This window comes from Paraburkholderia sp. SUR17 (genome assembly GCF_029536165.1).
GTDB classification, from domain to species: domain Bacteria; phylum Pseudomonadota; class Gammaproteobacteria; order Burkholderiales; family Burkholderiaceae; genus Paraburkholderia; species Paraburkholderia kururiensis.
This window is the reverse complement of record NZ_CP120508.1, coordinates 3656211-3712465: the sequence shown is the minus strand read 5'-3', so window position 1 is coordinate 3712465 and position 56255 is coordinate 3656211. Positions and strand designations below refer to the sequence as shown.

Sequence of the window (56255 nt, the reverse complement as noted above, 5' to 3'; positions counted from 1 at the left end):
TCGCGGCCATCACGTCAGGCAGCTGACGCGGCGGCCTGCATTCGTGCAGGGCAAGCAGGAAAGCAGGAAGCCAGACCACGGCACAGGCAGCAGGCTGCGCCGGTCAGGCAAGAGACAAATCGCTACGGGAAAGCAGGCGGGCCGTGCGCAGGAGGCACCGGAAGCGCGAAAGCGCAAAGGTGACAGGCGCGGCCCGCCACAACCGCCGGCCAACGCAGGCCGGCAACGAGAGGTGAGATTCGCCATGCCATCGCTGATGAACATCTTTAGCGTCGCCGGCTCTGCGCTGTCCGCGCAGTCGGAGCGGCTCAACGTGACCGCGTCGAACCTCGCGAACGCGGACAGCACGACGGGACCGGACGGCAAGCCGTACAAGGCCAAGCAGGTCGTCTTCGCGGTGCAGCCGCTGGGCGGCGCGCGCACGCAGAGCGGCCAGCAGGTGGGCGGCGTGCAGGTGACGGGCGTGGTCGACGACCCGACGCCCATGAAGACTTCCTACGACCCCGGCAACCCGGCGGCGGACGCGAACGGCTACGTGACCTTGCCGAACGTGGATCCGGTGCAGGAAATGGTGAACATGATTTCGGCGTCGCGCTCGTACCAGGCGAACGTGGAAACCCTGAACACCGCCAAGACGCTGATGCTCAAGACGCTCACTATCGGCACCTGAACCGGCACCTGAATCGGCACCTGAAGAACAGACGGAGAACCGCCTTGACCACCCAGACCACGATCGGCAGCAACGGCACGACCATTTCGCAGACGCTGCTCGACACCATGAACGGCACTTCGAGCGCAAGCAGCTCGTCGTCGAGTTCGTCCAGCACGTCGAGCACGTCGCCCACGGCGCTGCAGAACACGTTCCTGCAACTGCTCATCGCGCAGATGAAGAACCAGGACCCGACCAACCCGATGGACAGCTCGCAGATGACCTCGCAGCTCGCCCAGATCAACACGGTGACGGGCATCAGTCAGCTCAACACGTCGCTCAGCTCGCTTGCTACGCAACTGAATGCGAGCCAGCAGGGCCAGGCGGCGCTCCTGATCGGCTCCACGGTGCTTGCGCCGGGATCGACCTCGACGGTGGCAAGCGGCAAGGCATCGGCCATCGGCTTGCAGGTGGCCACCGCGGCGAGCAACGTGCAGGTCACCATCAAGAACTCGTCGGGCCAGGTGGTCAACACGATCAACGTGGGCAGCGTGCCGGCAGGCGTCACGCCCATTTCGTGGACGCCCACCGACGCGCAGGGCAACACGCTCGCCGACGGCACGTACACCATCAGCGCGACCGGCACGATTGCCGGCAAGTCGGGCTCGCCCACCACGCTGTCGGCCGCCACGGTGCAAAGCGTCGTGCAGCAGACGGACGGCACGCCGGGCCTCGTGCTCTCGAACGGCAACACGATCGGCATGACGGGCGTGGCCGCGATCCTGTAAGGCGCGCGCCACAGGGCTCTCGGAGCTCTCAGGCAGATTCACAGCACAGTATTCATCGATATATCCCGATACGGAGATCGTCATGGGTTATCAACAAGGTTTGAGCGGTTTGTCGAGCGCGTCCAACGACCTCGACGTGATCGGCAACAACATCGCGAACGCGAACACGATCGGCTTCAAGCAGGGCGCGGCGGTTTTCGCGGATGTCTACGCGAACTCGGTGGCCACGGCGGTCAATAACCAGATCGGCCTCGGCTCGCGCCTTGCGGCCGTGCAGCAGCAGTACAGCCAGGGCACGATCACCACGACCAACCAGGCGCTGGACGTGGCGATCAACGGCAACGGCTTCTTCCAGATGTCGAACAACGGCACGCTCACGTACTCGCGTAACGGCGTGTTCCAGCTGGACAACCAGGGCTATATCACCGACACCAGCGGCCTCAAGCTGATGGGCTACGCCGCGAGCAACGGCGGCGTCATCAACACGGCCAGCACGGTGCCGCTGCAGGTGCCCACCACCAACATCGCGCCCACGGCCACCAGCGTGATTACCGGCCAGTTCAACCTGAACGCGCAGGATTCGCTCATGCTGGGCGCGCCCACCGTGGCCGTGACGACCACGGGTTCGCTCGCCACCAGCGGCTCCACCATCACGAACGGCGCCACGGGCACGAACCTGGACCACTACACGATCAACTTCACGTCGCCCACCACCTACACGGTGACGGACACGACCACGGGCGTGACCGGCTCGGCGCAGACCTACAGCACGGGCGCGGCGATTTCGCTCGGCACGGGCCAGACCGTCACGCTGACGGGCACCCCGGTTGCGGGCGACAGCGTGGCCATTACGCCGAACCCCACCGCGTTCAACGCCAACAGCGCGAGCACGTACAACTACCCGACCTCGATTCAGGCGTACGACTCGCTGGGCGGCACGCAGACGGTGGACCTGTACTTCGCGAAGACGGGCGTGGGCGCATGGACCGTGTACGGCGGCGTGGCCGGCGGCACGATCTCGAAGATCGGCACGGCCACGTTCAATTCGTCCGGCACGCTGGTGAGCACGACGGACGCCTCGGGCGCCGCGACCACCACGCCGCTCGCGTTCAACTTCACGATTCCGACCAGCGACGGTTCGTCCACGCCGCAGTCGCTCACGTTCAACATCGCGGGCACGACGCAGTTCGGCGGCAAGGACGGCACCAACAACCTGACGCAAGACGGCTTTGCGGCAGGCCAGCTGACCAACTTCACGGTGGGCACGGACGGCACGCTCACGGGCAACTACTCGAACGGCAAGACCCAGGCGCTCGGCCAGGTGGTGCTTGCCAACTTCAACAACCCGAACGGCCTCGTGGACCTGGGCAACAACCAGTACGAAGCCACCTCGGCCTCGGGCGTGGCGCAGATCTCCGCGCCGGGCAGCACGAACCACGGCACGCTGCAAGGCGGCGCGGTGGAAAACTCGAACGTCGATCTCACGAGCGAGCTGGTGAACCTGATCACGGCGCAGCGCAACTACCAGGCGAACGCGCAGACGATCAAGACCCAGCAGACCGTCGACCAGACGCTCATCAACCTGTAATACCTGGCGGCCTCATCATGGACCGGCTGATCTATACCGCGATGACGGGCGCCACCCAGGCGCTCGAGCAGCAGGCTGTCGTCGCGAACAATCTGGCGAACGTCTCCACGACGGGCTTTCGCGCGCAGCTTGCCGCGTTTCGCGCCGTGCCGATGTCGTTCGGCGACGGCAACACGGTGAACACGGACACCACGCGCACCTTCGTGCTGGCGTCCACGCCCGGCGCGGACTACACGCCGGGCCCGATCCAGCAGACCGGCAATCCGCTCGACGTCGCGGTGCAGGGCCCGGGCTGGCTCACGGTGCTCGACAACAACGGCAACGAGGCCTACACGCGCGCGGGCAACCTGCACGTGGACACCAACGGCCAGATCGTCAACGCGATGAACCAGCCGGTGGTGGGCGGCGGTGGCCCGATTTCGGTGCCGCCGGGCTCGGAAGTCACCATCGGCAAGGACGGCACGGTGTCCGCGCTGATTCCGGGCGACCCGCCCACGACCATCGTCAACGTGGATCAGCTGAAGCTCGTGAACCCGGACCCGGCCTCGCTCAAGCACGGCGACGACGGCCTCTACCGCACGGCGGACGGCAACCCCGCCGACGCGGACCAGAACGTCGTGCTCGCGCCGCAGTCGCTGGAAGGCAGCAACGTGAACCCGGTCTCCGCCATGGTGGCGATGATCACGAACGCGCGGCAGTTCCAGATGCAGACCAAGCTGCTCGAATCGGCCAGCCAGAACGAACAGTCCGCCAACCAGTTGCTCAACTTCAGCTGACGGGCTCGCCCGCAAGCCAGCCCACAGGAGAAGATTCAAAGTGAACCGCTCACTCTATATCGCCGCTACCGGCATGAATGCGCAGCAGGCGCAGATGGATGTCATCTCGAACAACCTCGCGAACGTCAGCACCAATGGCTTCAAGGGCTCGCGCGCAGTGTTCGAAGACCTGCTTTACCAGACCATCCGCCAGCCGGGTGCGAACTCCACGCAGCAGACCGAACTGCCCTCGGGCATTCAGCTCGGCACCGGCGTGCAGCAGGTCGCCACGGAACGCCTCTACACGCAGGGCAACCTGCAGCAGACCGGCAACTCGAAGGACGTCGCCATCAACGGCGCGGGCTTCTTCCAGGTGCAGATGCCCGACGGCACGAACGCCTACACGCGCGACGGCTCGTTCCAGACCAACGCGCAGGGCCAGCTCGTGACCTCGAGCGGCTACCAGATCATTCCGGCCATCACGATTCCGCAGAACGCCACGTCGATGACTATCGGCAGCGACGGTGTGGTGTCGGTCACGACGGCGGGCTCGAACAATACGCAGCAGATCGGCTCCATCCAGCTCGCCACGTTCATCAACCCGACGGGCCTCGAAGCCAAGGGCGAAAACCTGTTCGCCGAAACGGCGTCGTCGGGCGCGCCCAACGTGACCACGCCGGGCCTGAACGGCGCGGGCTCGCTCAACCAGGGCTACGTGGAAGCGTCGAACGTGAACGTGGTGCAGGAACTGGTCAACATGATCCAGACCCAGCGCGCGTACGAGATCAACAGCAAGGCCGTGACCACGTCCGACCAGATGCTGCAGACGCTCTCGCAGATGCCGGTGTAATGGTCTGATTCGGGCCTGATCGTGGCCCGGGTCCGGCTGAAAGTGCAGGAAGGACGAAGGATGTCGCAATTCATTGAAACTACGCGGGTGAAGGCTCTCTCGGGCGCGGTGCTGCTGGCCGCGCTCGCGGGCTGTGCGCTCGTGCCGAGGCAGCCCATCGTGCAGCAGCCCATGACGGCTGTGCCGCCGATGCCGCCGCAGTCGCAGAGCCCGGGCTCGATCTACAACCCGGGCTACGCGGGCCGGCCGCTCTTCGAAGACCAGCGTCCGCGCAATATCGGCGACATCCTCACCATCGTCATTTCGGAAAACATCAACGCCACGAAGTCTTCCGGCACGGGCACTGGCCGCAACAGCGCGACCGACTTCAACGTGCCCACGGTCGGCTTCATGGGCGGCATCTTCGGCAAGGCCAAGCTTTCGGCCACGGGCGACAACACGTTCAAGGCAACGGGCGGCGCGAACGCGTCGAACACGTTCAACGGCACGATCACCGTGACCGTCACGAACGTGTTGCCGAACGGCAACCTGGTAGTGAGCGGCGAGAAGCAGATGCTCATCAACCAGGGCAACGAATTCGTGCGTTTTTCCGGCGTCGTGAATCCGAACACGATTTCGGGCCTCAACTCCGTGTATTCCACCCAGGTGGCGGACGCGAAGATCGAATACTCCGCCAAGGGCTACATCAACGAGGCGGAAAACATGGGCTGGCTGCAGCGTTTCTTCCTGAACGTGGCGCCGTGGTGATCATGAGCTTCACTCTCTTTTCCGCCTGCCGCCGTCTGGGTGCCGCCGCTTTTGCGGGCGCGGCGCTCCTGCTCGCGCTCGGGCTTGGCCTGGGCGCCACTGCGCCGGCAGCACACGCCGAGCGCCTCAAGGATCTCGTGCAGATCCAGGGCGTACGCGACAACCCGCTGATCGGCTACGGCCTCGTGGTGGGTCTCGACGGCACGGGCGACCAGACTTCGCAGACGCCGTTCACGACGCAGACGCTCGCGAACATGCTCGCGAACCTGGGCATCTCGATCAACAACCAGTCGGCGGGCTCGGGCAGTTCCGGTTCGTCGTCGCTGTCGAACATGCAGCTGAAGAACGTCGCCGCCGTGATGGTGACGGCGACGCTGCCGCCGTTCGCCCGGCCGGGCGAGGCCATCGACGTCACCGTGTCGTCGCTCGGCAATGCCAAGAGCCTGCGCGGCGGCACGCTGCTGCTCACGCCGCTCAAGGGCGCGGACGGCCAGGTCTATGCGCTCTCGCAAGGCAACGTGGCCGTGGGCGGCGCCGGCGCGAGCGCCAACGGCAGCCGCGTGCAGGTGAACCAGCTGGCCGCGGGCCGCATTGCGGCAGGCGCCATCGTGGAGCGTTCGGTGCCCACGTCCGTTTCGCAGGCGGGCACCATGCAGCTCGAACTCAACGACATGGACTACGACACCACGCAGCGCATCGTGGCCGCCGTCAACAACGCGTTCGGCGGCGACACCGCCGTGGCGCTGGACGGCCGCACGATCCAGCTGCGCGCGCCGACGGACAGTGCGCAGCAGGTCGCCTTCATGGCCCAGTTGCAGAACCTCGACGTGACGCCGGCCAAGGCTGCGGCGAAGGTGATTCTCAACGCGCGCACGGGCTCCATCGTGATGAACCAGATGGTCACGCTGCAAAGCTGCGCGGTGGCGCACGGCAACCTTTCGGTGGTCGTGAACACGCAGCCGGTGGTAAGCCAGCCGGGGCCGTTCTCGAACGGTCAGACCGTGGTGGCGCAGCAGTCGCAGATCCAGCTCAAGCAGGACAACGGGTCGTTGCGGCTCGTGACTGCGGGCGCGAACCTGGCCGACGTGGTGAAGGCGCTCAACGCGCTGGGCGCGACGCCGGCCGACCTGATGTCGATCTTGCAGGCCATGAAGGCTGCGGGCGCGCTGCGCGCCGACCTCGAGATCATTTGACGGGAGCATGAGTTGAATTCCGATCCGTCTCTGAAGGCCAACGACCTTAGCCAGCGCTTCGCGCTCGACGTGCAGGGCTTCGACGCCCTGCGTGCCCAGGCGAAGAACTCGCCGCAGGCCAGCCTCAAAATGGCCGCGCAGCAGTTCGACGCCGTCTTCACGCAGATGATGCTGAAGAGCATGCGCGATGCGACGCCCTCCGACGGCCCGCTCGATTCGCACGACGGCGCCACGTTCACGTCGATGCTCGACCAGCAGCTTTCGCAGCAGATGTCGTCGAAGGGCATTGGCGTGGCGGACGCGCTTTTCAAGCAGCTTTCGCGCAACGCCGGCTTGCAGGGCGGCGACGCCAACGCGGGCAACACCGCGGCGCTTTCCGCGCTTTCGAAGGCGTTCGCCAATCCGTCCTCCAACGGCGCGCTTGCCACGGGCAAGGGCTATACGGGCAACAGCGCGCTCACGCCGCCGGTGCGCGGCGACGGCTCGTCGCCGAAGATCGACGCCTTCGTCGACAAGCTGGCCGCGCCGGCTCAGGCCGCGAGCGCGGCGACCGGTATTCCGGCGCGTTTCATCATCGGCCAGGCGGCGCTCGAATCGGGCTGGGGCAAGCGCGAGATCATGAACCGCGACGGCACCTCGAGCCACAACGTGTTCGGCATCAAGGCCACCAAGGACTGGACGGGCAAAACCGTCTCCACGGTCACCACCGAATATGTGAACGGCCGCCCGCAGCGCGTGGTGGAGAAGTTCCGCGCCTACGACTCCTACGAGCAGGCGATGACCGACTACGCGAGTCTCCTGAAGGACAACCCGCGCTACGCGCAGGTGCTGAACTCGGCGCACGACGTGAACGGCTTTGCGCAAGGCATGCAGCGCGCGGGCTACGCAACGGACCCGCACTACGCGAAAAAGCTCATCTCGATCATGCAGAAGATGACTGCCTGAGCGAGCGCAGGAACGACCGGAAAGAAACGGCCAGCAGCGCAAGGCCGCAGTCAGGCCACACGAAAACACGCGACGGGGCCATGTCGTGAGAAGAAGACGGTGCAGGCCCGTCGTTGCTCGATGCCGAAAGGCGGCGGGCGACGGCGGGCCGAGCCGCATCCGCAAGGCATAGGTTTCAGGGCATAAGGGACTGTTCTCCGCGCGCCGCCGGACGCTTTAACGTTTGCGCCAAATATTTGCCACACAGGCCCTAAACTTTGGCCTTATCCTGCCGCTAATCAGACAAACCAGCGACCGCGCGGAGTGTCTGCGTATGGTCGGACGCGTGCCGAAAGACCGCGGAGACCGGCGCCGAGGGGGCACGGCTCCCGGGGCAGGCGCCCGGCTCAGACCTCCCGCGTCGCACGAACATGCACATCGGCAAGGCCATGGATACCACCCAGTCAAATGGAGAAAACGCCGAAGCGAACGGCGCTTTGGAGGCAGACGACGCTCACGACTTCGGGCGGCGCAACCCGCTGGAAATCGGCGTGCAGTTGCGCAACCTCGTGAACCGCGGCGACTTTCTCACCGTGCAGTACAAGGGCGGCCAGCTCGTCACGCGGTTGCTCGACGTGGACGTGCGCGGCCGCGTCTTCACCTTCGACTGGGGCGCCGTGGAGGCGCACAACAACGGTCTGCTCGCGGCGCCGCGCTCCCAGTTCCACGCTTCGCCCGACGGCGTGCGCATGGAGTTTTCCACGCCCACGCCGCGCCAGACGCGTTTCGAAGGCCTGCCTGCCTTCGAAGCCGACTTTCCCGAAGTGCTCTATTACGTGCAGCGGCGCGAGTATTTCCGCGTGGAGACGCCGTTGCTGGAACCGTACCTGTGCCACGGCCGGTTCCCCGAAGGCGAGCCGTTCCGCTTCGAGGTGCACGACATCTCGCTGGGCGGCGTGGGCATGCGCACCACGGACGAACGCGTCGTGGGCCTGCCCATGGGCGTGACCCTGATGGACTGCGAACTCGCGCTCGGTCCGCAGGGCACGCTCTCGCTCGACTTGCAGCTTGTTTCGCACCGCATGTTCGACCTGCCCAACGGCTCGCAGCGCTATCAGCTCGGTTTCCGTTTCGTGACGCTGCCCGGCAGCGCCGAGAACACGCTGCAGCGGCTCATTACGCAGCTGGAAATGAAACGCCGTTCGCTCGTGCGGGCCTGAAACCCCGCCCGAACGCGCAGATAGCCGTACCCGGCAGTACCGGTTTCAACCTTATCGTCTTTCCCGCGCGGTCATGCCCGCCGCATGACCGCCGCGCGTGTCGCCATTCCTTTCCGAAAATTCTGCCGGCGCCCTAAAACTTTCCGCGCCAAGGCCGATAAACACGCTGTTATCGCCATAACAGGACGAGTACGCGCGAAAGCGCCGAGGGACCACGGAACAATGTCCAGCAACCTCTTCAATATCGGCTTGAGCGGTCTGAATGCCGCTCAATGGGGCCTCACCACCACGGGCCAGAACATCAGCAACGCGTCCACGCCGGGCTATTCGGTGGAGCGGCCCGTCTACGAGGAAACCGCGGGGCAGTACACGTCGTCGGGATTCCTGCCGCAGGGCGTCTCCACGGTCACGGTGCAGCGCCAGTACAGCCAGTACCTGAGCACGGAGCTCAACAGCGCGCAGTCGCAAAGCGGTTCGCTCACGGCTTACTACAACATGATCGCGCAGCTCAACAACCTGGTCGGCAGCCCGACCGCGGGTATTTCGAGCGCGATCACGTCGTATTTCACGGGCCTGCAAGGCGTGGCCAACAGCGCGTCGTCGCTGTCGGCGCGGCAGACCGCGATGAGTTCGGCGCAGTCGCTTGCCGCGCAGATCAACGCGGCGGGCGCCCAGTACGACCAGATGCGCCAGAGCGTGAACACGCAGTTGACCGACGTCGTCTCGCAGATCAACACGTACACGAAGCAGATCGCCGACCTCAACCAGCAGATCCAGGCCGCCAACGGCTCGGGCCAGCCGCCCAACCAGCTGCTCGACCAGCGCGACCAGGCGGTGTCGAGCCTCTCGCAACTGGTCGGCGTTCAGGTGGTGCAGAACTCGAGCGGCTACAGCGTCTTCATGGCGAGCGGCCAGCCGCTCGTCGTCGGCACGGGTACGTACAACCTCTCCGCGGTCACGTCGCCGTCGGACCCGAGCGAGCTTTCCATCTCCATTCAGGCCGCTTCCAGCTCGGGCGCGTCCAACCCCGCCACCTTGCTGCCCGATAACCTCGTGAGCGGCGGCACGCTGGGTGGCCTGCTTGCGTTCCGCAGCCAGACGCTGGACCCGGCCGAAGCGCAACTGGGCGCCATTGCGACCAGCTTCTCGGCGCAGGTGAACGCGCAAAACGCGCTCGGCCTCGACATGAACGGCAACCCGGGCACGGCGCTCTTCACGGTGGGCAGCCCGACGATCTACGCGAACCAGAACAACACCGGCAGCGCCACGCTGGGCGTGACGCTCGCCAACGCTTCGCAGCCCACGACGGGCGACTACACGCTCTCGTACGACGGCAGCGCCTACAAGCTCACGGACAACGCCACGGGCGCCATGATCGGCTCGGCCACGAGTCTTGCGAGCCCCATCGGCGGCTTGCAGTTCTCGCTCACGGGCACCATGAACGCCGGCGATTCGTTCGACGTGCAGCCCACGCGCGGCGCGCTCAACGGCTTCGCGCTCGCCACCACGAACTCGACCGCGATTGCAGCGGCTTCGCCCGTGCTGGCCTCCGCGCCCACCACCAACACGGGCACGGGGACGATCACGCAAGGCGCGGTCAGCGCGGGCTACGTGCTGCCGTCCACGTCGACCACGCTCACCTACAGCTCGGCCTCGGGCGGCATCTCGGGCTTCCCGGCGGGCTCCACGGTGAACGTGAACGGCACCAACTACACGATTGCCAGCGCCGCCACCGTGGTGCCGTATTCGTCGTCCACGGGCGCTTCGATCTCCGTGAGCGGCAGCACCATGAACGCGGTGAGCTTCTCGATTTCCGGCACGCCCGCCAACGGCGACACGTTCACCATCGCGAAGAACACGGGCGGCGGCAACGACGGACGCAACGCCCTGCTGCTGTCGAATCTCGTGTCGGCCAAGCAGCTGAACGGCGGCACCTCGACGCTCACGGACGCCTATTCGGGCTACGTGAACACGATCGGCAACCAGACGAACCAGGTGCAGGCGGCGAACACGGCGCAGACCACGCTCGTCACGCAGATCAGCTCGGCGCAGCAGTCGGTCTCGGGCGTGAACATCAACGAAGAAGCAGCCAACCTGTTGCAGTACCAGCAGCTCTACCAGGCGAACAGCAAGGTGATCCAGACGGCTTCCACGCTGTTCCAGACGCTGCTCGGCATTTTCCAGTGAGGCAATAGGCCATGCGCATCTCGACGACCCAGCTTTTCGGCCTGAACGTTCAGCAGATGAACGATCAGCAAAGCGAACTCGCGCAGCTGTACCAGCAGATCGCGAGCGGCCAGGCGATCACCACGCCGTCGGACAACCCGCTTGGCGCGTCCCAGGCCGTGCAGCTCTCCATGCAGGCTTCGGAGCTCTCGCAGTACACGAGCAACCAGAGCACCGCGCTCACCTCGCTGCATGCGGAAGATTCCACGCTCTCCAGCGTGAGCACCGTCTTGCAGAGCGTCAACACGCAGCTCGTGCACGCGGGCGACGCCTCGCTCAGCGACTCGAACCGCGGCGCCATTGCGCAGGACCTGATCGGCCTGAAGAACCAGCTGCTCGGTCTCGCGAACGCCAACGACGGGCAGGGCAACTACCTGTTCGCGGGCTTCCAGACCACGTCGCAGCCGTTCAGCACCAACGCGGCGGGCACGGTGAGCTACAACGGCGACACCGGCGTGCGCTCCATCCAGGTGACGAGCAGCCACCAGGTCGCCGTGAGCGACAACGGCGCCTCCGTGTTCCTTTCCGTCGCGGCGGTGGGCACGACGTCCATCTCGGCGGGCTCGGCCAGCAACACGGGCACGGGTGTGGTCGGCACGGTGAGCACGCTCAACGCCTCGAATCCGGCGAACCAGGACAAGTACACGATCACGTTCGCGGGCTCCGGCGCTTCGAGCACCTACACGATCACGGACAACACCACCGGCACGACGGGTGCGGCGCAACCGTACTCGGCGGGCTCGGCGATCACGCTGGGCGGCCAGAGCGTCTCGATCACGGGCGCGCCCGCTGCGGGCGACACGTTCACCGTGACGCCGGCCACCCAGGCGGGCACGGACATCTTCTCGTCCATCGACGCCGCCATCGCCGCGTTGCAGACGCCGGTGGTGGGCACGGCCGGCTCGGCGAACCTCAGCAACTCGCTTTCCACCGCGATGCAGAAGGTGCAGAACGCCATGAACAACGTGGTGACCGTGCAGGCGTCCGTGGGCGGGCGCGAGCAGGAGCTGCAGGCACTGCAGACCGTGACGCAGAACAGTTCGCTGCAGACGCAGAGCAACCTGTCCGACCTCACGCAGATCAACCTCACGAGCACCATCAGCAAGTACACGATGACCCAGTACGCGCTGCAGGCGGCCCAGCAGGGCTTCGTGAAGATTCAGGGTATGTCGCTCTTCAACTACATCAACTGAGGCCGCGGGCGCGGGGCTGGGTGAGCCGAAGCCGGCCGCCCGGCGCACCGCGCAGCCCGCCCAGCGCACCGTGCGGCCCTTATCGGATCTTTGGCTGGTTCGTCTCTGCCGGCCGCCACCTGTCGTATTCCACCGCCGCTTCGGGGGCTTTTCGACCTGCTTTCCGGTCCGACCCCGGCCGGCTCCCGCTACCCGCGGGAACCGGCCAACCGCGCGGCGCCCCGCCTGGCACTGTTCTCGACAAAACCACGAGCTAACCGCAAATCCCCCTTCTTTTCCCCTCATCGCGGAAGGCTAAAAGCCAGAACAATGCAAGGTACCAGCACTAATGCAACACCTTGAGCGAAATGGCCACCACACCCGCATCCCAGGCAGCAGCAGTCCCGTCGGCGAAATCCGGCAAGATGAAGCGCATTCTCGTGATCGCCGTGATCGCGATACTGGCCGCCGGTGTGGCGGGCGGCGCGACCTGGTTCTTCATGTCGCGGCATCCGGCTGCGCCCGCTGCGGCTACGCCCGTGCCGCCGCCCGCGCCCGTGTTCTTCCCGCTCGAGCCGATGACGGTGAACCTGCAGTCCGACGACGGCGAAACGCATTACCTGCGCATCGGCCTCACGCTGAAGCTCGCGGACCAGAAGACCCAGGACAAGCTCACCGAGCACATGCCCGAGATTCGCAGCCGTGTGCTGCTCGCGCTGTCGAACAAACATCCGCAGGATCTCGCGCCGCTCGAAGGCAAGCGCGCGCTTGCCGAGGAACTCAAGACGCTGATCGCACAGCCCACCGAGGCCGGCAGTGCACCCGTGCACGTGCAGGACGTGCTGTTCACCGAATTCGTCGTGCAATAAAGACGGGCGAATCATGACGTTCTGCGCAGATCCAGCCGGTTCACGCCTCTATCGCGAGGAGTCGCACGCATCATGACTATGGGCCACGACGAATTCATGTCGCAGGAGGAGGTGGATGCCCTCCTCAAAGGCGTCACAGGCGAGACCGACCAGGATGCTAGCCAGGCCGAGAACAAGGGCGTTCGCCCTTACAACATCGCGACGCAGGAACGCATCGTTCGCGGCCGGATGCCTGGCCTCGAAATCATCAACGACCGTTTCGCGCGGCTGTTGCGCGTCGGCATTTTCAACTTCATGCGACGCAGCGCCGAGATTTCGGTGGGCCCGGTGAAGGTGCAGAAGTACAGCGAGTTCACCCGCAACCTGCCCATTCCGACCAACCTGAACCTCGTGCACGTGAAGCCGCTGCGCGGCACGTCGCTGTTCGTGTTCGACCCGAACCTCGTGTTCTTCGTGGTGGACAACCTGTTCGGCGGCGACGGGCGCTTTCACACGCGCGTGGAAGGCCGCGACTTCACGCAGACCGAACAGCGCATCATCAGCAAGCTGCTGCATCTCGTGTTCGAGCACTACACGACTGCGTGGAAGAGCGTGCGGCCGCTGCAGTTCGAATTCGTGCGCGCGGAAATGCACACGCAGTTCGCCAACGTCGCCACGCCCAACGAAATCGTGATCGTCACGCAGTTTTCGATCGAGTTCGGCCCGACGGGCGGCACGCTGCACATCTGCATGCCGTATTCGATGATCGAGCCGATTCGCGACGTGCTCTCTTCGCCCATCCAGGGTGAGGCGCTCGAAGTGGACCGCCGCTGGGTGCGCGTGCTCTCGCAGCAGGTGCAGTCGGCGGAAGTGGAGCTCACGGCGGACCTCGCGCAGATTCCCGTGACGTTCGAGCAGATTCTCAACATGCGCGCGGGCGACGTGCTGCCCATCAACATTCCCGAGCACATCGTCGCGAAGGTGGACGGCGTGCCGGTGATGGAATGCGGTTACGGAATTTTCAATGGTCAATATTCGCTGCGCGTCCAGAAGATGATCAGCGCGGCGGATACGATGAAGGAAGGTGGATATGAGTGACCTCAACGCAACGCCGGCTCCCGTCGAGCCGCCGCTTACGACGCCGGGCGTGGAAGCCGAAGAGGCCTCGCTCGACGATTGGGCGAGCGCGCTGGCCGAACAGAACGGCAACGAAGTGAACGCGGCCGCAGCGGGCGTGTTCCAGCCGCTTTCGAAGGTGGAGCCCAGCACCACGCGCAACGACATCGACATGATTCTGGACATTCCCGTCCAGATGACCGTCGAGCTGGGCCGCACGAAGATTGCCATTCGCAACCTGCTGCAACTCGCGCAGGGGTCGGTGGTGGAGCTGGACGGCCTCGCCGGCGAACCGATGGACGTGCTCGTGAACGGCTGCCTGATCGCCCAGGGCGAAGTGGTGGTGGTGAACGACAAGTTCGGCATTCGCCTGACCGACATCATCACGCCGTCCGAGCGCATCCGGAAGCTGAACCGATGAAGTACGCAGCAGTCCGCCGCGCGTTGGGCGCGGCGGTGGTTCTCGCGGCCGCCATGCCGCAGGCGCTTCTCGCCGCGGACATGAACGCGGTGAACAACGCCGCGAAGATTGCTTCCAGCGTGGGTGCGGGCAGTGCGGTGCCGTCGCTTGGCGTGGGCGCCGTGTTGCAGACCATCGTGGGTCTCGTGGTGGTGGTGGCGCTGGTGTTCGGCTGCGCGTGGCTCGCGCGACGCTTCGGCCTTCAGCCCTCGCAGCGCGGCGGGCTCGTGAAGACGATTGGCGGCGCGTCGCTGGGCGGCAAGGAACGTGTGGCTGTGGTGGAAGTGGGCGACACGTGGCTCGTACTGGGCGCCGCGCCCGGCAACGTGCGGCTGCTTCACGCGATGCCTGCGGGCAGTGCGGGTGTGGCGGGCTCCGTTGCCGCAGGCAGTGCTCAATCAGGTATGCAACCCGGCGCGGCCGGCGAACTTCCCGGCACCTTCGGACAGCGCTTTCGCGATGCCTTGAAAGGCGAAGTGGGCAAACGTTTCAGCCGGCGCGACGGCGGAGAGCAGTAAATGCAGTTCAACCGATTTCCCCTGCGCGGCGCAGTCACGCTGATCCGCCGCGCCGCGCCTGCGCTTGTGCCTGGCCTTCTGCCGGCGCTGCTGCTGGCCGTCATGCTGGCGCTTCCCTCGCGTTCCTTCGCGCAGGCCACGGGTTTGCCGGCCTTCACCACGAGCCCGGGGCCGAACGGCGGCACCACGTATTCGCTGAGCGTGCAGACCATGCTGCTGCTCACGATGCTGTCGTTCCTGCCGGCGATGGTGCTAATGATGACGAGCTTCACGCGCATCATCATCGTGCTTTCGCTGCTGCGCCAGGCGCTGGGCACGGCGACCACGCCGCCCAACCAGGTGTTGGTGGGTCTCGCGCTCTTCCTCACGATGTTCGTGATGTCGCCGGTACTCGACAAGGCTTATACCGACGGCTACAAGCCGTTCTCCGACGGCACGCTGCCCATGGAGCAGGCCGTGTCGCGCGGCGTGGCGCCGTTCAAGACCTTCATGCTGCGCCAGACCCGCGAAACCGACCTCGCGCTCTTCGCGAAGATCTCGCACGCCGCGCCCATGCAAGGCCCCGAGGACGTGCCGCTGTCGCTCCTCGTCCCCGCCTTCGTGACGAGCGAGTTGAAGACGGGCTTCCAGATCGGCTTCACGATCTTCATTCCGTTTCTCATCATCGACATCGTGGTGGCGAGCGTGCTGATGTCCATGGGCATGATGATGGTGTCGCCTTCCACGATCTCGCTGCCGTTCAAGCTCATGCTGTTCGTGCTGGTGGACGGGTGGCAACTGCTCATCGGGTCGCTCGCGCAGAGCTTCACCTGAACACCGGCATTTCAAGGAACACGACGATGACACCCGAATCCGTCATGACACTCGCGCACGAGGCGATGTATGTCGCGCTGCTGCTCGCGTCGCCGCTCTTGCTCGTGTCGCTCGTGGTGGGCCTCGTGGTGAGCCTTTTCCAGGCTGCCACGCAGATCAACGAAACCACGCTCTCGTTCATTCCGAAGCTGATCGCCATTGTGATTACGCTCGTGATCGCCGGGCCGTGGATGCTCTCCACCATGCTCGACTACATGCGCCACATGTTCACGAGCGTGCCGGCCATTGCCGGCTGAGTCGCGCGGCGCTTGTTGCCTCCTTTCGCCGGTCCTTTTCCGGACCTTTTCTTTTGCCGCCCATTCTGTCGCCGCGTGCGTAACCGATGTTTTCCGTCACCTATGCCCAGCTGAACACGTGGCTCACCGCGTTCCTGTGGCCGTTCGTGCGCATTCTCGCGTTCGTGGCCACGGCGCCGGTGGTGGGCAACGCGGCGGTGCCGGTGCGGGTGAAGGTGGGGCTCGGGGCGTTCATCACGCTGATCGTGGCGCCCGCGCTCGGTGCCATGCCGCAGGACACAGTGTTCTCCGCCGCAGGCATCTGGATTCTGGTGAACCAGTTTCTGATCGGCATTTCGCTCGGCTTTGCGATGCAGCTCATCTTTTCGACCATCGAAATGGCGGGCGGCATCATGGGGCTCAGCATGGGCCTCGGCTTTGCGACGTTCTTCGATCCGCACTCGAGCGGCGCGTCCGAAGTGCTTTCGCGCTACCTCAACGCCATCGCGTTGCTCGCTTTCCTCGCCTTCGACGGGCACCTCCAGGTGGTCAATGCGCTCATCGCGACGTTCCAGTCCATGCCGGTATCGGCGAACGTGCTCGGGGCGCCGGGCTGGCGCGCGTTGGCCGGATGGGGCTCGATGGTGTTCTCGGCAGGGCTGCTGCTGGCCTTGCCCGTGGTGGCGGCGCTGCTCATTGCGAACCTTTCGCTTGGCATCCTGAACCGCGCTGCACCGCAAATCGGTATTTTCCAGATCGGGTTCGCGGTGACCTTGCTGGTGGGCCTGCTGCTCGTGCAATTGATGCTGCCGAACATGATCCCGTTCTTCGGGCGCCTGTTCGATAGCGGGGTCGAGCAGATGGGGAGGGTGGCGGTGGGGTTTAGGTAGGGGGGCTTGCATCTTTTCAACGATGCCGTGAGATCGCTGGTAACTCCAAAAACGATACTGTAGCGTCACCGCGTCAATCATCGGTTTACGGGGTCGTGGTTGAGCTTTCGAAACTAAATGATAAAAACAAGCTTCTATACAATGCAGCCTTATCATTTTTAGTCATCCTCGCTCCTGTATATTGAATGTAAGATACTGAGCGGGAATCATTTCCGGCCGCAAAAATTGTCTCTTCGGTCTCATTTAGTCGAAGCATATTTTTCGTCGGCTTTAATGCCGAATAACGCAACACATACACCTCGCCCCCTGGAATTTGAAAATGCTCATTTGATACCAAATTAAACATCCCCGGTCGCTCTAGCCCCTCGCTTGTCTTAATTTGAGCAAGACTATCTCCCAAAGACTTGCCTTTAACTGCAAGCACGAAATCCGTCAGCCAACGCCAATCGTCCGCCGTGGAAGGAGGATTGGGTCTACGTTTTATTTTTAAATCTCCGGTATAACGAAACGCGATATAGCACTCGTTGTTGCCAGAAATTTTTGCGCCATTTATCTCGACATATTCCAAGCCATTCGGCACCAGGAAAGTTGCATGGCAGTCATCCCGCGAGATACGCTCAGGCTCCTTGCCATTCGCAACAGTGATTGCAACTGCAAGTGCAGAAATGCCAAGGGCGGTAAAAATCGTTATTTTCATATGATGCCATCAAATTGTCGGTTTGTAGTCAGAATTCTGAGCGACTTCATCATTCAGTTCGTAAAAAGCATTTCTAAATCCCTGGCTTCGCCATTCCAAGGAAAGCCCCGCCGGGTTAACACATTTCGTCACCTGAAGTATTGCCTTGTTGTCCGCCCCTTGATCTGACCAGTAATTAATACTCAGTTTACCCAATGGCATAAACTTCTTTCTATGGGTCTCCGGATCTTTAACTAGCTGGAGCCTTTGTTTCTGCACCCAGTACCAACCTGACGCATCACATGTGCAGTATGGATCCGTTGAGATTAGAGAGCTAGTTTCATCATTGTTAAATGTCATGCGGCGATACGAGCCATAGCTCTCGTAATTTGATCTCCCGGTAATCTGAATAATGCCGCGCCCCTTGAATCGAATGCCGTCGCCTCTTACGGTATTGCCGACCGCATCTCCCTCCGGATGACCGGGCTCATATTTATCAAAATATTCCGGCCTGCCCCCTTCGACCATAAATTCCAGGCGGCCTGTTTCCGCTGTCAGCTGACCGAAAAGATGAGCAAGACGCAGGCTGCTGGACGATATTCCGTATTTCCGCGCAACGATCTGAAAATTAGGATGTAGATTTGCCGGGCGCCGTTCTGCTGTCTCGGTAAGTCGCTTGATCACCTCAGACTTCGAAAGAGGGACGACCTCACGGTTGTGGTCTCTAATCGTCTTACGGATACAGCGAACCGTCTCCCCCTTACTCAACCACCCACACTTCCTGAAATGCCGGATAAACGCGAGCGGATGAAAGAACCAGAGCTTCTGCCCCGCAGGCAATCCCGTCACGTCCCAGAACTGGAGTTCCTTGAGGTACTTCAGAAAATCCTCGTAGCCCTTCTGGTTGCCGTGATAGAACCCGCCTTCGTCGAGCAGCCTCGCGAAGCGCGTCTCGTTGTGCGTGCTATCCCATTCGCTTGGCGCGTTGCAGATGAATCCGCGCAGGGCCCGACGTACCTCCTCATGGCCCTTCACATAGTACGAAAGCGCGTCTGCCTTCTGGACTTCAGTGGCTTCCTTCACGACTGTGGGCTGCTCGCTGGCCGCAGCGTCCCTGACGAGCTTCTTCAACAGGTCGACATCGCACAGGCCGTCACTGCCAAAAGGTGTATTGCCGTCGCTGATCTTCTGCCAGCCCATGAAGGACGGGAAATCCGCGTCAGAAAGTTTCCTGACCTCTTCCTTGCTGATATCGATGTAACCCTGCTTCCCCGTGTCGCAGGGTATCTGCACCCACGTCGCACGGACTGCCTCCGGGAGGGTCGCAGGCGTGGACAGAATGCGCCCGAAGCGCAGCATCTCGTATCCGTCGCTCGGGCAGGCTTCGTAGAGCGCCGTTGCACGATGGTACAGATCGTATTCGTAGTCCTTTTCCTCGACCGGCTCTGGCGTCAGAAGTGTGCGCGAGCCGTCCGCAGCAACGCTCCAGACGTTGGTGTACTTCGCCCCCTTGCTGAAGTACATCTCGACGACAAGGGGCAGGGCGTTCGTGCCTGCGAGGCCGGCCTTGAAAGCGATGCCGTGGAGTTTGCCGTGCGCGTCCGCATCCCGGCGGCAATGCGTAAAACTGCTGCCCTGCTGGAATGGTGAGACAGGTATGCCCCCAGCAGTCCGACGTTGTCGCCGTTCCCGGCGAGGCCACCCCGAGTTGCGTGTGCCCGAAATACGCATCGAAATCGCCCGGCGTCATGAATATCTCGAAATGCATGTAGGTGACGCCCTGATAGCGGCCGAGAAAACCCAGCACATCCTTGCGCCGCACCTTCTCGCCATTCCCCTTCGCCGCAGGCGTGACCTTCCCGCGGGTATCCGGGCCGGACGGCTTGTGCAGGAACGCCGGTAGCTGGGTCCCGTCGTGTCCGAACGTGTGGTATTCCGCAAGCGGCAGCAGGTGCATGTAGAGCGAATAGAACGTCAGCGTGCGTCCGTCGCCGGTTTCGGTCGAGTGCCTGAGCAGCACGAAACCCGCATTGCCGTTGCCGTCATCCATCGCATGCTGGCAGACGCGGTACGCCACCACCTCGCCGTCGGCGATGGCATGGACCGGACCGTGCATGTCCGGCGCAAGATGGGCGCCGCAATGCCAGCTCCGGTCGGCTGCGACCGGATAGATGCCGTGCGCCAGTTCGAATTTGTCGACGGCATCCATCAAGGGGTCGGGCTTCGATGCGCCGGTGGACGTGAGTCCCGATGCGGGCAGAAAGGGCGGGCTGATGATCATGACGTGTCAGTTCGTATGGGGAGGACGGTCGTTGAGCTGGAGATCGCTTTTCGGCAGGACGGGCAACGGGCCGGATTAAGCCGGCTAACCGTAGCAGCGGCGGGGCGCGGATATTGTCACTAATGGTCAAAACCCAGCCAGCCTTTACCTCGCGCGGTCATTGCTGGCGAATGTCATGCTCGATGCATGCTATTAAGCGGGACGCTTAATCGAACAAATGTGAACCGGATGCTTGAGAGACGAGAGGCAGCTCGCGCGCATTGCGCGGCGCCATTGGAGGATGAAACGGGAGACGTGGCAGCGATAACGACGACGCTGCGAAGAAGAGAAAGATCCGGTGATCCCGAACCGAAGCGGCCCAGGATCACGGCACTGCTTTATTTACCGCTCAAACAAACGTATCGACCATCCCCACCGTCCGCCTGACCGTTGCCGTTGCGGCTCCGCTCACCGAACCGTCGTCGATTCCCGCTGTGGCCGTCACGCCGCCGTTGCCGCGGCTGCTGCCCGACGAGCCTTGTCCGTTCTGCTGCGCCTGCTGGCCGCTCTGGCGCGCAAAGCCGTCGCTCACGCTGGCGCTGCCCAAACCGATGCCGCCAGCTTCCATCGCTTCGCGCAGCTTCGGCAGCGCGGCTTCCACGGCCTCGCGCACCTGCTGGTGCTGTGAGACGAAGAGCGCGTGCGCGTGGTTGTCGGCCACCTGGAGCACGACCTGCAACGGGCCCAGGTCCTTCGGATTGAGCGTGAGTTCCGCGGTCTGTTGGTGCGCGTTGGTGAGGAACACCACCTTCTGGCTAAGTGCGTCTTCCCAGTCGGGCGTGCCCACCTGCGGGGCGAGCGCGGCGGCGTTGGCTGCCGCAGCCATGCCCGGCTGCTGCACCACCTGGGCCGGCGCCGTGGCGGCGGCCTGGGCTGCTGCCAGCGCCTGGGCCGCATGCGCGGCGTCGGTGCCGCTCGCGGCCTGGGTGGCGTTGGTTTGCGCCGCGCTCGAATTCGAGGCCAGCGCGTCGGCCATGGTCTTCGCGGTGGCGTCGGCTGTGACTGCCGTCGTTGCGGCGCTCGTGCCGCCGGCATTCGTCTGCGCGTCCTTGGCTGCGTTGTGCGCGTCGGTGAAAGCGTTGGTCCACGCAGCGCCCTTGGCGTTGCCGTGGCCGCTCGCGAGTCCGAAGCCGTTGGCTGCGGACCCGTTGCCGCTGTCGGCCGTGCCGCCGCCCGCGGTGCCCGCGCCCGACGCCTGGAGCGCTGCGCCCTGGCCGTTGGTGAGCGAGGCAAGGGCGGCTTGCAGGGCATCGCGCACCGACTTCGGATCGCTTGCCGTTGCCGTGGTTTTGCCTGCGCTCGCGGTGCCCGCTGCGCCTGCGCTCGCGTTGCCTGCATTGCCCGCCGCGCCGGCCGCGGCTGTCGCAGCGATGCCTGCGAGCGTCGCCGCGGGGCTGTTCGTGTCGCTGCTCGACGCGGTGTCGTTGCCCGCGTTCGCTTGAGCTTGAGCCTGCGCCTGGGCGGCCTGGGCCTGCGCCTGAAGCTGTGCCGCGACCGCTGCGGCGGCTTGCGTGGCTGCGTCGGTTGCGCTTCGCGTGCCGTCGCCTTGCGTGTGCGAATTGCCGTCGCTCGCGCTCTTCGTGCCGCTCGACGACTTGCCGGTGCCGGCCGTCGTGGTGTCCGTGGCGGCGCCCGTTTGCGCATCCGTGGTCGACTGGCTGCTGTCCGACGAAGACGACTGCGCCGCGTTCGATGCATTCGACGCCGCCTGCGCGGACGAAGAACCCGACGAAGAAGCGGTCGAAGACGACGACGCCGAAGCAGCGCTGCTCGACGCGTTGCCCGCGTTCTGTTGCGTTCTGCTGGGCGCGCTGGGCGTGCTCGAGTCCGACGACTGCGCGCCGATGCTTTGCTGCAGCGTCTGCGCGAACGACTGCGCGCTGTTCGCGGCGGCGTTGGCGGCCTGGCGGCTGGTGTTGTCACTGCTCGACCCGCCGAGCAGGGAGCTGATCAATGAAAGTGGCGACATGCTGGATTCCGTGAGTGCGTGTATCCGGTCGTGGTTACTGGTGGTTGGGCGTGGCGAATGGCATCGAGGGCGACGTCCGGTTCACAGGCCTTGCGTGCGCATGCGCAGGGCGCGTGCGGCGTGCTCGTCGGAATCGCGCTGTTCGCGCCGCGCCGTGCGTTTCGCTTCGGTCGCGTCGCTGCGCGCCTGCAGCACTTCATACGAGCCCAGCTTCTGCTTCGAGCGCTGCCATTCGGGCTTCGCGGCTTCCACGCGCGCCGTGGCGGCCGCGAGCAGGCGCCGCTGCTGGTCGATGGCGGTGTCGAGCGTATCGATGAACGCCTGGAAGTTGCGCATGTTGCCCGCAGGCATGCCGTTCTGCGCGGAGTTCGTGAAGCGCGCGTGGTACTCGTCGCGGTACTGGAGCAGCGACTGCAACTGCGCCTCGATCTCGCCGCGTTCGCGCTGCACGCGTCCGAGCCGTTGGGCGGCTGCATCCACGTCGTCCTGCGCGAGGCCGATCAGCGTTTGCAGCGGAGTTTGCGGGGTCATGGTCATGCTCCTTCACCGAAGAGGGCGCCGAGCATCGCAACGCTCGACTCGAAGCTCGCGCTCTCGCGAAAGCCTTGCTGCAGGAATGCCTCGATGCGCGGGTACAGCGAGATGGCGCGGTCGAGTACCGGGTCGCGCCCACTCGAATAGGCGCCCACGTTGATGAGGTCGCGGTTGCGTTGATAGCGCGACAGCATCTGTTTGAACATGCGCGTCTTGTCGAGATGCGCGTCGTCGATCAGCGCCGTCATCGCGCGGCTGATCGAGGCTTCGATATCGATGGCGGGATAGTGGCCCGCCTCGGCCAGCGCGCGGGAAAGCACGATGTGGCCGTCCAGAATGGCGCGCGCCGAGTCGGCAATCGGGTCTTGCTGGTCGTCGCCTTCGGTGAGCACGGTGTAGAACGCCGTGATCGATCCGCCGCCCGCAGGGCCATTGCCGGTGCGCTCCACGAGCGCCGGCAGCTTCGCGAACACCGAAGGCGGATAGCCCTTCGTGGCAGGCGGCTCGCCGATGGCGAGCGCGATTTCGCGCTGGGCCATGGCGTAGCGCGTGAGCGAATCCATGAGCAGCAGCACGTGCTTGCCCTGGTCGCGGAAATATTCGGCGAGCGAGGTCGCGTACGCCGCGCCCTGCATGCGCAGCAGCGGCGACACGTCCGCGGGCGCGGCCACCACGACGGATCGCGCGAGGCCGTCTTCGCCCAGGATCTGCTCGATGAATTCCTTCACTTCGCGGCCCCGTTCACCGATCAGACCGATCACGATCACCTCGGCGCTCGTATAGCGCGCCATCGTGCCGAGCAGCACCGATTTACCGACGCCCGAGCCCGCGAACAAACCCATGCGCTGGCCGCGGCCCACGGTGAGGAGGGCGTTGATGGCGCGCACGCCCACGTCGAGCACCTTGTGGATGGGCTCGCGGTTCAGCGGATTGATGGAGGGCGCGGTGAGCGGCGCGTCGTTCTTCGAACCGAGCGGACCGAAGCCGTCGAGCGGGCGGCCCGAGGCGTCCACCACGCGACCCAGCAGTTCCCAGCCCACGGGCAGGCGCTTGGCACCCGCCATCGGGTCGGCGATCGGCACCGTTTCCAGCGGATAGACGCGCGCGCCGGGCAGCAGGCCCGCCACTTCGGTGGTGGGCATGAGGAACAGCTTGTCGCCCGAGAAGCCCACCACTTCGGCTTCGGCCATCGGCAACGAACTGCCAGCGGGCAGCTCGATCATTACTTCGGCGCCTACCGAGAGGCGCAGGCCCACCGCTTCGAGCACGAGGCCCGCGGCGCGCGTGAGGCGCCCGCAGGCGCGCAGCGGCAACGCGCGCGCATTGCGCTCGCGCAGGCCGTCGAGCCGGCCGCGCCACGCCTCGAGATACGGATTGGCCGCGAGCGCGGCGTCGTGCACGGGCGCCTGCGGACCGAACGACGCCAGCGCCAGCTCCTGTTCGAGCGGCGTGAGGTCGCTTGCGCGAATGGCGTCGATGGTCGGCTGCTTCACCACGTGCTCACTTTTCCAAGGGCGGCCGCCACGCGCTCCCAGCGCGTGCTGATCGCCGCGTCCACTTCACCGGTCGCCGCCTGGGCGCGGCAGCCGCCGCGTTCCATGGCCGGGTCGGTGCGCACGGTCCAGCCGCGCGTTTGCAGTTCTTCCAGCAGATACGCTTCCACGACGGGCAGGTCGGCAGGACTCACTACGAGTTGCGGGGCGCCCGCGAGCGCCGGCTCGGTCGCGAGCACTTCGCGCGCCGCCGCGATGAGCGCGGTGGGGTCGTGCTGCACGTGCTGGCGCACCACTTGCTGCGCGATGTCGAGCGCGAGCGTGACGAGCGCTTCGGCCACGTCGGCCTGCGCGCCTTCCAACGCCTGACGGAACGTCTCCGCGAGCGCGCCGATCTGCGCGGCCTGGGCGCGCGCTTCAGTCAAGCCCTGCTCGAAGCCTTGCGCATGGCCCTGCTCGTAGCCGGCCTGGTAACCCAGCGCCTGGCCCGCGACGTGGCCCGAGGCCACGCCTTCGGCATGCGCGGCGTCGCGCAGCCGTTGGAGTTCGGCTTCGAATGCGCCGTCGTCGATGGGCTCTTCGGGAGGCGGCGGGTCGAACGACGCCATCTCCCAGCGCTGGTAGGCCGTGGCATCGCGGCGGCGGGCCGCCTCGTGCCGGGTGTCGTGCTCAGACATATGCGTCTTCTGCCTTGCCGCCAATCACGATCTGCCCGCTCTCGGCGAGATTGCGGACGACCTGCAGGATGCGGCGTTGCTGCGTTTCCACTTCGGACACGCGCACCGGGCCGCGCGCATCCAGATCTTCGGCGAGCAGCTCGGCTGCACGCTGCGACATGTTCGAGAGGAACTTCTGGCGCAGCGCGGGCGGCGCGCCCTTGAGCGCGATGATGAGCGCCTCGGACTCCACTTCCTTCAACAGCAGCTGGATCGCGCGGTCTTCCAGGTCGAGCAGGTTCTCGAACACGAACATCTGATCGACGATCTTCTGCGCGAGTTCCGCGTCGTACTGGCGCACGTTTTCGAGAATCGATTCCTCGAACTGGCTCGGCATGAAGTTGAGAATTTCCGCCGCGGTGCGGATGCCGCCCATCGGGCTGCGCTTCAGGTTGTCGCTGCCCGAGAGCAGCGTGGTCAGCACGTCGTCCAGTTCGCGCAGCGCGGCCGGCTGAATGCCGTCGAGCGTCGCGATGCGCAGCAGCACGTCGTTGCGCAGGCGGTCGCTGAAGCAGGCGGCGATCTCCGAGGCCTGGTCGCGGTCGAGGTGCACGAGAATCGTCGCGATGATCTGCGGGTGCTCGTTCTTGATGAGTTCGGCCACGGCGGCCGAGTCCATCCACTTGAGCCCTTCGATGCCGCTCGTGTCGCTGCCCTGCAGGATGCGGTCGATGATCACGCCCGCCTTGTCTTCGCCCAGCGCCTTGGTGAGCACGCTGCGAATGTATTCGCTCGAATCGAGCGAAAGCGCCGTGTGCTGTTCCGCTTCGCGCACGAATTCCTGGAGCACGTCGTCCACCTGCTCGCGCGTCACGTTCTTGAGCGACGCCATGGCGAGGCCGATCTTCTGCACCTCGCGCGGGCCGAGGAACTTGAACACCTGCGCGGCTTCTTCCTCGCCGATGGACATCAGCAGCAGTGCGCTGCGCATCACGCCTTCGTTGTTCATGGCCATTGCCTGTCAGTGTTCGTCGCCGGGTTATTCATCGCTGGGTCATTCGTCACTGACCCAGCTCTTGACCACGGTGGCCACGATCTTCGGATCCTGGCGCGCGATCGTGCGGGCGTACTCGAGATTGCGTTCGAACTTGTGCTTCTGGTTTTCGAAGGCCAGCTGCGCGAGTTCCGATTCGTCTTCGCCCAGCTTCTCGACCGGCGTCACGCCATCGAGCAGCAGCGGCTCGTCGGGGCCGGCCAGCGCGGCGGCCGCGGGCGCCTCCGGCGGCGGGAACGCGCGCCGCATGGCGGGCTTCACCATTGCGAAGTACAGGAACAGCGCCACCGCCGCGATGCCCACCCACGTGCCGATCTGCTTGGCGAGCGCGATCATGTCGGGCTGGCGCCACCACGGCAGGTTGGCGTTCGGGTCCACGTCCGTGGTGAACGCGGCGTTCACCACGTTCACGGAGTCGCCGCGCTTGGCGTCGTAGCCCATGGCGTCCTTCACGAGCTGCTCGACCTGGGCGAGCTTTTCGGCGGAGAGCGGCTGCATCGTGGCGTGGCCCTTGGCGTCCACGAGCGGCTGGTAGTTCACCACCACCGCCACGGAAAGCCGCTTGATGTCGCCCATGGCGCCCTGCACGTGGCGCACGGTGCGGTCCAGTTCGTAGTTCGTTGTCTGGTCCTTGCGGTCGCTCACCGGCGTGGCGGGGGCCGCGCCGCTCGCACCGTTCGGCGCGACGACGGGCGCCGAAGCCGGTTGCGGCGGCTGGTTCGAGAGCGCGCCGGGCACGCCGGAGGCGCCGCCCTGCGACATCTCGGTCGCCGTGCTGGTCTGCTGGCTGCGAATGGCGGCCTGCTGCGGCGTGCCGTTCGGCCCGTACGTTTCGGCCGTCTGCTCCATCTTCGAGAAATTCAGGTCGGCGCTCACCTGCGAGCGCGCGTTGCCGGCGCCGAAGAGCGGGGCGAGGATCGCGTCGATGCGCTGCTGCGTGGTGCGCTCCACCTGCTGCACGTACTTGAGCTGCGAGGCGTCGAGCCCGGCGCCCGAAGACGACTGGGTGAGCAGGTTGCCGTCCTGGTCCACGATCGTGACGTTGCGCACGGGCAGGTCCGGCACCGCGGACGACACCATGTGCGTGACCGCCGACACCTGGCCTTCGTCGAGCACGCGGCCCGGGTACAGGTTCACGAGCACGGAGGCCGACGGCGCTTCCTTGTCGCGCACGAACACCGAGGGCTTCGGAATGGCCAGATGCACGCGCGCCGAGTGCACGCTGGAAATGGATTCGATGGTCTGCTGGAGCTCGCCTTCCAGCGCGCGCTGGTAGTTCACCTGCTCGGCAAACTGGCTGATGCCGAATTTCTGGTTGTCCATCAGCTCGAAGCCCACCGCGCCGCCCTTGGGCAGCCCCTGGGAGGCAAGCCGCAGGCGCAGTTCGTGGACCTGGTCGGCCGGCACGAGAATGGCGCCGCCGCCGTCGCTGAAGCGGTAGGGAACGTTTGCTTGTTGCAGCGCAGTAATGATGGAGCCGCCGTCACGGTCCGAAAGGTTGCTGTAGAGCACCTTGTAGTCCGGCGCGCGCGACCACAGGATCAGGCCAGCCACCACGGCCACCAGCAGGGCCACCGCGAAAATGAGCGGCGCGCGCGGGTTACCGCGCATCTGCCGCAGGCCTTGCAGCGACGACAGCCGTTGCGCGAAACCGCCGCCCAGGTCGTCCGCGGCGCCCGGCTGGCCGCCGGCGGCGGGCGTGCCCGCGCCCGGCTGGCCTGCGCCGGCGAGGCCCATGCGGGCGTCGGGGTTGATCAACGAGTTGGCAGACGAATCCATGCTTCGGGTATCTCCGGAATGCGGGCGTCTGGCGAGCCGGTGGGTGCCGGGGCTGCGGAGGCTATTTCCTTGCCGCGCCGGCCTGGGCGCGTTCCGGAATACCTCGCGTCAACTACCCCGGGGGCGTACGGACGCAGACTTTCATGCCACCGATTATCCGCATGACCCCGCAACCCTATTGTCCGAATAGAGCCGGGTTTTCCCCCTTCTTTCCGGTCTTTCGGAAAGACCCCGCTGCTATGCTTTTCGTCAAGGCTGGACCAGGTGTCGCACGGGCCGCAGGTGTGCCGCATAGGCGTTGTTCGCGTGCCGCATCCGCCCCGCGCTGTTGCCCGGTCATTCCCCTGTAACGGGCAGCGCCGGACCGGCCTTCCCATGCTCCTGGAGACATCATGACTTTGCCCGTGAACGCGCTTTCGTCAGCGCTCTCGCAAATCCAGTCGATGGCGGCGCAGGCCGCCGGCGGCTCGCAGAAGGCCGAGGAAAGTTCGGGCGCCGCGACGCCCGGCGGTTTCGCCTCGGCCCTCAAGGCGTCGCTCGACAAGATCAGTTCGGACCAGAAAAGCGCCGTGGGCGAAGCCCAGGCGTTCGAACTCGGCGCCTCCAACGTGTCCCTCAACGACGTGATGGTGGACATGCAGAAGGCCAACGTCGGCTTCCAGTTCGGCCTGCAGGTGCGTAACCGGCTCGTGTCGGCCTACAACGACATCATGCAGATGTCGGTCTGACGTCAGGCTGTCCCGCGTCGATTCGACCCCCAATGTCCGCGGTGGCTTGCAGCCGTCCCGAACGGCGAGGCGCAGGTGCTGCGCGCGTGCGTTCGGGCGCCGTGGACTTCCCTGAAGCAGGCTAAAGCTTCCCCGCGTTCTTCCGATAACACGGCTACAGAGGTCGCCTTGCATGTGCGCATGCGAGGCGGTCTCACCGTACCCACCGACCCTAGAAGAGGAGCGCCCCATGTTTTCCCCAGCCCATTCAGGAGCCAATGCGTACGCACGCGTAGGCGTCGAAACTGGGGTGATGGGTGCCAGTCCGCATCGTCTGATCGCCATGTTGTACGAAGGCGCACGCAAGGCGATCGCGCAGGCTCGCATGCACCTTCAGCAAGGCAACGTCGCGGCGCGCGGCGAGGCGATCGGCAAGGCGATCAACATCGTGCAGAACGGCCTGCAGGTGTCGCTGAACCAGGAGGCGGGCGGCGAGATCGCGCAACGGCTCGATGCGCTTTATACGTACATCGGGCGGCGCCTCGTGGAAGCAAACCTAAAAGAGAGCGAAGCGATGCTGATCGAAGTGGACGGTCTTATCGCGACGCTCGAAGAAGCCTGGTTGGGCATAGCCCCGGAGATCGCGCGGATGGCGGGACAGCCATCCGCGGAAACGATGAGATGAATTCGAAAGCAGAATATTTCGCCCGTTACGAGGCGATTGCAGCGCTTTCCGGGCGGATGCTCACGGCGGCTCGCGAAGCGCTCTGGCACGATCTGATCGGACTGCAGGACGAGTACCGGCGTCTCGTGGAGGCGCTCAAGGAGGCCGAGCAGGGCGTGAAGCTGAGCGACGCCGAACGGATGCGCAAGTACGACCTGATTCGCCGGATTCTCGCCGACGACGCGGCCATTCGCGACCTCGCGAGCCCGCGCATGGCGCGGCTTTCGCGGCTTTTTTCCGGCGCGTCGCATCCGGCGCGCGTGTTGCAGGAGTTATACGGCGCCCCCTGAAGTTGCCACAGGCGGGCGCGGCGGACGTTTTCGGGGCAACCAACGAGTGACCAACGACTTAGGCCGGCAGGAACCGGCGCGAGGCCCGCGCCGCCGCGACGCCCGGTCTTGAACCGCTGGTTGCGGCACGGGCCGGCGGCGCGGGGCGACGCATCTTGGGGAGCGCATGAACGGAATCGAACCGGTAGCGGCTGCGCTCGCCGCGAGCCGCCTCGACAGCCTGCTCACGACCGGCCCGACAGGCGCCGCGGGTGCCACGCAAGCTGGCGCGTCGGCGCTTGCGGCCGGCACCGCTGCGCAGCCCGGCGCGGTTCCGGCGCCACCGCCGCCGCCTCCCGCATCGGCCCAGACCGCACTTTCCGCCGTGGCCCTTACGCTCGACGCCATCGTGCGCTCGGGCGGCGACGCCACGCCCGCCGTGATCGGCACCGCGCCCATCTGGCCTGCGGCGCCGGCACTCGACGTCCATACCATTCAGACCGCCCAGACCGCGGATAGCGCGGCGTGGTCCGCTTTTGTGGTGGGGTCGGCGGTTGCGGATCTGCTGGACGGGACGGGGGCGGGTGCTGCCGGCTCGGCCGTGTCTACTGCTTCTACTGCTGCCCAGGCGGGCGGCGCGGCTGCTGCGGGCACGGCGGGAACAACTGCGTCGGCCTCGGGCGCCAGCGCTCAGGCGACAGGCACGGCAAGCGCCATCGTCGCACCGGTTCAGGTGCCTGTTACCGCGCTGGCGGCTGCGCTTGCCCAGACCGTTTCCGAAAGCGGCCTCTTCTACGAAGCGCACCTTGCTCAATGGCTGGCCGGCATGCGCACGCCCGCGCAGCTCGCGGGCGAGCCGCAGAACCAGCTTGTCGCCGCGGCGGCCGCCATGCCGTCCGACTGGACGGGCGCCTCCGACGACCTCGACGCTCCGTGGACCGGCCCCGGTTCCGCCGTCGCGTTCGGGCAGCGCTTTGCCGCCTCCAGCGACGCGAACGCCGCTTCCGCCGGCGCTGGCCGGCCGTTCGGCGTGCCGCCTCAGGCGGCGGGCGCGGTCGGCCCGTTTCATGGCGAGCCCGGCGCCTACGCGGCGGCGTTCACGCCGCCCTCGGCGCAGACCTTGCGCGCGCTGCTGCACGGCGGCGCCTCGCAAACGCAGGCGTCAGCTTCGGCCGATTCCGCGCAAGCCAATGCCGCTGCCGTGCACCCGGCGACCGTCCCCGTGGTGCGACAGCAGCTCGATCTGCTCGCGACCGGCCAGTTTCGCTGGACCGGCGAGGCGTGGCCGGGCGTGCGGCTCGACTGGACCATCGAGGAAGAGGGCGGCGAGCGCTCGCGCGGCGCGGGCATGGAGGCGGGCGAGTTGCCGTGGCGTACGCGCGTCACGCTTTCGCTGCCCACGCTCGGCACCGTGGATGCCGAACTCACGCTGACGGGCGACGGGCTCGTCGCGCGCGTGCAGGCGAGCCCGGGTGGCGCGTCGCGGCTGGCGGCGCAAAGCGAGACGTTCCGGCGCGCGCTCGCGGCGGCGGGCATTGCGCTGCACGGGCTATCGATTCGGGAGATTGGCGGCAGCACGCTTGCCGAAGACGCTGAACCGCTGGCGGCGGGCTTGGGGCCGCAGCCGTTCCAGCCGGACCAGGCCCGCCAGCCGAGACCGGCCGCCGAAGCCGCGAGCGCCTATGCGCGAACCGCCGCCGATGCGCAGATCCAGATCCCCGGCGCTGTGCCCGCCGATGCCGCCGATTCAGCGGACGAAGCCGGCGCACGGGCAGACGCCGCACATCCCGCGTCACCGGTCACCGAAGGGCCGCTTCCCGTGGCCTCCCGCACGACCCACCTCGACTTCGACTGGGACATCTGATGAGCCGCACGCAACGCAAGAGCGCGGCTGCGCTGCTCTACGACGCCCAGAACGACGCCGCTGCGCCGCGCGTGGTGGCGAAGGGCTACGGGCTCGTTGCCGAGATGATCGTGCAGCGCGCGAAGGAAGCCGGGCTCTACGTGCACGAAGCGCCGGAGATGGTTTCGCTCCTGATGCAGGTGGACCTCGACGCGCGCATTCCGCCCAAGCTCTATCAGGCCGTGGCCGAACTGCTCGCATGGCTGCATCGGCTTGAAAGCGGGGTGGACGATCGTGCTGCGGCCGAGGCGGGAAGTGAGGCGAACGGGGCCGCAGCGGGCGGCGGTGCCGGCGGGCCGGGCGGCCCCGGTGCCGGGCCGTCTACGCCCTTGCTTGGCGGTCCGCCGCCCGGCGGGTTCCCGCGTTTGCCGGGCAGCTAGGGCGGCAAACCAGTTCTTCGCCTTGTCCCCTCCCGGCTTCCCCGCCGCGCCGTAGCGGTCTTTCGAGCGCTTTCCCGCCGTCGTCTGAGCCGACCTCTACGCTTTCCTAAAACCGCAGCATCGTCTTGATCAACTGGTCGAACACCTTGCCGTAAGGCGGCGCCACGAGGTTGCGCGTGTTGAGGCGCGCCTGCGTGAACACGGGCTTCATCTTCGAGAACGTCACGAAGCCGTCGTAGCCGTGGTACGCACCCATGCCACTCGCGCCCACGCCGCCGAAGGGCAGGCTCTCGCAGGCAAGGTGCATCAGCGTCTCGTTGACGGCCATGCCGCCCGCGATGGTTTCGCGCGTCACGCGCTCCACCGTGGCCGCGTCGTCGTCGTAGAGGTAGAGCGCGAGCGGCCGCGGCCGCGCGTTGATGTAGCGGATGGCGTCGTCGATGGTGTCGTAGGGCACCACGGGCAGGAGCGGCCCGAAGATTTCCTCCTGCATCAGCGCGACGTGGTCCGGCGCGCCCGTGACGGCGGTGGGCGCGAAGCGCCGGCTTGCGGCGTCGGACGGCGTGTCGGCCAGCGCGTGCAGTTGTGCGCCCGCGGCCTGCGCTTCGTCGGCGAGGCGTTGCAGCCTGGCGTAATGCCGCTCCGAGATGATCGTCGTGTAGTCGCGGTTGTGCGCGAAATCCGGGTACAGCTTCGCGATGCGGGCGCGGGCGCGCGCGATGAACGCGTCTTCGCGGTCGCGCGGCACGAGCACGTAGTCGGGCGCGACGCACGTTTGCCCTGCGTTCAGCGTCTTGCCGAGCAGCAGGCTGTCCACGGCGTAGTCGAGGCGCGCATGCGGCCCGATGACGGCGGGCGACTTGCCGCCCAGTTCCAGCGTGACCGGCGTGAGGTTCGCCGCGGCGGCGCGCATCACCTCGTGACCCACGCGCGTGGAGCCCGTGAAGAGCAGGTGATCGAACGGCATGCCCGTGAAGGCGGCGCCAATGTTCGCGTCGCCATTCACCACGGCCACGTGGTCGCGCGAGAAGGTCTTCGTGATGAGCGTCTCGAACAGTGCCGAGGTGCGCGGCGTGAACTCGGACATCTTGATCATGGCGCGATTGCCTGCGGCGAGCGCGCAGATGAGCGGGCCTGCCGCGAGCAGCACGGGATAGTTCCACGGCACCACGATGCCCACCACGCCGAGCGGCTGCGGCACCACCTTCACGCGCGCGGGCCGCAGCCAGCGGTTGGGGCTGCGCCGCTGCGGCTTCATCCAGCGATTGCCGTGCTTCAGCGCTTCGTCGATTTCGCTCTTCGCCAGCAGAAATTCGGCGAGCAGCACTTCCTGTTTCGCGCGATTGCCGAAGTCGGCGCTCATGGCCTCCGCCAGCGCGTCGCGGTTGTCGAGCAGCATGGCGCGCAACGCCTTGAGATGGCGTGCACGCTGCTCCCACGACGGATACGGCGCGCGCAGATACGCTTCGCGCTGCTCGCGCAGCAGGGCGTCGAGTGCGGCTAGGTCCGGCAAGTCGTTCTTCATGCTGTGCTCTCCCTGGTGGTGCTGGTGATGCCGCTCCTTTTGGCAGCGGCGATGCGCGGTCTGTGGTTTTGAGTCGCCGCGTTGTGTTCGGGTGTTGCGGTAGTTGGTTGGCGTTGGTTGGCGTTGGTTGGCGCTGGTTGGCCCGTTTGGCTCTTTCAAAGCGTGGACGAGGCTTCACGCCTCAGGCTGGAAACGCGCGCGCGACGAGCGCCGCGTGATCGAACGCGGCCGGCAGCGTGCCGTAGACGCGACCGCCTGTTGTCCCGCCCGATGCGCCGTTGCCTTCGCCGGCAAGGCGCGTCGCGATGAACGCATCGGCCACGTGCGCCGGCGCATGGCGCACGAGCAGCACGGCCTGCGCGATGAGCACGAGCTGCTGGGCGATGCGGCGCGCGCTGGCTTCGCGCGTGGCGGGGTCGCCCTGCAGCGTGGCAAGCAGGTTGACGAGCGCCGCGCCCAGCGCCGGGTGTCCCTGCGCGTCGTCGCGCCATGCGGCGAAGAGCGCCTGGGCTGCGTCGGCTTCGCGCTCCATGGCGCGCAGCACGTCGAGGCACATCACGTTGCCCGAGCCTTCCCAGATCGAGTTCACCGGCGCCTCGCGGTAGAAGCGCGCCATCGGACCTTCTTCGACGTAGCCGTTGCCGCCCCACACTTCCATCGCCTCGCCCGTGTATTCGAGCGCGCGCTTGCAGACCCAGAACTTCGCCGCGGGCGTCACGATGCGGCGCCACGCGCGCGCTTCGGGCGTGCTCGCGGCATCTTCGAAGGCACGCGCGAGGCGCATGAACAACACGGTGGCCGCTTCGGATTCGAGCGCGAGGTCGGCCAGCACGTTCTGCATCAGCGGCTGGTCGGCCAGGTGGCGGCCGAATGCGGTGCGGTGCCGCGCGTGGTGAATGGCCTGCACGAGCGCCGCGCGCATGAGCGCCGCGCTGCCTATCACGCAATCGAGCCGCGTGTAGTTCGCCATCTCGATGATGGTGGGTACGCCGCGCCCTTCGTCGCCCACCATGACGCCCCACGCGTTCAGGAATTCGACTTCGCTGCTCGCATTCGACCGGTTGCCGAGCTTGTTCTTGAGCCGCTGCACCTGAACGGCGTTCTTCGAGCCATCCGGCGCGAAGCGCGGCACGAAGAAGCACGAGAGCCCTTCGTGCTCACCCGTGCGCGCGAGCACCAGATGCGCGTCGCACTGCGGCGCGGAAAAGAACCACTTGTGGCCGACGAGCCGGTACTCGCCGCCGCGTCCGCCGCTGTCGAGTGCATGCGCTTCGGTGCGGTTCGTGCGCACGTCCGAGCCGCCCTGCTTTTCGGTCATGCCCATGCCGATCATCATCGAACGCTTCTGCGTGTAGGGCAGGTCGCGGGCGTCGTGATCGCGCGAATAGAGCGGCGCGCGCAGGGTTTCGAAAAGCGCGGGCTCGCGTTGCAGGACGGGGATGCTCGCGAAGGTCATGGTGAGCGGGCACAGCGAGCCGGATTCGAGCTGCGCGTGCAGAAAGTAGCCCGCGCAGCGCGCGGCCATGGCGCCGCGTTGAGGGTCCGAGAACGGCAGTGCGTGCAGACCCTCGCGACGCAGCAGCGCGAGCAGCGTGTGCCAGGACGGATGGAATTCGAGCGCGTCGATGCGTTCGCCGCGCGGGTTGTGCGTGGCGAGTTCGGGCGTGTGGCGGTTCGCGAGGTCGGCGAGGGCGAGCACGTCGGGCGTGCTCAGCGCGGCGCCATCGCGCGAGAGCGCCTCGGTGTGCCAGCCGGCGCCTTCGCGCTCCACGGCGGCTGCCAGCGCCGCGTCGCTCGTGAACAGGTTGTAGTCCGCCAGCGGCGGCACCTGGTTGGTCACGTCGTGCGTCTTGCCGAAGGCATGCGCGTCCATGTTGCTGTCTCCATGTGTCCGTCGGCTGGTGAGCTCGAATTCGTCAGCCGGCGCGAGCCGTGATCTAGACGGCGGTTGTCTGGTGTTTCGTTGCTTGCTTGGGGCGCCGGTGAGGCGTTCCGCGCACCGCCGGCTCGCCTCTGTTTGATTGTCTCGCGCGGTGGCGCGCGGCGCGTTGTTCATGCGATTCGCGTGCGTTTGAACACGTCGTTCAGCGGCCGCTGAAGTCTGCGCCGAGGCGCCGGGGCGCCCGCGCGCGGTGCTTCATCATAGGTGCGCCGACCGTCGCACGTTTAGAGGGATCGCTCTGGCACGAACGCGCCGTGCCACGGTAACGGTCCCTACAATGCGCAAAAAACACACGTAGACAAGTGTGCACGAGACACCGCCAGGCGACAAAACGCGGGCGAAAATCAGGAGGAGCACATGGAGTTCGACTACATCATCGCCGGGGCGGGTTCCGGCGGCTGCGCACTGGCGAGCCGCCTCGCGGATCTCTGTCCCGACGCCACCATCGCCCTCGTCGAGGCCGGCCCGCACACGGAGCACAACCTCTTCGTCAACATGCCGGTGGGCGTGGCGGCCGCGGTGCCGTTCCGCATGAAGACCAACTACGGCTATGAGACGGCGCCGCAGCCCGGACTCGCCGGGCGCCGCGGCTACCAGCCGCGTGGCCGGGGCTTCGGCGGATCGAGCGCGATCAACGCGATGATCTACACGCGCGGGCATCCTCTGGACTACGACGAATGGGCCCAACTGGGTTGCGAGGGCTGGTCGTGGGACGACGTGCTGCCGTACTTTCGCCGCGCCGAGGGCAACGAGCGCGGCGCGAACGCGTGGCATGGCGCCGATGGGCCGCTCACCGTGTCCGACCTGCGCTTTCGCAATCCGTTTTCGGAGCGCTTTTTGCAGGCTGCCGTCGAGGCGGGCTTCACGCCGAACGACGACTTCAACGGCCCCCTGCAGGAAGGCGTCGGCTTCTATCAGGTGACGCAGCGCGACGGTCGGCGTTGCAGCGTGGCGCGTGCCTACCTCTACGATCGTGCGCAGCCGAACCTCACCACCATCGCAGATGCCGCGGTGCTGCGCGTCACCTTCGACGGGCGCCGCGCAACCGGCATCGAAGTGGCGCGCGCCGGCCGCATCGAGCAGCTCACGGCGCGCGCCGAGGTCGTGCTCGCGGCGGGCGCGTTCAATTCGCCGCAACTGCTGATGTGCTCGGGTATCGGGCCGGGCGCCCAGCTTCAGGCGCTCGGGCTGCCCGTGCTCTACGACGCGCCGGAGGTGGGCCGCAATCTGATCGACCACATCGACTTCACGCTCAACAAGCGCGTGTGGTCCAGCGAGACGACGGGCTTCTCGCTGCGCGGTTTCGCGAAGATGGTGCCCGCGTTCTTCACCTTCATGCGCGAAGGGCGCGGCATGCTGACGAGCAACGTGGCCGAGGCGGGCGGCTTCATCAAGAGCCGGCCGGGGCTGGATCGCCCGGACCTGCAACTGCATTTCTGCACCGCCATCGTGGACGATCACAACCGGCACATGCACTGGGGGCACGGCTATTCGCTGCACGTCTGTGTGCTGCGTCCCGCGAGCCGCGGCACCGTGACGCTGGCGAGCCCGGATGCGCGCGTGGCGCCGGTGATCGATCCGCAGTTTCTCTCGGACCCGCGCGATCTCGATCTGCTCGTGGAAGGGGCGAAACTCGCGCGGCGCATCGTGGAGGCGCCGTCGCTCGCGAGTGCAGGCGGCAAGGAGCTTTACACGAAGCCGGGCCAGACCGACGCCGAGTTGCGCGAGACCATCGCGCGCCGGGCGGACACCATCTATCACCCGGTGGCCACGTGCCGGATGGGCGGCGACGCCCGCTCGGTCGTGGACCCGCAACTGCGTGTGCGCGGCGTGCAAGGGCTGCGCGTGGTGGACGCCTCCGTGATGCCGACGCTGATTGGCGGCAATACGAATGCGCCGACGGTCATGGTGGGCGAGCGCGCTGCCGAATTCATCGCGGCGGCCCGCCGCACGCAGCCCGCGACGGTGCTGGACGTGGCGGCTTGATCGGCGCACCAGGCTCGGGCGTTTGAGTCAGGCGCCGGAGTTACGCGCTGGAGCCGGACACCCGGGCCGGACACCCGGGCCGCTCCCCGAACCAGCGGCTCGATCAGCCCCCCGCGATGCTGCCCGTCGGGTCCAGTCCGTGAATCTGCATGAAGTCGCTGCCCGCCACGCCGGGCAGCGTTTCGCGCGCCACGTCGAGCCAGGCGCGCGCCGCATTCGATAGATAGCCGTTGCGCCGCCAGCCCACGGCCATGTCCCAGGGAATCTGCGGGTCGGTGACGGGCAGGCACGTGAAGCGCGTGGCGTCCAGCCGCCGGCAGTACGGCGCCGGCAGCAGCGCCACGCCCACGCCCGCCAGCACGAGCGCGGCCATGAAGTCCCAATGCCCGCTGCGTCCGACGATGGCCGGCGTGAAGCCCGCCTTGGCGCACGCGTTCAGCACGACGTCGTTGAGCGCGAGGCTCTCGCCGTAGAACACGAACGACTCGCCCGCCAGATCGGCCAGCGGCACCGCCTGCGCGTCGTCCCAGCGCGAGCCGCGGCGCGCCACGAGCCAGAGCAGTTCGCGGGTGAGCGGCAGCACGTCGAAGACTTCGGGGTTCACGGGTTGCAGCACGCCGCCCAGTTCCAGCTCACCGGCCATCAGCGCGGCCTCGATGGCGCGCGAGCCCTGTTCGAACAGTTTCAGTTCCACCTTCGGGTAACGCTGCCGGAATGCCGCGATGGCGGGCGTGAAGAGCGAGCCGCCCATCGGCGGAATGCCGATGGTGAGCTGGCCGCGCCCCAGCGTGCCCAGGTCCTTGAGTTCGGCCTGAAGCTGCGCGTGCGCGGCGAGCACGTCCTGGCCGCGCTGGTAGACGATGCGGCCGGCGTCGGTGAGCACCATCTGGCGGCCGTCGCGCAGGAGCAGCGGCGAGCCGATCTCGTCCTCCAGCGACTTCACCATTTTGCTGATGGTGGGCTGCGTCACGAACATGAGTTCCGCGGCGGCCGTGAAGCTTTGCTGGCGGACAACCTCGACGAAGTAGCGAAGGGCGCGCAGTTCCACGATGAGAGGCTCCGAAATTCCAGTTTGGAATGATTTGGATGATTCTAAGTCATTATATTTATGCTGCGTCGCAACCTATACTCGTTCGCATACGAAGTCACTAAGGGTTTGCCATGACTGCTCACCGTTTCTCCGCTGTTGTCTCCCCGGCGCGTTCGGCTGGCTTGATGCGCGTCGCGCGCATCGCCGTGCAGTCGGCCGCGCTGGCGGGCATGTGGTTCGCGGCAGATTTCACGGTGCGCGCGCTTGATCTGCCGGTGCCTGGCGGCGTGGTGGGCCTCGTCGTGCTACTCGCGCTGCTGTTCTCCGGCGGTATCGCGCCGCGCTGGGTGAAGGCGGGCGCGGACTGGCTGCTCGGCGACATGCTGCTGTTCTTCATTCCAGCCGCGGTGGCTGCCGTCCAGTACGGCGGGCTCTTTCGCGAGGACGGCTGGCGCCTCGCGCTCGTGGTGATGGCGGGCACGCTGATGGTGATGGTGGCAGTGGCCGTCGCAGTGGATCTGGCCGCGCGCTTCGAACGGCGCCTCGCGCTGCGGCGCGTGCTCACGGCGCGCGCCGTGGCCCGCGTCTGAGCGGGCGGGTCCGAATCGATATGGCGCGGTAAGCAAGGACCGACTCATGAGCACCCTTTCGGGCACGTTCTACGCCTCCCTTTTCGCGGACGACGCCTCGCGGCTCATCGCGGCGGGCTGCTTCGTGCTGACGGTGGTGCTCTATTTCGCTTCGAAGTGGCTCTACGCGCGCTTTCCGAAGCCGTGGCTCACGCCGCTCCTCACGGTGCCGGCCGTGCTTGCCGCCATCGTGCTGGTGCTGCACATTCCTTACCCCGTGTACTTTCAGGACACACGCTGGCTGATGTGGCTGCTGGGCCCCGCCACGGTGGCGTTCGCCGTGCCGATCTACGAGTACCGCGAACTGTTGAAGCGCCACTGGATTTCACTTGCGGTGGGCGTGACGGTGGGAATCGTCGTGGCGGTGGGCGGGTCGCTTACGCTCGCGAAGCTGCTGCATCTGTCGCCCGAACTGCAGCGCAGTCTGATGACGCGCTCGGTCTCTACGCCGTTTGCGCTCGCTGTGTCCGACAAGATTCACGCGCCGAAGGATCTGACCGCGCTCTTCGTGATCGCGACGGGCGTCTGCGGGATGCTGTTTGGCGAACTCGTGCTGGCGCTGGTGCCGCTCAGAACGCGCCTTGCGCGCGGCGCGCTGTTCGGCGCGGCCGCCCATGGTGTGGGTACGGCGAAGGCGCGCGAACTGGGCAGTGAGGAAGGCGTGGTGGCGAGCCTCACGATGATGATCGCGGGCGTGACGATGGTGCTGCTCGTGCCGCTGCTCGAACTGCTGCCCATCTGACCCTTCACATCCGCGTCTGGTACCGCTCCCAGCGCGCTTACGCCCACCGCTTACGTCCACCGCTTACCCCACCGTTTCTCGCTTTCGCGCCGTCAAACATTTGCTACAATCGCGCCTTGTCTCCGAGGAGCGCTGCGACGGGCCTGCCATCCCCCTGATGGTATTCACGGCCCGCCAGGCTCGGAGGCTTTCAATCCGGTCTTCCTTTCCATATGCAGCGCGTTTCGCGCGCGGGCAGGAAGCCGCATCGAACGGCGCTCACGTCATTAATTTCTAGTCTTTTTAGAAAGGAGGGCGTGATGAACGCCGCAGTTTTCGAATCGAACCCGTCCCAGGATTACCTCGTTGCCGACCTCTCGCTTGCCGCGTGGGGCCGCAAGGAACTCAACATTGCCGAGACCGAAATGCCCGGCCTCGTGCAGATTCGCGACGAGTACAAGGCGCAGCAGCCGCTGAAAGGCGCGCGCATTGCGGGCTCGCTGCACATGACCATCCAGACCGGCGTGCTGATCGAGACGCTCAAGGCACTGGGCGCCGACGTGCGCTGGGCCTCGTGCAACATCTTCTCGACCCAGGATCACGCCGCCGCAGCCATCGCCGAAGGCGGCACGCCGGTGTTCGCGTTCAAGGGCGAATCGCTCGACGAATACTGGGAGTTCACGCACCGCATCTTCGAATGGCCGAACGGCGAGTTCGCCAACATGATCCTGGATGACGGCGGCGATGCCACGCTGCTGCTGATCCTGGGCTCGAAGGCCGAGAAGGACCGTTCGGTCATCGCCACGCCCACCAACGAGGAAGAAGTCGCGCTGTACAAGGCGATTGCGCGGCACCTCGACGCCGATGCGACGTGGTACTCCACGCGCCTCGCGCAGATCAAGGGCGTGACCGAAGAGACCACGACCGGCGTGCACCGCCTGTACCAGATGGAGAAGGAAGGCCGTCTGCCGTTCCCGGCCATCAACGTCAACGACTCGGTCACCAAGTCGAAGTTCGACAACCTGTACGGCTGCCGCGAGTCGCTCGTGGACGGCATCAAGCGCGCAACGGACGTGATGATCGCCGGCAAGATCGCCGTGGTCGCGGGCTACGGCGACGTGGGCAAGGGCTGCGCGCAATCGCTGCGCGGACTCGGCGCCACGGTGTGGGTCACGGAAATCGATCCGATCTGCGCGCTGCAGGCCGCGATGGAAGGCTACCGCGTCGTGACGATGGAATACGCCGCCGACAAGGCCGACATCTTCGTCACCGCTACCGGCAACTACCACGTCATCAACCACGACCACATGAAGGCGATGCGCCACAACGCGATCGTCTGCAACATCGGTCACTTCGACTCGGAAATCGACGTTGCTTCCACGCGTCAGTACCAGTGGGAAAACATCAAGCCGCAGGTGGATCACATCATCTTCCCGGACGGCAAGCGCGTGATCCTGCTGGCTGAAGGCCGCCTCGTGAACCTGGGCTGTGCGACGGGCCACCCGTCGTTCGTGATGTCGAACTCGTTCACGAACCAGACGCTCGCGCAGATCGAACTGTTCACGCGCGGTGCGCAGTACGAGAACAAGGTCTACGTGCTGCCGAAGCATCTGGACGAGAAGGTGGCGCGCCTGCATCTGGCGCGTATCGGCGCGCACCTCACCGAGCTTTCCGACGACCAGGCGAAGTACATCGGCGTCGAGAAGACCGGTCCGTTCAAGCCGAACCACTACCGCTACTAAGTCCCGTGCGGCGTGTTCCGTGCGGCCCGCCTGCGCGCGGCCCGCACGGACGCGCGGCGAGCCTCCAACCGAGCCCTGATCGCGCGCCCATCGCCTCTCGAGCGCGATCACGATAACGATGCAACAAGGCAACAAGCGTAAGGAGCCTTCCATGACCGTGCTGCTGACCTGGCTGATCAACGCGCTCGCGCTGCTGATCATTACGTGGCTCGTGCCGTCGATTCATATCCGCAGCTTCGGCACGGCGCTGATCGTCGCGATCGTGCTGGGCCTCATCAACGCGCTGCTGCGTCCGGTGCTGATCCTGCTCACGCTGCCCGTCACCATCCTGACGCTCGGCCTCTTCATCCTCGTCGTGAATGCGCTGTGCTTCTGGCTCGCGGCGTCGCTGTTGAAGGGTTTCGAGGTCTCGGGGTTCTGGTCCGCGTTCTTCGGCTCGATTCTCTACAGCATCATTTCGTGGTTGCTCTCGGCGCTCGTTTTCGGCAATCGCAGCCTCGGCTGATGCCTGTTTTCCGCCATGAACCCGATCGAACTTTCATTTGAATTCTTCCCGCCGAAGACGCAGGAAGGCGTGGAAAAGCTGCGCGCCACGCGCGCGCAGCTTGCGCCGCTGAAGCCGAAATTCGTCTCCGTGACGTTCGGCGCGGGCGGCTCCACGCAGCAGGGCACGCTCGACACCGTGCTCGACATTGCGAAGGACGGCATTGAAGCCGCCCCGCACCTGTCGTGCATCGGCTCTTCGAAAGAGAGCCTGCGCGCCATTCTCAACCGCTACCGCGAAAGCGGCATCCGTCACATCGTGGCGCTGCGCGGCGACCTGCCTTCGGGCATGGGCGAAGTGGGCGAGCTGCGCTATGCCTCCGAGCTGGTGAGCTTCATCCGCAACGAAACCGGCGACTGGTTCCGCATCGAAGTGGCCGCGTATCCCGAATACCATCCGCAGTCGCGCTCGCCGCGCAAGGACATGGAAAACTTCGCTCACAAGGTGAAGGCCGGCGCGAATTCGGCGATCACGCAGTACTTCTACAACGCGGACGCCTATTTCCGTTTCGTGGACGACGTGCGCAAGCTTGGCGTAGACGTGCCCATCGTGCCCGGCATCATGCCCATCACGAACTTCTCGCAGCTCACGCGTTTTTCGGAAATGTGCGGCGCCGAGATTCCGCGCTGGGTGGCGCGGCGTCTGGAAAGCTTCGGCGACGACCGCGAAGCGATTCGCGCGTTTGGCCTCGACGTGGTGACGGACCTGTGCCGGCGCCTCGTGGATGCGGGCGTGCCCGGCCTGCATTTCTATACGCTCAACGCCGCGACCGCCAGCAAGGCGATCTGCGAGCGGCTGAGTCTGTAATCGCTTCATCGGGCACTCGCCGTGCGGCGGGTGCCCGTTCCTCGTCTGCCTGCGGCGGGCGCTTTTTGTTGTCCCTCGGCGCTTATCGTGCTTTCGCGGCACGGCCTGCCGCAGCCGGATTCCTCCGCGGCACTTTCCCGCATCGTTCCCCGCTGGCCGCGACACGCGGCAAAACGCCTTGTTGCAGCCCTGCCATGCGGATTTTCGTCTGCTTGTGACGGGCGGCGAAGGTCAGTAATATCGCGCTACGCTGGCTCCGGCCGGCTCCGATCCTGGAGGAAACATGAAGCAAAACAACCTGTTGCGCACGGCGCGGCTCACCATGCTGGCAACCGTCGCAGCGGCATCGATGGCAGGCGCCCAACTGGCGAACGCCGCCGATATTCCCAACAAGACCCTCGTCTACTGCTCAGAAGGCAGTCCCGCGGGCTTCGATCCGGCGCAGTACACCACGGGCGTCGACTTCACGGCGAACACCTTCACCGTCTACAACCGTCTCGTGGAATTCGAGCGCGGCGGCACGAAGGTCGAGCCGGGCCTCGCCGAAAAATGGGACGTCTCGCCGGACGGCAAGACCTACACGTTCCACCTGCGCAAGGGCGTGAAGTTCCAGACCACGTCGTTCTTCAAGCCGACGCGCGAATTCAACGCCGACGACGTTGTCTTCACCTTCGAGCGCATGCTCGATCCGAACCAGCCGTTCCACAAGGCCTACCCGGTGCAGTTCCCGTACTTCACCGACATGGGCCTCGACAAGCTGATCGCGAAGGTCGAGAAGGTTGACCCGTACACGGTGCGCTTCACGCTCAACGAGGTGAACGCGCCGTTCATCCAGAATCTGGCGATGGAATTCGCCTCGATCCTCTCGGCCGAATACGGCGACCAGCTGCTCAAGGCCGGCAAGGCCGCGGACATCAACCAGTATCCGGTGGGCACGGGTCCGTTTATCTTCCGCAGCTACACGAAGGACGCGACCATCCGCTTCGACGGCAACCCCGACTACTGGAAGCCGGGCGCGGTGAAGATCTCGAAGCTGATCTTCTCGATTACGCCGGACGCGAGCGTGCGCGTGCAGAAGCTCAAGCGCAACGAATGCCAGGTGATGAGCTATCCGCGCCCCGCCGACATCGCGCCGCTGAAGGCCGAGTCGGGCATCGCGATGCCGTCGCAGCCGGGCTTCAACCTGGGCTACCTCGCCTACAACGTCGAGCACAAGCCGCTCGACAAGGTGGAAGTGCGCGAGGCGCTGGACATGGCGATCAACAAGAAGGCGATCATCGATTCGGTCTACCAGGGCGCCGGCCAGGCGGCCACGAACCCGATGCCGCCGACGCAGTGGTCCTACGACAAGAACCTGAAGGCGGCGGCCTACGATCCCGAGAAGGCGAAGGCGCTGCTCGCGAAGGCCGGTTTGCCGAACGGCTTCGAGATCACGCTGTGGGCCATGCCCGTGCAGCGCCCGTACAACCCCAACGGCAAGCTGATGGCCGAGATGATCCAGTCCGACTGGGCGAAGGTCGGCGTGAAGGCGAAGATCGTCACGTATGAGTGGGGCGAGTACATCAAGCGCGCACACGCGGGCGAAGACGACAGCATGCTGATCGGCTGGACGGGCGACAACGGCGACCCGGACAACTGGCTCGGCACGCTGCTGGGCTGCTCCGCGGTGAACGGCAACAACTTCTCGAAGTGGTGCTACAAGCCGTTCGACGCACTCGTGCAGAAGGGCCGCGAAACGAGTAACCAGGGCGAGCGCACGAAGGCCTACATGCAGGCGCAGCAGATCTTCGCGCAGCAACTGCCGTTCTCGCCGATCGCTCACTCCACGGTCTACCAGCCAGTGAGCAAGAAGGTGACCGACATGCGCATCGAGCCGCTCGGCTACATGCGCTTCGACGGTGTCGGCGTGCAGTAAGGCGCAAGCACTACGCTTTTCGCACCGTTTGCATAGCAACTAGAAAACAGGTCGAAAAAGGTCCGGCGACGGGGGCATGAGCCCCTTGTCGCCGGTTGCGTTTTCATCTCCCCCAATCAAGGGAACGAACCATGTTCCGATTCGTCTTGCGCCGCATCGGGATGGTGATACCGACCTTCATCGGCATCACCATTCTGGCGTTTGCGCTCATCCACCTGATTCCGGGCGACCCTATCGAGGTGATGATGGGCGAGCGCGGCGTCGACCCGCAGATGCACGCCGAAGCGATGCATCGCCTGGGGCTCGACGAGCCGCTGCCCATGCAGTACCTCCATTACGTCCAGCACGCGTTGCAGGGCAACCTGGGCACGTCCGTGGTCACCAACACGAGCGTGATGAGCGAATTCCTCGCGCGCTTTCCGGCCACCGTCGAACTGTCCATCTGCGCGATGCTGTTCGCGCTCGTGGTGGGCCTGCCTGCCGGCGTGTTCGCGGCGCTCCGGCGCGGCACCGTGGTGGACCACGGCGTGATGGGCACGGCGTTGACCGGCTATTCGATGCCGATCTTCTGGTGGGGCCTCATTCTCATCATGGTGTTCTCGTCGAATCTGGGCTGGACGCCGGTGTCCGGCCGCATTGCCGTGGAGTTCGACATTCCGCACGTCACGGGCTTCATGCTGATCGACGCGCTGCTTTCCACCGACGAAGGCGCGTTCCGCTCCGCGGTGAGCCATCTGATCCTGCCGTCCATCGTGCTCGGCACCATTCCGCTCGCGGTGGTGGCGCGCATGACGCGCTCGTCCATGCTCGAGGTGCTGCGCGAGGACTACATCCGCACGGCGCGCGCCAAGGGTCTGTCGCCCGTGCGCGTGGTGGTGGTGCATGCGCTGCGCAATGCGCTCATTCCTGTCGTCACGGTGATTGGTCTGCAGGTGGGCACGCTGCTCGCGGGCGCGGTGCTGACCGAAACGCTCTTTTCGTGGCCCGGCGTGGGCAAGTGGCTGATCGATGCCATTTCCCGCCGCGACTATCCCGTCGTGCAGGGCGGCATTCTGCTCATCGCGACGCTCGTGATCGTGGTGAACCTCGTCGTCGATCTGCTGTACGGCGTGTTGAATCCGCGCATTCGCCACACGAGGTAACGCCGTGCAAGCAACCAACCGTATCCGGCGGGCGCCTGTGCAGGCGGCCCGCATCGTTCCGAGGGAGGCCTGACGCATGGCCGACATTCAAAACACCGTGCCCCAGGCGGTGACGCCGCCCAGCGGCCGCGCCATCGCCGCGCGCGAGTTCTGGGCCAACTTCTCGCGCAACCGCGGGGCCGTGGGCGCCGGCGCGATCGTGCTGCTGCTCGTGTTCGTCGCGATCTTCGCGCCGCTCATCGCGCCGCACAGTCCCATCGAGCAATACCGCGACTTCGTGAAGATTCCGCCCGCGTGGCTCGAAGGCGGCAACTGGAAGTTCGTGCTGGGCACCGACGAAGCGGGCCGCGACATCCTCTCCCGTCTCATGTACGGCGCGCGGCTGTCGTTCTGGATTGGCTGCGTTTCGGTCGTGCTCGCGCTGATTCCGGGCGTCGTGCTCGGGCTCGTGGCCGCGTTCTTCGAGAAGTGGGCCGACACGCCGATCATGCGGCTCATGGACATCCTGCTCGCGCTGCCTTCGCTGCTGCTCGCGGTGGCGGTGGTTGCGATCATCGGTCCGGGGCTTACGAACACGATGCTCGCCATCGCGATCGTCGCATTGCCCGGGTACGTGCGGTTGACGCGCGCCTCGGCACTCGGCGAATTGCAGAAGGAGTACGTCACCGCGTCGCGCGTGGCGGGCGCGGGCACGCTGCGGCTGATGTTCTCGCAGGTGCTGCCCAACTGCACGGCGCCGCTCATCGTGCAGGCCACGCTCGGTTTTTCGTCGGCCATTCTGGATGCCGCGGCGCTCGGCTTTCTTGGCCTCGGCGTGCAGCCGCCCGCGGCAGAGTGGGGCGCGATGCTCGCCTCGGCGCGCGACTACATCGACAGCGCCTGGTGGATCGTGACGATGCCGGGCCTGTCCATTCTGATTTCGGTGCTCGCCATCAATCTGCTCGGCGACGGGCTGCGCGACGCACTGGACCCCAAACTCAAACGGATGGCCTGACATGGCAGACCTATTGACCATCCGCAATCTCGCGGTGAACTTCAGCGGCCTGCCGGCGGTGGACCGCATCAACCTCTCGGTCGCGCCCGGCGAAGTGGTGGGCGTAGTGGGCGAATCGGGCTCGGGCAAGAGCGTGACGATGATGGCGCTGATGGGCCTGATCGACCCGCCCGGCAAAGTCACAGCCGACGAGGTCACGTTCGACGGCAAAGACCTGCTCAACGCGTCGCCGAAAGCGCGGCGCAAGATCATCGGCAAAGACGTGGCGATGGTGTTTCAGGACGCGCTTACGAGCCTGAACCCGAGCTACACCGTCGGCTATCAGATCAAGGAGGTGCTGAAGCTGCACGAAGGACTGCGCGGCGACGCGCTGGAGCGGCGCGCGCTCGAACTGCTCGACCAGGTGGGCATTCCCGATGCGAAGAACCGCATCACGGCGTATCCGCATCAGATGTCGGGCGGCATGAACCAGCGCGTGATGATCGCGATGGCCGTGGCCTGCAACCCGAAGCTGCTGATTGCCGACGAGCCCACCACGGCGCTCGACGTGACCATCCAGGCGCAGATCATGGAACTGCTCGTGCGTCTGCAGAAGGAACGCGGCATGGCGCTCGTGCTCATTTCGCACGACCTCGCGGTGGTGTCCGAAGTCGCGCAGCGCGTGGCCGTGATGTACGCGGGCGAGATCATCGAAACGAACCGCGTGCCCGATATTTTCGAAGCGCCGCATCATCCGTACACCGAAGCGCTGCTCGCCGCGATTCCCGAGCACAACGTGGGCGCGGTGCGGCTCGCGGCGCTGCCGGGCATGGTGCCGGGCCGCGATGACCGTCCGCGCGGTTGCCTCTTCGCGCCGCGCTGCAAGTACGTGGTGGACGACTGCATGAAGGCGCGTCCGTCGCTGGACCCGGTGCCAGGCGTGGGCGAGTTCGCGCGCGTGCGCTGCATCAAGCCGCTGAACGTGACGGGCAGCGGTGCTTCGCAACCCGCGCATGCGCCGTCTTCCACCCAATCGACTCAACCGGGAGGCGCACGATGAACGCAGTCCCTCAGGTGCCTCCGCGCGACACCCACGCTTCGGGCACTGACCACGTGCTCGTGGCCGACCACCTCGCGAAGCACTACGCCGTGCGGCGCGGCATGTTCGGGCATGGCACGGTGAAGGCGCTCAACGGCGTGTCGTTCGCGCTGGAACGCGGCAAGACGCTTGCGGTGGTGGGCGAATCCGGTTGCGGCAAGTCCACGCTCGCGCGCCAGCTCACCATGATCGAGCCGCCCACTTCGGGGCGCCTCGTGATCGACGGCGTGGATGTGGCGGGCGCCGATCACGCGACCATCTCCCAACTGCGTCGCCGCGTGCAGATGGTGTTCCAGAATCCGTTCGCCTCGCTCAATCCGCGCAAGACGGTGGAGCAGACGCTGGCCGAGCCGCTCGTCATCAATGCACAGGCGAGCGCTGCCGAACGCGCGGAGCGCATCGCGCACATGATGCGCATCGTCGGCCTGCGGCCCGAGCACGCCAAGCGCTATCCGCACATGTTTTCGGGCGGGCAGCGTCAGCGCGTGGCGATTGCGCGCGCGATGATTCTCGACCCGCAGATCGTGGTGGCCGACGAGCCGGTGTCCGCGCTCGACGTCTCCATCCAGGCGCAGATCCTCAACCTCTTCATGGACCTGCAGGACGAGTTCAAGACGAGCTACGTGTTCATCTCGCACAACCTCTCGGTGGTGGAGCACATCGCTGACGACGTGATGGTGATGTACTTCGGCGGCGTGGCCGAACTGGGCGACAAGAAGACGGTGTTCGAGCGTCCGCGGCATCCGTACACGCGTTCGCTGATGTCGGCCACGCCCTCCATCTTCGAGGCGGACCGCCGCATCAAGATCAAGCTGCAGGGCGAGTTGCCGTCGCCGCTTAATCCGCCCTCGGGCTGCACGTTCCACCAGCGCTGCCCGTATGCGATCGAGCGGTGCCGCACGGAGGAACCGAAGCTTCGCGAAGTGGATGGCCGTCAGGTATCCTGCCACCGTGCAGAGGAGGTGGGGGAATCGGATGCCTGAAGCGACGGCGGCGCGTCGTTTTACGCGCCGCTTGTGTGAAAGCGGCGCGCATGCTGCTTCACGCTTGGTCTCTGTGCGTTCGGTTTTCCCGGGCCGCGTCTTCGTCCGGCGCTCGCTCGGGCGCAGGCTGGTGAGCGCGGCGCTGCTCGTGGCGCTGATGCTCGGTGGGTCGGGGCGGGGCGCCGTCGCGGGCACGGGCGGCGTCAGGCCGCCGGTCCCGCCGCCGGGCGCCGCGAATCAGCCGCGCGCCACCTTGCCGGGCTTCAATCCGCCGCCCGGCGCATTCAGTTCCGCGTCGGGCACCGTGGCGGGCGGCCCCGTACGGACCCAGCCGGCGCGCATGCCGTTCTACGTGGCGACGCACGGCACCACCACCATCTATGTGCTCGGCACGCTCCACGTGGGCGATCCCGCCGACTATCCGCCCGGCCAGCCGTTTCGCCCCAGCATCCTGGCCGCGCTCACGGCGTCGCCCACGCTCGCACTCGAACTCTCGCCCGACGACCTGCTCGTCTCGCAGGACGACGTCACGAAATACGGCGTCTGTTCGCGGCCGTGCCTGCCGCGGCTGTTGCCCGAGCCGCTGTGGCACCGGCTCGAGATGCGTCTGCGGGGCAACCCCGCCGCGCTCGACGAGATCCGCAAGATGCGGCCCTGGCTGGCCTCGCTGCTGGTGGAGACTTACGACTCGCTCTCCGCGGGCCTGCAGACCGAGTACGGCACCGAGGCACAGTTGCAGAACGTGTTCCTGAAGCTGAAGGGACGCAAGATCGTGGGCCTCGAAACGCTGGCTGAGCAGATGCGCGCGTTCACGAGTCTCACGCTCGCGCAGCAGCGCGAGATGCTCGCTCAAGACCTGGTGCAGACGCCCGCGCAGAACGCGGCGGACGTGCAGACGCTGTTGCGCCTGTGGCGCGTGGGCGATGCGGATGCGATCGCCGCCTGGCAGGCCGCGAAATCGGAGCGACTCGCGCGCGACCGGCGCGTCTCCGACGCCGTGGACAACAAGATCGTCTACGAGCGCAATCGCCGGTTCGTGACCCGCATGCTGGCGATCGCGGCGCCGAACCGGCCGCTCTTCGTGGCGATCGGCGCACTGCATCTGGGCGGACAACGCGGCGTGCTGGCGCTGCTGCGCCAGCACGGGTTTGTCGTCGATCCGGGTTGAAGCGGCCGGATTGAAGCCGCGCTGAGCCTGGGTTGAATCAGGCTCAAGCCTTGCCGAAACGCCGCTGAAGGCCGCCGAAGCTCTGCCGAAACTCCGCCGAAGCGGCCGGTCCCTCGAATCAGAACCCGAACACGTTCAGCAGCACGATGTTGGCCGCCAGAATGCCGAGCGCCGTAGGCACCTGCACGCGGATCACCGCATTCTTGTCCGGCAGTTCCAGCAGCGCGGCGGGCACGATGTTGAAGTTCGCTGCCATCGGCGTCATCAGCGTGCCGCAGTAGCCCGAAAACATGCCGATGGCGGCCATCACGGCCGGGTTCGCGTGGAACATGCCCACCAGCACCGGCACACCGACGCCGCCCGTCATCACCGGAAACGCCGCGAAGCCGTTGCCCATGATGACCGTGAAGAGCGCCATGCCCACGCAGTAGACGATCACGGCGACCACGCGCAGGTCCATGTCGATGTACGACGTGGTGACGTGCGCCACGGCCTTGCCCACGCCGGCATCCGAGAACACGAGGCCCAGCATGCCCAGCATCTGCGGCAGCACGGCGGCCCACGAGAGCGCGTCCACGAGACGCCGCGCTTCCTTCACCGACTGGCCCACGCTGTCGCGCGTCAGCATGCACGCAATGCCGAGCGCGATCACGCAGCCCACGCCGAAGCCGATCAGCGTCACGTTCTTCGCCTCGATGAGCGGCGTGCCGCCGAACACGAGGTGGCTTGCCGAAAGCGTCAGCACCACGGTAACGAGCGGAATGGTGAGCGCGGGCACGAAGAGCTTGTTGCCGAGGCGCACGGCACTGGCGCGGCGCACTTCGTCGGAGAGCACTTTCGGCCTGGCCGCGGTCACGCCGCCGAAGCCGGCAATGAGCGCCATCGCGATCACGAGCACGCCCACCACTTCGGGCGGCAGGCGGTCGCCCACGAGAAAGATCACGGCGTAGACAATCCAGAAGCCCCCCGCGGTGAAGCGGCGCGGATGCTCGCGGTCCGTGGCGATCATGCCGCCGATCACGAGCAGCACGATGCCCAGCAGCCAGAACAGGTAGTTGATGGTGAGCGTCATGCTTCGTCTCCCGTGGTGGCGTTCGTGTGGGCGGCGGGTGTGGCGGCTGCGGCGGATGCATTCGCGTGAGCCTTGCGCTGGCCGCCGAGCTCGCGCTCCAGCTTGCGGTCAAGCAGATACAGCCGGAAGCCGTGAATCAGGAACGCGCAGATGGCCGTGGGGATACCCCACACCGCGACGTGCATCGGCTCGACAGAGACGCCGGCTTCCTTGAGGAAGGTGGTCATGAGCACGATGGCGCCGAACGCGACGAAGATGTCTTCGCCGAAGAAGAGGCCCACGTTGTCCGTTGCGGCGGAGAATGCGCGCAGACGCTGGCGCACGGCGTCGGTGAGCTTGCCGAAGCGGTTTTCGGTGGCGCCTTCGGCCATTGGCGCAATCAGCGGACGCACCATCTGCGGATGCCCGCCCAGACCCGTCAGGCCGACGGCGGCGGTGAGTTCGCGCACGAGCAGATAGACGATCAGCAGACGCCCCGCCGTGGCCGCCTTGATGCCGGCAATCCACATCTGCGCGCGCTCGCGCAGGCCATGGCGTTCCAGCAGACCGATCACGGCGAGCGGCAGCAGGATGATGAGCGGGATGTTGCGCGTCTTGATGAAGCCGGTGCCGATGGCCGCGAGAATCTTCTCGGGCGGGAAGTGTGCCGCGGCGCCGGTGGCGATGGCGGCCACGGCGACGATCAGCATCGGATTGAACCGCAATACGAAGCCAACGATGATGACGGCCACTCCAATGAGCGGCCATAAGCTGACGGTTGTCTGCATCAGGATCTCCAAACGGGGTGTGATTGGGCCGTCTTGCCTCGTTGGCCGCTGGTGGCGGCTTGGGATGGCGCGTGACGGCTCTTGAGGTGCTGCGCGGCTCTGGGCGGCCGCTTGGACATCGGGGTAATGCTTGATGCGGGTGATGCTTTTAGTGCTGCTGCGTGCTGCTTTTCTAATGCTGTTGGTTGCTGCCGGTTGTTGCTGCTGGCTACCGATTGCCACTGCCGATTACCACTGCCTGTTGCCACTACCGATTGCCACTACCGATTGCCGTTGCGGCGCTTGCCGCTCGATGCGGCTGCGTGACGAATGTGGCCCGATGCATTCGCGTGCCTCGCGCGGCCCGCGCGTTGCTTCCCGCGTCGCCGCGCTTCACCTCAGCACATCTCACCGCACCGAACCGCATCGGCCCCTTCAAACCCGCGCCGCACCCGCCGCATGCACTTCGATGCCGGCCGCGTCGAGCGCCGCACGAATGCGCTGCGCGAACGCGAGCGCGTGCGGGCCGTCGCCGTGCAGGCAGATGGTCTGTGCATTGAGCGGTACCCACTCGCCCTCCACGGACTGCACGCGTTGCTCGCGGATCATGCCCAGCGTGCGTTCGAGCACGGCGTCTTCGTCGTCGAGCAGAGCGCCCGGCTGCGAGCGCGGCACGAGCGAGCCGTCGGCGCGGTAGCCGCGGTCGGCGAAAACTTCTTCGATGGCAACGAGACCGGCGGCGCGCGCGGCCGTGACCAGTCCGCTGTTCGCGAGCGCGAATACCGCCACCGACGGATCGAAGTCGTGCACCGCGGAGACGATCGCATCGGCGATCTTCGGGTCGCGCGCGGCCTGGTTGTAGAGCGCGCCGTGCGGCTTCACGTGGGCGATGCGTCCACCTTCGGCCTGCGCGATCGCCGAGAGCGCGCCGAGCTGGTACAGCACGCCCGCGTAGATTTCACTGGCAGGCAGGTCCATCTCCTTGCGGCCGAAGTTCTCCGGGTCGTTGAAGCTGGGATGCGCGCCGATCGACACGCCCTTTTTTACGGCCCAGCGCACGCAGTCGCGCATGGCATTGGCGCCGCCTGCGTGCCAGCCGCACGCGATGTTGGCGGAGCTGACGAGGTCGAGCAGCGCTTCGTCGGAGCCGCAGCCTTCGCCGAGATCGGCGTTCAAATCGATTTCCATGGCCTGTCCTGTTGGTGCTGGACGCCGTCGGCGTCCGTCATGTTGCTTACGCTGCGCGCGCGGCGATGCCCGCCGTGCAGCGTTCTTCGTGCATGGCGATTGCGGCATCGATCTGCCGCAGATACGCGTGTTCTTCGGCGAGCGCGGCGCGCGCTTCGTCGGGTGTGGTTTCGATGAAGCGCACGCCGCCGTTCAGGCGCACCTGCGCGAGTTTCCAGAGGTCCGCGCGAATCACCGAGCCGATCTTCGGGTAGCCGCCCGTGGTCTGCGCGTCGCCCATCAGCACGATGGGCTGGCCGCCCGGCGGCACCTGGATCGTGCCGGGCAGCACGGCATGCGAGAGCAACTCGGTTTTGCGGCTGCGCGCGAGCTGCGTGCCTGCAAGGCGATAGCCCATGCGATTGCTGTTGGGCGTGACGAGCCATTCGTCCGACCAGAACGCCTGCTGTGCCTCGCGCGTGAAGCTCTCGTATTCGGGCCCGGGCAGCACGCGGACCGGCACGGCCCACGGCAGCCCCGACGGATGCCGGCCGCGCCGGTGCGGCTCGTCCACCTGCGCGAACCTGCACCAGGCGGGCGCGGCCACGCCGAACTCGCGCGTCGCCGGGCTGAAGCCGGGCGTGGTGCGCGTGGGCACGCCAAGCGGCAGGCGGTCGCCGTCCTTCAGCGCGCGACCGCCGAGGCCGCCGAATTGCGCGGCGAGGTCGGTGCTGCGCGAGCCAAGCATAGGCAGCACGTCGATGCCGCCCGCTACGCAGACGTAGCCGCGCATGCCGCGCTTCGCCGCCTGCAGCGCGAGTTCCTGGCCCGCCTGCACGGGCAGGCTCCACCACGACCACACGGGCTTGCCGTCGAGCGTCGCGCTGAAGTCCGTGCCCGTGATGGCGACGCGCGTGGCGCGCGGAAAGCGCAGCACGAGCGGGCCGAAGGTCACTTCGAGCGCTGCGGCGTGAGACCGGTTGCCTACCAGCCGGTTGCCCACTTCGAGCGCGAGGCGGTCGAGCGCGCCGGCCGTCGCCACGCCGAGGTGACGGTAGCCGTGGCGGCCCTGGTCTTGCACCGTGGTCAGAAGCCCCGCGCGGATCACTTCGATCATAGGCTGATCCCCGCGATGGTGAAGCGAACCCGGTCGCCCGGCTGGAGCAGCGTGGGCGGGTTGCGCGAGGGATCGAAGAGTCGCAGCGGGGTGCGTCCGATGAGTTGCCAGCCGCCCGGCGAGACGGCCGGATAGATGCCCGTCTGCTCGCCGCCAATGCCGATGGTGCCCGCGGGCACTTCGAGGCGCGGCTCGGCGCGGCGGGGAGTGTGCAGCGCGGCTTCCAGTCCGCCCATGTAGGCAAAGCCCGGCTGGAAGCCGAGGAAGAACACCACGTAGTCGCCGGCCGCGTGACGGCGTGCCACGTCTTCGGGCGAAAGGCCGGTGTGCTCGGCAACCGTGCGCAGATCCGGGCCGGCTTCGCCGCCGTATTCCACGGGAATTTCCACCTCGCGCCCTTCGGCATGCGCGCGCGGCGCGGCGTGCCAGGCGGCCGCCAGCTGTTCGCCGAGCTGGGCGGCGTCTGCTTCGAGTGGGTCGAACACGACGGTGAGATTGTTCATGCCGGGCACGACTTCGAGCACGTGCGGCCACGTGTGCGCCGCTTCGGCGGCCGCCCAGACGCGGCGCTGCACGTCGAGCGTGGCGGGCGGCGGCGCTTCGCAGACGAGGGCGCTGTCGCCGAGCGGATAGATGCGGGGTGAGCTCATAAGTACATGGGTTCGGTGTGGACGACGGCGGTCGGCCTGCGGTTTCGGTGCGCTCGACCGTTCAAACGGTAGGACGGCGCAGGGGCGGGCGCAACTGCAAGGCGCTGGCCGAAGTTCGTCCGACCGTTATCGTCCGATTCGTCGTATAGCGTACATTCTCAATAATTTATCTACAAATTATCAATAAGCGTTTTTGCCAGGGCCGCCGCCTGCTGCGGCGTCGTACACTCTCGCCACGACTCCAAACCGCCATTCCGGGCACCCGCCATGTCGCGCAATCCCACGAAAATCGTTTCCTCCGAGCACCTCGTTTCTGAAGCAAGCGCTGAACTCTCGGAGTTCGAGTACGCGCTGATCATGGCAGGCAACGCTTTCAATCGGTGGATGGTGCGCTGCATGTCGGCGGCGGGCGTGAAGGACATGACCGCGATCGAGGTGTCGCTGCTGCATCACGTGAGCCATCGCGAGCGCCGCAAGAAGCTCGCCGACATCTGCTTCGTGCTCAACATCGAGGACACGCACGTAGCCACCTACGCGCTCAAGAAGCTGATGGCGCGCGGCTACGTGGCAAGCGAGAAGTCGGGCAAGGAGGTGTTCTTTTCGGCAACGCCGGAAGGACGCGAGCTGTGCCTCAAGTATCGCGAGGTACGCGAGAGCTGCCTCATCGCCACGCTCAAGGAAAGCGGGCTCACGAACGAGCAGATCGGCGACGCGGCACAGCTGATGCGCAACGTCTCGGGGCTCTACGACACGGCGGCGCGGGCCGCGGCGTCGCTTTGAGGAAGGGTTTCGATGAAGTGGTGAGGCGTGTTGGCCTCGATGATTGTTACCGGCTGGCCTTGTGGCCGGTTGCTGCAGCGGTGTCGGTCGTGGCGGTGGCCGTGGCCGGATAGCACGCCGCGTCAGTAACGATAGTGTCGAGCGGAATGTCGTGCGCCTCGCGCACGAAGGCGGACGTGCGGCAGCTTTCATACGCGATGCCCACCGTCACGGGCCGCGACTCGCCGGGCCATGCCGCGAGCGTGCGGTCGTAGTAGCCGCCGCCGTACCCGAGGCGATAGCCGTCGTCGTCGAAGCCGACGCACGGCACGAGAAGCAGGTCGGGAATCACCACGCGGTTCGACGCGGGCTCGGGAATCTTGTGGTGGCCTTCGCGCATCGGCGTATCGGGTGCCCACGCGTGGAATTCGAGCGGCGCATGGCGATGGCGGATCACCGGCAACGCCGCCGTGCGATGGCTCTTGACTGCGAGCCAGGTGGCGATGACATCGCGCGCGTCGACTTCGCCTCGCACGGGCCAGTAGAAGCCCACGCAAGCGGGCTCGTAGCGCTCCAGCATCTCGAACAGGCGACGCTTCAACGCCTTCTCTCGCGCGGGTTCGCGAGCGGCCAAAAGACGCGCTTCCAGCAGCCTTGCACGCAGGTCGTTTTTCGATTCCGCGCTGGGGTTGCGTGCTATGCTTGGGTTCACTTCGCGCTCCAGAAACAACGATGTCAACACGCCTTCTTCGAGTATATCGCGCGGCCGGTCTCATGCTTGCCGCTGCGGCACTCGTCGCATGCAGCACGGCGTCGGCCGTGCGTCCTGTTCCGGTTTCCCAGCTCAATAACGACGACCAGATTTTCGTGCAGTTGCGCGAAGCGGCGCGCAACAACGACGCAGCTCGCGCGGCGCAGCTCGCGTCGATGATTCCCGACTATCCGGCGCCGTCGTACCTCGAGTATTTCCAGCTCAAGCCGCAACTGTTCGACTCGCAAGGCCATGCGCGCGTTGATGCGCCCGACCAGCCAGTGCTCGCGT

At 66.1% G+C, this 56255-nt stretch carries 56 protein-coding genes and 1 riboswitch (2 of these 57 cut by a window edge); of the genes, 39 read left to right on the top strand and 17 right to left on the bottom strand.

Going from position 1 to position 56255, the window contains the following annotated elements; all coding sequences use genetic code 11:
• From flgB to fliR, 19 genes are all read left to right on the top strand, one after another.
• On the top strand, positions 1-26 hold the 3' end of the coding sequence (gene flgB, locus P2869_RS16635) for a flagellar basal body rod protein FlgB (RefSeq protein ID WP_017772138.1). Its footprint begins 469 nt before the window's first position; the window shows 26 of its 495 coding nt (coding positions 470-495); its start codon lies off the left edge, out of view; its stop codon occupies positions 24-26.
• Positions 27-244: 218 nt separating this feature from the next.
• The gene (flgC, locus tag P2869_RS16630; protein ID WP_017772137.1) at positions 245-670 is read left to right on the top strand and encodes a flagellar basal body rod protein FlgC; all 426 of its coding nucleotides are present in this window, start codon (positions 245-247) and stop codon (positions 668-670) included.
• Between the two features lie 44 nt (positions 671-714).
• Positions 715-1437: a flagellar hook assembly protein FlgD gene (locus tag P2869_RS16625; protein WP_277597018.1), complete on the top strand. Its 723-nt coding sequence runs from the start codon at positions 715-717 to the stop codon at positions 1435-1437.
• An 82-nt stretch (positions 1438-1519) separates the two neighbouring features.
• Positions 1520-3025: a flagellar hook protein FlgE gene (locus P2869_RS16620; RefSeq protein WP_017772135.1), complete on the top strand. Its 1506-nt coding sequence runs from the start codon at positions 1520-1522 to the stop codon at positions 3023-3025.
• Between the two features lie 17 nt (positions 3026-3042).
• Complete coding sequence (gene flgF / locus P2869_RS16615) at positions 3043-3801, top strand: flagellar basal-body rod protein FlgF (protein WP_017772134.1); 759 nt, start codon at positions 3043-3045, stop codon at positions 3799-3801.
• Positions 3802-3841: 40 nt separating this feature from the next.
• Positions 3842-4630: a flagellar basal-body rod protein FlgG gene (gene flgG / locus P2869_RS16610; protein ID WP_017772133.1), complete on the top strand. Its 789-nt coding sequence runs from the start codon at positions 3842-3844 to the stop codon at positions 4628-4630.
• A gap of 60 nt (positions 4631-4690) precedes the next feature.
• On the top strand, positions 4691-5377 hold the full coding sequence (gene flgH, locus P2869_RS16605; protein WP_277597017.1) for a flagellar basal body L-ring protein FlgH: 687 nt from the start codon (positions 4691-4693) through the stop codon (positions 5375-5377).
• Positions 5378-5379: 2 nt separating this feature from the next.
• Positions 5380-6570, top strand: a complete 1191-nt coding sequence (locus P2869_RS16600; RefSeq protein ID WP_277597016.1) for a flagellar basal body P-ring protein FlgI — start codon at positions 5380-5382, stop codon at positions 6568-6570.
• A gap of 12 nt (positions 6571-6582) precedes the next feature.
• Entirely contained in the window at positions 6583-7515 is a 933-nt protein-coding gene (gene flgJ / locus P2869_RS16595) for a flagellar assembly peptidoglycan hydrolase FlgJ (protein ID WP_277597015.1), read from the top strand.
• Positions 7516-7943: 428 nt separating this feature from the next.
• Complete coding sequence (locus P2869_RS16590) at positions 7944-8714, top strand: flagellar brake protein (RefSeq protein WP_277597014.1); 771 nt, start codon at positions 7944-7946, stop codon at positions 8712-8714.
• Between the two features lie 222 nt (positions 8715-8936).
• Positions 8937-10901 (top strand): flagellar hook-associated protein FlgK, encoded by a 1965-nt coding sequence (gene flgK, locus P2869_RS16585; protein WP_277597013.1) that lies wholly within the window; start codon positions 8937-8939, stop codon positions 10899-10901.
• A gap of 11 nt (positions 10902-10912) precedes the next feature.
• On the top strand, positions 10913-12133 hold the full coding sequence (gene flgL, locus P2869_RS16580; protein WP_277597012.1) for a flagellar hook-associated protein FlgL: 1221 nt from the start codon (positions 10913-10915) through the stop codon (positions 12131-12133).
• 347 nt (positions 12134-12480) lie between these two features.
• Complete coding sequence (fliL, locus tag P2869_RS16575; protein WP_026120910.1) at positions 12481-12981, top strand: flagellar basal body-associated protein FliL; 501 nt, start codon at positions 12481-12483, stop codon at positions 12979-12981.
• Positions 12982-13059: 78 nt separating this feature from the next.
• Positions 13060-14058 (top strand): flagellar motor switch protein FliM, encoded by a 999-nt coding sequence (gene fliM, locus P2869_RS16570; protein ID WP_126878204.1) that lies wholly within the window; start codon positions 13060-13062, stop codon positions 14056-14058.
• The gene (gene fliN, locus P2869_RS16565) at positions 14051-14497 is read left to right on the top strand and encodes a flagellar motor switch protein FliN (RefSeq protein WP_277597011.1); all 447 of its coding nucleotides are present in this window, start codon (positions 14051-14053) and stop codon (positions 14495-14497) included. The genes fliM and fliN overlap by 8 nt, the downstream gene beginning before the upstream one ends.
• A gap of 53 nt (positions 14498-14550) precedes the next feature.
• Positions 14551-15054 carry a flagellar biosynthetic protein FliO gene (gene fliO / locus P2869_RS16560; RefSeq protein ID WP_233411865.1) on the top strand — a complete coding sequence of 168 codons (504 nt, stop codon included), beginning with the start codon at positions 14551-14553 and terminating at the stop codon, positions 15052-15054.
• Between the two features lie 102 nt (positions 15055-15156).
• Entirely contained in the window at positions 15157-15867 is a 711-nt protein-coding gene (gene fliP, locus P2869_RS16555) for a flagellar type III secretion system pore protein FliP (protein ID WP_233425663.1), read from the top strand.
• A 26-nt stretch (positions 15868-15893) separates the two neighbouring features.
• Positions 15894-16163 (top strand): flagellar biosynthesis protein FliQ, encoded by a 270-nt coding sequence (gene fliQ, locus P2869_RS16550; protein ID WP_017772120.1) that lies wholly within the window; start codon positions 15894-15896, stop codon positions 16161-16163.
• Between the two features lie 86 nt (positions 16164-16249).
• Positions 16250-17032: a flagellar biosynthetic protein FliR gene (gene fliR / locus P2869_RS16545; RefSeq protein WP_017772119.1), complete on the top strand. Its 783-nt coding sequence runs from the start codon at positions 16250-16252 to the stop codon at positions 17030-17032.
• A gap of 85 nt (positions 17033-17117) precedes the next feature.
• On the opposite strand, the gene P2869_RS16540 is transcribed toward fliR, so the two are convergent.
• Together P2869_RS16540 and P2869_RS16535 are read right to left on the bottom strand one after the other, a co-directional pair.
• On the bottom strand, positions 17118-17729 hold the full coding sequence (locus P2869_RS16540) for a hypothetical protein (RefSeq protein ID WP_277597010.1): 612 nt from the start codon (positions 17727-17729) through the stop codon (positions 17118-17120).
• A gap of 9 nt (positions 17730-17738) precedes the next feature.
• The gene (locus tag P2869_RS16535) at positions 17739-19439 is read right to left on the bottom strand and encodes a hypothetical protein (protein WP_277597009.1); all 1701 of its coding nucleotides are present in this window, start codon (positions 19437-19439) and stop codon (positions 17739-17741) included.
• A gap of 184 nt (positions 19440-19623) precedes the next feature.
• On the opposite strand from P2869_RS16535, the gene P2869_RS16530 reads away from it, so the two are divergent.
• Entirely contained in the window at positions 19624-20112 is a 489-nt protein-coding gene (locus P2869_RS16530; protein ID WP_277597008.1) for a hypothetical protein, read from the top strand.
• 265 nt (positions 20113-20377) lie between these two features.
• Here P2869_RS16530 and P2869_RS16525 read toward each other — a convergent pair whose 3' ends face one another.
• From P2869_RS16525 to fliF, 6 genes are all read right to left on the bottom strand, one after another.
• On the bottom strand, positions 20378-21997 hold the full coding sequence (locus P2869_RS16525; protein WP_277597007.1) for a flagellar hook-length control protein FliK: 1620 nt from the start codon (positions 21995-21997) through the stop codon (positions 20378-20380).
• 81 nt (positions 21998-22078) lie between these two features.
• Entirely contained in the window at positions 22079-22528 is a 450-nt protein-coding gene (gene fliJ, locus P2869_RS16520; protein ID WP_277597006.1) for a flagellar export protein FliJ, read from the bottom strand.
• 2 nt (positions 22529-22530) lie between these two features.
• Entirely contained in the window at positions 22531-24024 is a 1494-nt protein-coding gene (gene fliI, locus P2869_RS16515) for a flagellar protein export ATPase FliI (protein WP_026120908.1), read from the bottom strand.
• Positions 24021-24701 carry a flagellar assembly protein FliH gene (gene fliH, locus P2869_RS16510; protein ID WP_017772113.1) on the bottom strand — a complete coding sequence of 227 codons (681 nt, stop codon included), beginning with the start codon at positions 24699-24701 and terminating at the stop codon, positions 24021-24023. The genes fliI and fliH overlap by 4 nt, the downstream gene beginning before the upstream one ends.
• The gene (gene fliG / locus P2869_RS16505) at positions 24694-25689 is read right to left on the bottom strand and encodes a flagellar motor switch protein FliG (protein WP_026120907.1); all 996 of its coding nucleotides are present in this window, start codon (positions 25687-25689) and stop codon (positions 24694-24696) included. Before fliG ends, fliH begins: the two co-directional genes overlap by 8 nt.
• 45 nt (positions 25690-25734) lie before the next feature.
• The gene (gene fliF / locus P2869_RS16500) at positions 25735-27513 is read right to left on the bottom strand and encodes a flagellar basal-body MS-ring/collar protein FliF (RefSeq protein ID WP_277597005.1); all 1779 of its coding nucleotides are present in this window, start codon (positions 27511-27513) and stop codon (positions 25735-25737) included.
• Positions 27514-27905: 392 nt separating this feature from the next.
• On the opposite strand from fliF, the gene fliE reads away from it, so the two are divergent.
• The 5 genes from fliE to P2869_RS16475 all read left to right on the top strand — a co-directional run bounded on the left by fliE (position 27906) and on the right by P2869_RS16475 (position 31496).
• Entirely contained in the window at positions 27906-28241 is a 336-nt protein-coding gene (gene fliE / locus P2869_RS16495) for a flagellar hook-basal body complex protein FliE (protein ID WP_126878147.1), read from the top strand.
• Positions 28242-28470: 229 nt separating this feature from the next.
• Positions 28471-28905, top strand: a complete 435-nt coding sequence (gene fliS, locus P2869_RS16490) for a flagellar export chaperone FliS (protein ID WP_026120906.1) — start codon at positions 28471-28473, stop codon at positions 28903-28905.
• Entirely contained in the window at positions 28902-29234 is a 333-nt protein-coding gene (locus P2869_RS16485; RefSeq protein WP_017772108.1) for a flagellar protein FliT, read from the top strand. Before fliS ends, P2869_RS16485 begins: the two co-directional genes overlap by 4 nt.
• A 166-nt stretch (positions 29235-29400) precedes the next feature.
• Positions 29401-31077, top strand: coding sequence for a flagellar hook-length control protein FliK (locus tag P2869_RS16480; RefSeq protein WP_277597004.1), 1677 nt, complete (start codon positions 29401-29403; stop codon positions 31075-31077).
• On the top strand, positions 31077-31496 hold the full coding sequence (locus P2869_RS16475) for an EscU/YscU/HrcU family type III secretion system export apparatus switch protein (protein ID WP_277597003.1): 420 nt from the start codon (positions 31077-31079) through the stop codon (positions 31494-31496). Before P2869_RS16480 ends, P2869_RS16475 begins: the two co-directional genes overlap by 1 nt.
• 106 nt (positions 31497-31602) lie before the next feature.
• Here the strand turns inward: P2869_RS16475 and P2869_RS16470 are convergent, their stop codons facing one another.
• Together P2869_RS16470 and P2869_RS16465 are read right to left on the bottom strand one after the other, a co-directional pair.
• On the bottom strand, positions 31603-33021 hold the full coding sequence (locus P2869_RS16470) for a coniferyl aldehyde dehydrogenase (protein WP_277597002.1): 1419 nt from the start codon (positions 33019-33021) through the stop codon (positions 31603-31605).
• Between the two features lie 181 nt (positions 33022-33202).
• A complete protein-coding gene (locus tag P2869_RS16465) occupies positions 33203-34894 on the bottom strand; it encodes an isovaleryl-CoA dehydrogenase (RefSeq protein ID WP_277597001.1) in 1692 nt (563 codons plus the stop codon).
• Between the two features lie 426 nt (positions 34895-35320).
• Here P2869_RS16465 and P2869_RS16460 point away from each other — a divergent pair, with 426 nt between their 5' ends.
• Complete coding sequence (locus P2869_RS16460; RefSeq protein ID WP_277597000.1) at positions 35321-36949, top strand: GMC family oxidoreductase N-terminal domain-containing protein; 1629 nt, start codon at positions 35321-35323, stop codon at positions 36947-36949.
• A 103-nt stretch (positions 36950-37052) separates the two neighbouring features.
• On the opposite strand, the gene P2869_RS16455 is transcribed toward P2869_RS16460, so the two are convergent.
• Positions 37053-37997, bottom strand: a complete 945-nt coding sequence (locus P2869_RS16455) for a LysR family transcriptional regulator (RefSeq protein ID WP_126878153.1) — start codon at positions 37995-37997, stop codon at positions 37053-37055.
• 113 nt (positions 37998-38110) lie between these two features.
• Here P2869_RS16455 and P2869_RS16450 point away from each other — a divergent pair, with 113 nt between their 5' ends.
• From P2869_RS16450 to P2869_RS16400, 11 genes are all read left to right on the top strand, one after another.
• Positions 38111-38569 (top strand): CidA/LrgA family protein, encoded by a 459-nt coding sequence (locus P2869_RS16450; RefSeq protein WP_026120904.1) that lies wholly within the window; start codon positions 38111-38113, stop codon positions 38567-38569.
• A gap of 46 nt (positions 38570-38615) precedes the next feature.
• Positions 38616-39350: an LrgB family protein gene (locus P2869_RS16445; RefSeq protein WP_017772100.1), complete on the top strand. Its 735-nt coding sequence runs from the start codon at positions 38616-38618 to the stop codon at positions 39348-39350.
• A 118-nt stretch (positions 39351-39468) separates the two neighbouring features.
• Positions 39469-39617, top strand: a riboswitch (S-adenosyl-L-homocysteine riboswitch).
• 32 nt (positions 39618-39649) lie between these two features.
• Positions 39650-41071 (top strand): adenosylhomocysteinase, encoded by a 1422-nt coding sequence (gene ahcY, locus P2869_RS16440; protein ID WP_277596999.1) that lies wholly within the window; start codon positions 39650-39652, stop codon positions 41069-41071.
• A gap of 151 nt (positions 41072-41222) precedes the next feature.
• Positions 41223-41576 (top strand): phage holin family protein, encoded by a 354-nt coding sequence (locus P2869_RS16435; RefSeq protein WP_017772098.1) that lies wholly within the window; start codon positions 41223-41225, stop codon positions 41574-41576.
• Between the two features lie 15 nt (positions 41577-41591).
• On the top strand, positions 41592-42422 hold the full coding sequence (metF, locus tag P2869_RS16430; protein WP_277596998.1) for a methylenetetrahydrofolate reductase [NAD(P)H]: 831 nt from the start codon (positions 41592-41594) through the stop codon (positions 42420-42422).
• 283 nt (positions 42423-42705) lie between these two features.
• Positions 42706-44337, top strand: a complete 1632-nt coding sequence (locus P2869_RS16425; protein WP_277596997.1) for an ABC transporter substrate-binding protein — start codon at positions 42706-42708, stop codon at positions 44335-44337.
• A gap of 131 nt (positions 44338-44468) precedes the next feature.
• A complete protein-coding gene (locus tag P2869_RS16420) occupies positions 44469-45479 on the top strand; it encodes an ABC transporter permease subunit (protein ID WP_199544735.1) in 1011 nt (336 codons plus the stop codon).
• 76 nt (positions 45480-45555) lie between these two features.
• Positions 45556-46473, top strand: coding sequence for an ABC transporter permease subunit (locus P2869_RS16415; RefSeq protein ID WP_277596996.1), 918 nt, complete (start codon positions 45556-45558; stop codon positions 46471-46473).
• 1 nt (position 46474) lies between these two features.
• A complete protein-coding gene (locus P2869_RS16410) occupies positions 46475-47512 on the top strand; it encodes an ABC transporter ATP-binding protein (RefSeq protein ID WP_277596995.1) in 1038 nt (345 codons plus the stop codon).
• Positions 47509-48534 carry a peptide ABC transporter ATP-binding protein gene (locus tag P2869_RS16405; protein ID WP_277596994.1) on the top strand — a complete coding sequence of 342 codons (1026 nt, stop codon included), beginning with the start codon at positions 47509-47511 and terminating at the stop codon, positions 48532-48534. The genes P2869_RS16410 and P2869_RS16405 overlap by 4 nt, the downstream gene beginning before the upstream one ends.
• On the top strand, positions 48527-49702 hold the full coding sequence (locus P2869_RS16400) for a TraB/GumN family protein (protein ID WP_277596993.1): 1176 nt from the start codon (positions 48527-48529) through the stop codon (positions 49700-49702). Before P2869_RS16405 ends, P2869_RS16400 begins: the two co-directional genes overlap by 8 nt.
• 118 nt (positions 49703-49820) lie before the next feature.
• Here P2869_RS16400 and P2869_RS16395 read toward each other — a convergent pair whose 3' ends face one another.
• From P2869_RS16395 to pxpB, 5 genes are all read right to left on the bottom strand, one after another.
• The gene (locus P2869_RS16395) at positions 49821-50774 is read right to left on the bottom strand and encodes a DUF979 domain-containing protein (protein WP_017772090.1); all 954 of its coding nucleotides are present in this window, start codon (positions 50772-50774) and stop codon (positions 49821-49823) included.
• Positions 50771-51541: a DUF969 domain-containing protein gene (locus tag P2869_RS16390; protein ID WP_277596992.1), complete on the bottom strand. Its 771-nt coding sequence runs from the start codon at positions 51539-51541 to the stop codon at positions 50771-50773. Before P2869_RS16390 ends, P2869_RS16395 begins: the two co-directional genes overlap by 4 nt.
• 414 nt (positions 51542-51955) lie before the next feature.
• A complete protein-coding gene (gene pxpA / locus P2869_RS16385; protein WP_017772088.1) occupies positions 51956-52708 on the bottom strand; it encodes a 5-oxoprolinase subunit PxpA in 753 nt (250 codons plus the stop codon).
• Between the two features lie 46 nt (positions 52709-52754).
• Positions 52755-53804, bottom strand: coding sequence for a biotin-dependent carboxyltransferase family protein (locus P2869_RS16380; protein ID WP_277596991.1), 1050 nt, complete (start codon positions 53802-53804; stop codon positions 52755-52757).
• A complete protein-coding gene (gene pxpB / locus P2869_RS16375) occupies positions 53801-54454 on the bottom strand; it encodes a 5-oxoprolinase subunit PxpB (protein ID WP_017772086.1) in 654 nt (217 codons plus the stop codon). The genes P2869_RS16380 and pxpB overlap by 4 nt, the downstream gene beginning before the upstream one ends.
• A gap of 267 nt (positions 54455-54721) precedes the next feature.
• Between pxpB and P2869_RS16370 the strand changes: the two genes are divergently transcribed.
• Positions 54722-55234: a winged helix DNA-binding protein gene (locus P2869_RS16370; protein WP_017772085.1), complete on the top strand. Its 513-nt coding sequence runs from the start codon at positions 54722-54724 to the stop codon at positions 55232-55234.
• A gap of 46 nt (positions 55235-55280) precedes the next feature.
• Here the strand turns inward: P2869_RS16370 and P2869_RS16365 are convergent, their stop codons facing one another.
• Complete coding sequence (locus tag P2869_RS16365; RefSeq protein ID WP_277596990.1) at positions 55281-55925, bottom strand: 5-formyltetrahydrofolate cyclo-ligase; 645 nt, start codon at positions 55923-55925, stop codon at positions 55281-55283.
• Between the two features lie 20 nt (positions 55926-55945).
• On the opposite strand from P2869_RS16365, the gene P2869_RS16360 reads away from it, so the two are divergent.
• On the top strand, positions 55946-56255 hold the 5' end (the start) of the coding sequence (locus tag P2869_RS16360) for a lytic transglycosylase domain-containing protein (RefSeq protein ID WP_277596989.1). 1658 nt of this gene lie beyond the right edge of the window; the window shows 310 of its 1968 coding nt (coding positions 1-310); it begins with the start codon at positions 55946-55948; its stop codon lies off the right edge, out of view.

What these genes read in the sequence shown, in the direction of transcription:
- flgC (WP_017772137.1), top strand. Translation starts at nt 245, where the DNA reads ATGCCATCGCTGATGAACATCTTTAGCGTCGCCGGCTCTGCGCTGTCC.
- P2869_RS16620 (WP_017772135.1), top strand. Translation starts at nt 1,520, where the DNA reads ATGGGTTATCAACAAGGTTTGAGCGGTTTGTCGAGCGCGTCCAACGAC.
- flgF (WP_017772134.1), top strand. Translation starts at nt 3,043, where the DNA reads ATGGACCGGCTGATCTATACCGCGATGACGGGCGCCACCCAGGCGCTC.
- flgH (WP_277597017.1), top strand. Translation starts at nt 4,691, where the DNA reads ATGTCGCAATTCATTGAAACTACGCGGGTGAAGGCTCTCTCGGGCGCG.
- P2869_RS16600 (WP_277597016.1), top strand. Translation starts at nt 5,380, where the DNA reads ATGAGCTTCACTCTCTTTTCCGCCTGCCGCCGTCTGGGTGCCGCCGCT.
- P2869_RS16590 (WP_277597014.1), top strand. Translation starts at nt 7,944, where the DNA reads ATGGATACCACCCAGTCAAATGGAGAAAACGCCGAAGCGAACGGCGCT.
- flgK (WP_277597013.1), top strand. Translation starts at nt 8,937, where the DNA reads ATGTCCAGCAACCTCTTCAATATCGGCTTGAGCGGTCTGAATGCCGCT.
- flgL (WP_277597012.1), top strand. Translation starts at nt 10,913, where the DNA reads ATGCGCATCTCGACGACCCAGCTTTTCGGCCTGAACGTTCAGCAGATG.
- fliL (WP_026120910.1), top strand. Translation starts at nt 12,481, where the DNA reads ATGGCCACCACACCCGCATCCCAGGCAGCAGCAGTCCCGTCGGCGAAA.
- fliM (WP_126878204.1), top strand. Translation starts at nt 13,060, where the DNA reads ATGGGCCACGACGAATTCATGTCGCAGGAGGAGGTGGATGCCCTCCTC.
- fliN (WP_277597011.1), top strand. Translation starts at nt 14,051, where the DNA reads ATGAGTGACCTCAACGCAACGCCGGCTCCCGTCGAGCCGCCGCTTACG.
- fliO (WP_233411865.1), top strand. Translation starts at nt 14,551, where the DNA reads ATGCCGCAGGCGCTTCTCGCCGCGGACATGAACGCGGTGAACAACGCC.
- fliP (WP_233425663.1), top strand. Translation starts at nt 15,157, where the DNA reads ATGCTGGCGCTTCCCTCGCGTTCCTTCGCGCAGGCCACGGGTTTGCCG.
- fliQ (WP_017772120.1), top strand. Translation starts at nt 15,894, where the DNA reads ATGACACCCGAATCCGTCATGACACTCGCGCACGAGGCGATGTATGTC.
- fliR (WP_017772119.1), top strand. Translation starts at nt 16,250, where the DNA reads ATGTTTTCCGTCACCTATGCCCAGCTGAACACGTGGCTCACCGCGTTC.
- P2869_RS16540 (WP_277597010.1), bottom strand. Translation starts at nt 17,729, where the DNA reads ATGAAAATAACGATTTTTACCGCCCTTGGCATTTCTGCACTTGCAGTT.
- P2869_RS16535 (WP_277597009.1), bottom strand. Translation starts at nt 19,439, where the DNA reads ATGCGTATTTCGGGCACACGCAACTCGGGGTGGCCTCGCCGGGAACGG.
- P2869_RS16525 (WP_277597007.1), bottom strand. Translation starts at nt 21,997, where the DNA reads ATGTCGCCACTTTCATTGATCAGCTCCCTGCTCGGCGGGTCGAGCAGT.
- fliJ (WP_277597006.1), bottom strand. Translation starts at nt 22,528, where the DNA reads ATGACCCCGCAAACTCCGCTGCAAACGCTGATCGGCCTCGCGCAGGAC.
- fliH (WP_017772113.1), bottom strand. Translation starts at nt 24,701, where the DNA reads ATGTCTGAGCACGACACCCGGCACGAGGCGGCCCGCCGCCGCGATGCC.
- fliG (WP_026120907.1), bottom strand. Translation starts at nt 25,689, where the DNA reads ATGAACAACGAAGGCGTGATGCGCAGCGCACTGCTGCTGATGTCCATC.
- fliF (WP_277597005.1), bottom strand. Translation starts at nt 27,513, where the DNA reads ATGGATTCGTCTGCCAACTCGTTGATCAACCCCGACGCCCGCATGGGC.
- fliE (WP_126878147.1), top strand. Translation starts at nt 27,906, where the DNA reads ATGACTTTGCCCGTGAACGCGCTTTCGTCAGCGCTCTCGCAAATCCAG.
- fliS (WP_026120906.1), top strand. Translation starts at nt 28,471, where the DNA reads ATGTTTTCCCCAGCCCATTCAGGAGCCAATGCGTACGCACGCGTAGGC.
- P2869_RS16485 (WP_017772108.1), top strand. Translation starts at nt 28,902, where the DNA reads ATGAATTCGAAAGCAGAATATTTCGCCCGTTACGAGGCGATTGCAGCG.
- P2869_RS16480 (WP_277597004.1), top strand. Translation starts at nt 29,401, where the DNA reads ATGAACGGAATCGAACCGGTAGCGGCTGCGCTCGCCGCGAGCCGCCTC.
- P2869_RS16475 (WP_277597003.1), top strand. Translation starts at nt 31,077, where the DNA reads ATGAGCCGCACGCAACGCAAGAGCGCGGCTGCGCTGCTCTACGACGCC.
- P2869_RS16470 (WP_277597002.1), bottom strand. Translation starts at nt 33,021, where the DNA reads ATGAAGAACGACTTGCCGGACCTAGCCGCACTCGACGCCCTGCTGCGC.
- P2869_RS16465 (WP_277597001.1), bottom strand. Translation starts at nt 34,894, where the DNA reads ATGGACGCGCATGCCTTCGGCAAGACGCACGACGTGACCAACCAGGTG.
- P2869_RS16460 (WP_277597000.1), top strand. Translation starts at nt 35,321, where the DNA reads ATGGAGTTCGACTACATCATCGCCGGGGCGGGTTCCGGCGGCTGCGCA.
- P2869_RS16450 (WP_026120904.1), top strand. Translation starts at nt 38,111, where the DNA reads ATGACTGCTCACCGTTTCTCCGCTGTTGTCTCCCCGGCGCGTTCGGCT.
- P2869_RS16445 (WP_017772100.1), top strand. Translation starts at nt 38,616, where the DNA reads ATGAGCACCCTTTCGGGCACGTTCTACGCCTCCCTTTTCGCGGACGAC.
- ahcY (WP_277596999.1), top strand. Translation starts at nt 39,650, where the DNA reads ATGAACGCCGCAGTTTTCGAATCGAACCCGTCCCAGGATTACCTCGTT.
- P2869_RS16435 (WP_017772098.1), top strand. Translation starts at nt 41,223, where the DNA reads ATGACCGTGCTGCTGACCTGGCTGATCAACGCGCTCGCGCTGCTGATC.
- metF (WP_277596998.1), top strand. Translation starts at nt 41,592, where the DNA reads ATGAACCCGATCGAACTTTCATTTGAATTCTTCCCGCCGAAGACGCAG.
- P2869_RS16425 (WP_277596997.1), top strand. Translation starts at nt 42,706, where the DNA reads ATGAAGCAAAACAACCTGTTGCGCACGGCGCGGCTCACCATGCTGGCA.
- P2869_RS16420 (WP_199544735.1), top strand. Translation starts at nt 44,469, where the DNA reads ATGTTCCGATTCGTCTTGCGCCGCATCGGGATGGTGATACCGACCTTC.
- P2869_RS16415 (WP_277596996.1), top strand. Translation starts at nt 45,556, where the DNA reads ATGGCCGACATTCAAAACACCGTGCCCCAGGCGGTGACGCCGCCCAGC.
- P2869_RS16410 (WP_277596995.1), top strand. Translation starts at nt 46,475, where the DNA reads ATGGCAGACCTATTGACCATCCGCAATCTCGCGGTGAACTTCAGCGGC.
- P2869_RS16405 (WP_277596994.1), top strand. Translation starts at nt 47,509, where the DNA reads ATGAACGCAGTCCCTCAGGTGCCTCCGCGCGACACCCACGCTTCGGGC.
- P2869_RS16400 (WP_277596993.1), top strand. Translation starts at nt 48,527, where the DNA reads ATGCCTGAAGCGACGGCGGCGCGTCGTTTTACGCGCCGCTTGTGTGAA.
- P2869_RS16395 (WP_017772090.1), bottom strand. Translation starts at nt 50,774, where the DNA reads ATGACGCTCACCATCAACTACCTGTTCTGGCTGCTGGGCATCGTGCTG.
- P2869_RS16390 (WP_277596992.1), bottom strand. Translation starts at nt 51,541, where the DNA reads ATGCAGACAACCGTCAGCTTATGGCCGCTCATTGGAGTGGCCGTCATC.
- pxpA (WP_017772088.1), bottom strand. Translation starts at nt 52,708, where the DNA reads ATGGAAATCGATTTGAACGCCGATCTCGGCGAAGGCTGCGGCTCCGAC.
- P2869_RS16380 (WP_277596991.1), bottom strand. Translation starts at nt 53,804, where the DNA reads ATGATCGAAGTGATCCGCGCGGGGCTTCTGACCACGGTGCAAGACCAG.
- pxpB (WP_017772086.1), bottom strand. Translation starts at nt 54,454, where the DNA reads ATGAGCTCACCCCGCATCTATCCGCTCGGCGACAGCGCCCTCGTCTGC.
- P2869_RS16370 (WP_017772085.1), top strand. Translation starts at nt 54,722, where the DNA reads ATGTCGCGCAATCCCACGAAAATCGTTTCCTCCGAGCACCTCGTTTCT.